At 49.9% G+C, this 48127-nt stretch carries 41 protein-coding genes and 1 pseudogene (1 of these 42 running past the window's edge); 15 read left to right on the forward strand and 27 right to left on the reverse strand.

The annotated features are described in order from the left end of the window. Positions 1 to 1156, forward strand: partial view of a glutamate-1-semialdehyde 2,1-aminomutase gene (locus tag AC3WTP_RS07740; protein WP_492394023.1) — the 3' portion only. The gene continues 170 nt to the left of window position 1, outside the view; the window shows 1156 of its 1326 coding nt (coding positions 171–1326); its start codon lies beyond the left edge, outside the window; its stop codon occupies positions 1154 to 1156. A 644-nt stretch (positions 1157 to 1800) separates the two neighbouring features. Here the strand turns inward: AC3WTP_RS07740 and AC3WTP_RS07745 are convergent. Both AC3WTP_RS07745 and AC3WTP_RS07750 read right to left on the reverse strand, forming a co-directional pair. Then, positions 1801 to 3540, reverse strand: a complete 1740-nt coding sequence (locus AC3WTP_RS07745) for an ABC transporter ATP-binding protein (protein ID WP_492394189.1) — start codon at positions 3538 to 3540, stop codon at positions 1801 to 1803. Between the two features lie 148 nt (positions 3541 to 3688). Beyond that, positions 3689 to 5431, reverse strand: coding sequence for an ABC transporter ATP-binding protein (locus AC3WTP_RS07750; protein WP_492394024.1), 1743 nt, complete (start codon positions 5429 to 5431; stop codon positions 3689 to 3691). A 252-nt stretch (positions 5432 to 5683) separates the two neighbouring features. Between AC3WTP_RS07750 and AC3WTP_RS07755 the strand changes: the two genes are divergently transcribed. Continuing rightward, complete coding sequence (locus AC3WTP_RS07755) at positions 5684 to 6370, forward strand: hypothetical protein (protein WP_492394025.1); 687 nt, start codon at positions 5684 to 5686, stop codon at positions 6368 to 6370. Positions 6371 to 6744: 374 nt separating this feature from the next. Here the strand turns inward: AC3WTP_RS07755 and AC3WTP_RS07760 are convergent, their stop codons facing one another. The 3 genes from AC3WTP_RS07760 to AC3WTP_RS07770 form a co-directional block, all read right to left on the reverse strand. Beyond that, positions 6745 to 7668, reverse strand: a complete 924-nt coding sequence (locus tag AC3WTP_RS07760) for an NAD-dependent epimerase/dehydratase family protein (RefSeq protein ID WP_492394026.1) — start codon at positions 7666 to 7668, stop codon at positions 6745 to 6747. Continuing rightward, a complete protein-coding gene (locus tag AC3WTP_RS07765; protein WP_492394027.1) occupies positions 7665 to 8126 on the reverse strand; it encodes a hypothetical protein in 462 nt (153 codons plus the stop codon). Before AC3WTP_RS07765 ends, AC3WTP_RS07760 begins: the two co-directional genes overlap by 4 nt. A gap of 135 nt (positions 8127 to 8261) precedes the next feature. Beyond that, the gene (locus AC3WTP_RS07770) at positions 8262 to 9485 is read right to left on the reverse strand and encodes a glycosyltransferase family 4 protein (RefSeq protein WP_492394028.1); all 1224 of its coding nucleotides are present in this window, start codon (positions 9483 to 9485) and stop codon (positions 8262 to 8264) included. Positions 9486 to 9716: 231 nt separating this feature from the next. Here AC3WTP_RS07770 and AC3WTP_RS07775 point away from each other — a divergent pair, with 231 nt between their 5' ends. The 3 genes and pseudogenes from AC3WTP_RS07775 to AC3WTP_RS07785 all read left to right on the forward strand — a co-directional run. Further along, positions 9717 to 10340 carry a DUF1796 family putative cysteine peptidase gene (locus tag AC3WTP_RS07775; protein WP_492394029.1) on the forward strand — a complete coding sequence of 208 codons (624 nt, stop codon included), beginning with the start codon at positions 9717 to 9719 and terminating at the stop codon, positions 10338 to 10340. A 17-nt stretch (positions 10341 to 10357) separates the two neighbouring features. Continuing rightward, the gene (locus tag AC3WTP_RS07780) at positions 10358 to 11344 is read left to right on the forward strand and encodes a polysaccharide biosynthesis protein (RefSeq protein WP_492394030.1); all 987 of its coding nucleotides are present in this window, start codon (positions 10358 to 10360) and stop codon (positions 11342 to 11344) included. 110 nt (positions 11345 to 11454) lie between these two features. Further along, positions 11455 to 11577 (forward strand): annotated as a pseudogene (locus AC3WTP_RS07785) (transposase); the annotation flags it as partial. 58 nt (positions 11578 to 11635) lie between these two features. Here the strand turns inward: AC3WTP_RS07785 and AC3WTP_RS07790 are convergent. The 6 genes from AC3WTP_RS07790 to AC3WTP_RS07815 form a co-directional block, all read right to left on the reverse strand. Further along, on the reverse strand, positions 11636 to 13090 hold the full coding sequence (locus tag AC3WTP_RS07790) for a PTS transporter subunit EIIC (protein ID WP_492394031.1): 1455 nt from the start codon (positions 13088 to 13090) through the stop codon (positions 11636 to 11638). Positions 13091 to 13242: 152 nt separating this feature from the next. Beyond that, positions 13243 to 14097, reverse strand: coding sequence for a glucose PTS transporter transcription antiterminator GlcT (gene glcT / locus AC3WTP_RS07795; RefSeq protein WP_492394032.1), 855 nt, complete (start codon positions 14095 to 14097; stop codon positions 13243 to 13245). Positions 14098 to 14195: 98 nt separating this feature from the next. After that, positions 14196 to 15935 (reverse strand): phosphoenolpyruvate--protein phosphotransferase, encoded by a 1740-nt coding sequence (ptsP, locus tag AC3WTP_RS07800; protein WP_492394033.1) that lies wholly within the window; start codon positions 15933 to 15935, stop codon positions 14196 to 14198. A gap of 47 nt (positions 15936 to 15982) precedes the next feature. After that, complete coding sequence (locus tag AC3WTP_RS07805) at positions 15983 to 16243, reverse strand: HPr family phosphocarrier protein (RefSeq protein WP_458570464.1); 261 nt, start codon at positions 16241 to 16243, stop codon at positions 15983 to 15985. A gap of 52 nt (positions 16244 to 16295) precedes the next feature. Beyond that, complete coding sequence (locus tag AC3WTP_RS07810; protein ID WP_492394034.1) at positions 16296 to 16778, reverse strand: PTS sugar transporter subunit IIA; 483 nt, start codon at positions 16776 to 16778, stop codon at positions 16296 to 16298. A gap of 464 nt (positions 16779 to 17242) precedes the next feature. Continuing rightward, entirely contained in the window at positions 17243 to 18043 is an 801-nt protein-coding gene (locus AC3WTP_RS07815; protein WP_492394035.1) for a DeoR/GlpR family DNA-binding transcription regulator, read from the reverse strand. A gap of 227 nt (positions 18044 to 18270) precedes the next feature. Between AC3WTP_RS07815 and AC3WTP_RS07820 the strand changes: the two genes are divergently transcribed. Both AC3WTP_RS07820 and pfkB read left to right on the forward strand, forming a co-directional pair. Further along, positions 18271 to 19140: a class II fructose-bisphosphate aldolase gene (locus tag AC3WTP_RS07820; protein WP_492394036.1), complete on the forward strand. Its 870-nt coding sequence runs from the start codon at positions 18271 to 18273 to the stop codon at positions 19138 to 19140. 40 nt (positions 19141 to 19180) lie between these two features. Continuing rightward, entirely contained in the window at positions 19181 to 20113 is a 933-nt protein-coding gene (pfkB, locus tag AC3WTP_RS07825) for a 1-phosphofructokinase (RefSeq protein ID WP_492394037.1), read from the forward strand. Positions 20114 to 20205: 92 nt separating this feature from the next. Here pfkB and AC3WTP_RS07830 read toward each other — a convergent pair whose 3' ends face one another. The 4 genes from AC3WTP_RS07830 to AC3WTP_RS07845 all read right to left on the reverse strand — a co-directional run bounded on the left by AC3WTP_RS07830 (position 20206) and on the right by AC3WTP_RS07845 (position 25581). Continuing rightward, positions 20206 to 20541 carry an ArsR/SmtB family transcription factor gene (locus AC3WTP_RS07830; RefSeq protein ID WP_492394038.1) on the reverse strand — a complete coding sequence of 112 codons (336 nt, stop codon included), beginning with the start codon at positions 20539 to 20541 and terminating at the stop codon, positions 20206 to 20208. A gap of 36 nt (positions 20542 to 20577) precedes the next feature. Then, on the reverse strand, positions 20578 to 22302 hold the full coding sequence (locus AC3WTP_RS07835) for a SulP family inorganic anion transporter (protein ID WP_492394039.1): 1725 nt from the start codon (positions 22300 to 22302) through the stop codon (positions 20578 to 20580). Between the two features lie 202 nt (positions 22303 to 22504). Continuing rightward, the gene (gene bioB / locus AC3WTP_RS07840; RefSeq protein ID WP_492394040.1) at positions 22505 to 23506 is read right to left on the reverse strand and encodes a biotin synthase BioB; all 1002 of its coding nucleotides are present in this window, start codon (positions 23504 to 23506) and stop codon (positions 22505 to 22507) included. 1187 nt (positions 23507 to 24693) lie between these two features. Then, a complete protein-coding gene (locus AC3WTP_RS07845; RefSeq protein ID WP_492394041.1) occupies positions 24694 to 25581 on the reverse strand; it encodes an ROK family protein in 888 nt (295 codons plus the stop codon). Positions 25582 to 25828: 247 nt separating this feature from the next. Between AC3WTP_RS07845 and trpB the strand changes: the two genes are divergently transcribed. Further along, positions 25829 to 26989 (forward strand): tryptophan synthase subunit beta, encoded by a 1161-nt coding sequence (trpB, locus tag AC3WTP_RS07850; protein ID WP_492394042.1) that lies wholly within the window; start codon positions 25829 to 25831, stop codon positions 26987 to 26989. 179 nt (positions 26990 to 27168) lie between these two features. Continuing rightward, positions 27169 to 28530, forward strand: coding sequence for a C39 family peptidase (locus AC3WTP_RS07855; RefSeq protein WP_492394043.1), 1362 nt, complete (start codon positions 27169 to 27171; stop codon positions 28528 to 28530). Positions 28531 to 28580: 50 nt separating this feature from the next. On the opposite strand, the gene AC3WTP_RS07860 is transcribed toward AC3WTP_RS07855, so the two are convergent. From AC3WTP_RS07860 to uvsE, 5 genes are all read right to left on the reverse strand, one after another. After that, positions 28581 to 28853, reverse strand: a complete 273-nt coding sequence (locus tag AC3WTP_RS07860; protein ID WP_492394044.1) for a hypothetical protein — start codon at positions 28851 to 28853, stop codon at positions 28581 to 28583. Between the two features lie 69 nt (positions 28854 to 28922). Next, the gene (locus AC3WTP_RS07865; RefSeq protein ID WP_492394045.1) at positions 28923 to 29780 is read right to left on the reverse strand and encodes an inositol monophosphatase family protein; all 858 of its coding nucleotides are present in this window, start codon (positions 29778 to 29780) and stop codon (positions 28923 to 28925) included. 106 nt (positions 29781 to 29886) lie between these two features. Then, positions 29887 to 30708 (reverse strand): sulfite exporter TauE/SafE family protein, encoded by an 822-nt coding sequence (locus tag AC3WTP_RS07870; protein ID WP_492394046.1) that lies wholly within the window; start codon positions 30706 to 30708, stop codon positions 29887 to 29889. Positions 30709 to 30851: 143 nt separating this feature from the next. Beyond that, positions 30852 to 31622, reverse strand: a complete 771-nt coding sequence (fabI, locus tag AC3WTP_RS07875; RefSeq protein WP_492394047.1) for an enoyl-ACP reductase FabI — start codon at positions 31620 to 31622, stop codon at positions 30852 to 30854. 128 nt (positions 31623 to 31750) lie between these two features. Then, the gene (gene uvsE, locus AC3WTP_RS07880; RefSeq protein ID WP_492394048.1) at positions 31751 to 32752 is read right to left on the reverse strand and encodes a UV DNA damage repair endonuclease UvsE; all 1002 of its coding nucleotides are present in this window, start codon (positions 32750 to 32752) and stop codon (positions 31751 to 31753) included. A gap of 243 nt (positions 32753 to 32995) precedes the next feature. Here uvsE and AC3WTP_RS07885 point away from each other — a divergent pair, with 243 nt between their 5' ends. Beyond that, entirely contained in the window at positions 32996 to 35266 is a 2271-nt protein-coding gene (locus tag AC3WTP_RS07885; RefSeq protein WP_492394049.1) for a glycoside hydrolase family 3 C-terminal domain-containing protein, read from the forward strand. A gap of 396 nt (positions 35267 to 35662) precedes the next feature. On the opposite strand, the gene AC3WTP_RS07890 is transcribed toward AC3WTP_RS07885, so the two are convergent. After that, positions 35663 to 36946 (reverse strand): Gfo/Idh/MocA family protein, encoded by a 1284-nt coding sequence (locus AC3WTP_RS07890; RefSeq protein WP_492394050.1) that lies wholly within the window; start codon positions 36944 to 36946, stop codon positions 35663 to 35665. Positions 36947 to 37159: 213 nt separating this feature from the next. Here AC3WTP_RS07890 and AC3WTP_RS07895 point away from each other — a divergent pair, with 213 nt between their 5' ends. The 4 genes from AC3WTP_RS07895 to AC3WTP_RS07910 are packed head-to-tail and all read left to right on the forward strand — an operon-like array spanning position 37160 to position 40294. After that, positions 37160 to 37780 (forward strand): TetR/AcrR family transcriptional regulator, encoded by a 621-nt coding sequence (locus tag AC3WTP_RS07895; protein ID WP_492394051.1) that lies wholly within the window; start codon positions 37160 to 37162, stop codon positions 37778 to 37780. Between the two features lie 17 nt (positions 37781 to 37797). After that, positions 37798 to 38682 carry an ABC transporter ATP-binding protein gene (locus tag AC3WTP_RS07900; RefSeq protein WP_492394052.1) on the forward strand — a complete coding sequence of 295 codons (885 nt, stop codon included), beginning with the start codon at positions 37798 to 37800 and terminating at the stop codon, positions 38680 to 38682. Between the two features lie 4 nt (positions 38683 to 38686). After that, positions 38687 to 39484, forward strand: coding sequence for an ABC transporter permease subunit (locus AC3WTP_RS07905; protein ID WP_492394053.1), 798 nt, complete (start codon positions 38687 to 38689; stop codon positions 39482 to 39484). Positions 39485 to 39496: 12 nt separating this feature from the next. After that, a complete protein-coding gene (locus tag AC3WTP_RS07910) occupies positions 39497 to 40294 on the forward strand; it encodes a DUF2705 family protein (RefSeq protein WP_492394054.1) in 798 nt (265 codons plus the stop codon). A gap of 61 nt (positions 40295 to 40355) precedes the next feature. Here the strand turns inward: AC3WTP_RS07910 and AC3WTP_RS07915 are convergent, their stop codons facing one another. From AC3WTP_RS07915 to AC3WTP_RS07940, 6 genes are all read right to left on the reverse strand, one after another. After that, a complete protein-coding gene (locus AC3WTP_RS07915) occupies positions 40356 to 40673 on the reverse strand; it encodes a hypothetical protein (RefSeq protein ID WP_458570781.1) in 318 nt (105 codons plus the stop codon). A gap of 71 nt (positions 40674 to 40744) precedes the next feature. Then, positions 40745 to 41266, reverse strand: coding sequence for a zinc ribbon domain-containing protein (locus AC3WTP_RS07920; protein ID WP_492394055.1), 522 nt, complete (start codon positions 41264 to 41266; stop codon positions 40745 to 40747). Next, complete coding sequence (locus AC3WTP_RS07925; protein ID WP_492394056.1) at positions 41259 to 41612, reverse strand: hypothetical protein; 354 nt, start codon at positions 41610 to 41612, stop codon at positions 41259 to 41261. Before AC3WTP_RS07925 ends, AC3WTP_RS07920 begins: the two co-directional genes overlap by 8 nt. Continuing rightward, the gene (locus tag AC3WTP_RS07930; protein WP_492394057.1) at positions 41599 to 42165 is read right to left on the reverse strand and encodes an RNA polymerase sigma factor; all 567 of its coding nucleotides are present in this window, start codon (positions 42163 to 42165) and stop codon (positions 41599 to 41601) included. The genes AC3WTP_RS07925 and AC3WTP_RS07930 overlap by 14 nt, the downstream gene beginning before the upstream one ends. 155 nt (positions 42166 to 42320) lie before the next feature. After that, entirely contained in the window at positions 42321 to 43430 is a 1110-nt protein-coding gene (locus AC3WTP_RS07935; RefSeq protein WP_492394058.1) for a D-alanine--D-alanine ligase, read from the reverse strand. Between the two features lie 176 nt (positions 43431 to 43606). Further along, the gene (locus AC3WTP_RS07940) at positions 43607 to 44611 is read right to left on the reverse strand and encodes an amidase domain-containing protein (RefSeq protein WP_492394059.1); all 1005 of its coding nucleotides are present in this window, start codon (positions 44609 to 44611) and stop codon (positions 43607 to 43609) included. A 329-nt stretch (positions 44612 to 44940) separates the two neighbouring features. Here AC3WTP_RS07940 and acnA point away from each other — a divergent pair, with 329 nt between their 5' ends. Then, positions 44941 to 47667, forward strand: a complete 2727-nt coding sequence (acnA, locus tag AC3WTP_RS07945; protein ID WP_492394060.1) for an aconitate hydratase AcnA — start codon at positions 44941 to 44943, stop codon at positions 47665 to 47667. Positions 47668 to 48127 lie beyond the last annotated feature (460 nt).

The following is a 48127-nucleotide window of genomic DNA, read 5'->3' on the forward strand; positions in this document are numbered from 1 at the left end:
ATATATTGATTACTTAGCTGCATATGGTCCGATCATTACGGGACATGCGCATCCTCATATTACGAAAGCAATCACACATGCTGCCGAGACAGGCACGTTGTACGGAACGCCGACTGAGCTCGAGATCAAGCTTGCTCGGATGCTCAAGGAAGCGATCCCTTCCTTGGACAAGGTTCGCTTCGTCAATTCCGGCACGGAAGCGGTCATGACGACGATTCGCGTAGCCCGCGCCTACACGAAGCGCAACAAGATCATTAAGTTCGCCGGCTGTTATCACGGCCACTCGGACCTGGTGCTCGTGGCCGCTGGCTCTGGCCCGTCCACGCTCGGCATTCCGGACAGCGCCGGCATTCCGACCAGCATCGCGAACGAGGTCATCACGGTTCCGTTCAATGACCTCGACAGCCTGAAGGAGGCGCTCGTGCGCTGGGGCGACGATGTCGCCGCTGTGATGGTGGAGCCGATCGTCGGCAACTTCGGCATGGTTATGCCGCATGAAGGCTACCTTGAAGGGCTGTGCCGTCTGGCACGCGAACATGGCGCCCTCGTCATCTATGACGAGGTCATCAGCGCCTTCCGCTTCCATTACGGCTCCAGCCAGACGTACCGCGCCTTCAAGGACCATGCCGCTATCGAGCCGGACTTGACCGCGCTCGGCAAGATCATCGGCGGCGGACTGCCGATCGGCGCTTACGGCGGCCGCAAGGAGGTCATGGAGCAGGTTGCGCCGCTCGGCCCTGCCTATCAGGCAGGTACGATGGCTGGCAACCCGGCCTCGATCGCAGCGGGCATCGCCTGCCTCGAGGTGCTGCAGGCTGAAGGCGCCTATGAGCGCATGGAAGAGCTGGCGATCCGCTTGACGGACGGCATCCAAGCGGGCGCTGACAAGTACAGCATCCCGCTGACGATCAACCGCATCCGCGGCTCGTTCTCCACTCATTTCTGCGACCATCCGCTCACCAACTATGAGGAAGCGCAGGATACGAGCAGCGAGCAGTTCGCGGCATTCTTCCGCCACATGCTGGACCAAGGAATCTGCCTAGCGCCATCGAAGTATGAGGCTTGGTTCCTGACGACCGAGCATACACTCGAAGATATCGACCGCACAATTGAAGCGGCGCATGAGAGCTTCCGCCGCATGGCGCAAGAAGCATAATTTTAAACGCCCGCCCTCCTATCCGCTAACATGAAGCGGCCGGAAGGCGGGCGTTTGTTCTTTCTGCGCGCAGTGGTTCCGGACACACGAGCCGCTATTTCCTGCAAACACCGCAATTTCGCCCTCCTTCCGGACCGTGGTTCCGTTATTTGCACCAAATCAGCAGCAATCTGCCCGTTTTGATGCAAATAACGGCTTCTGGGTCCGCCAAGCCCTAATAAAGGCCGCTTTTTTCATAAATAGCGGCCGCTGTGTCCACTTCAACTTCCGCCGCATGGCAAACGCTCGCCCCCCTATCCGCTAACACGAAGCGGCTGGTGGGCGGGCGTTTGTTCTTTCTGCGCGCAGCAGTTGCGGACACACGAGCCGTTATTTCGTGCAAACACTGCAATATCGCGCTCTATCCGGACCGTGGTTCCGTTATTTGCACCTAAACAGCAGCAAACAGCCCATTTTGAAGCAAATAACGGCTTCTGTGTCCGCTAAGCCCTAATAAAGGCCGCTTTTTTCATAAATAGCGGCTCCTGTGTCCACATAAGCGGATGGAATCACCCATCCGATTCAAACGCCAACAAACTTAGGGCATCCCCCTGATCCCATGGATCAAGTGAGATGCCCTTTACTTGTAACTCTACGCTCTACATTTACATTTGCTCCGCGATACGATCTAATCTAGCATGGTTTACCAACTCAGCATAATATCCGCCTTGACCCAGCAGCGTCTCATGTGAGCCTTCCTCGACGACTTTGCCCTCCTGCATCACGATGATTCGATCAGCATGCTGTATCGTTGACAGACGATGCGCAATCACGAGCGTCGTTCGCCCTTCCGATACGACATTCAGCGCCTGCTGGATCAACTGCTCGGTATGCGAGTCCAGATGAGCCGTGGCCTCATCGAGGATCAGAATCCGCGGCTGGAAGACCAGAATGCGCGCGAACGAGATTAACTGCCGCTCACCCGCTGACAACCCGCTGCCCCGCTCGGATAGACGCGTATCATACCCCTGCTTCAATCGCTTAATCATGCTGTGCGCGCCAACCGCTTTGCAGGCCCATATCACCTTTTCCGGTGATACATCTTCTTGGAACAAGCGCACGTTATCGATGATCGTCCCCGAATAGAGGAATGGATCCTGCTGTACAAGTCCGACGATATGGTGCAGCGTCTCCTGCGGCAGGCTGCGGATATCGACGCCGTCGATCTGCACGTTTCCGCGCTTCACATCATAGAATCGCGCCAGCAGGTTAACGAGCGAGCTCTTGCCCGCGCCCGTCGTGCCGACGATGCCGACGAATTCGCCGGGACGAATGTGCAGATCCAGATCAAACAGCACATCTCGATTATCAATGTATGCGAATCGAATGTGGTTAAAGTCTACGCGGCCCTGCACCTCCTCAGCGCTCAAGGCGGCGGCCGCTTCCGGCGCAGGATCCTGCACCTCAGGCTGGATGCGGAATATTCGCCAGAGGCGGTCCATCGATACCGTCGTCGACTGCAGCGTGTTCCACTGCTGGGTGATCTGGTTAATCGGTTGAAAGAATTGGCGAATATAATTGATGAAGGCATAGAGTACGCCGAATTCCAACGATTTGCCCAACACGGCGAAGCCGCCCATCCATACGATAAACGCCACTGAGACGTTGCCTAGAATATCAAATGAACGGTTAAACAGGATGCTCGTGCGCACCTCGCGCAGATTCTCCTTTAAGTAGCGTTTATTTTGCGTGATGAATCGATCGGTCTGATCCTGTTCTTGATGGAAGGCTTGAATCAGGCTCATGCCAGCCAAGTTCTCAGCTATAAACGCGATCAAGCGCGATAGCTCGCCGCGCGAACGCTGGTACGCGGATCGGAGCAGCTTGCGGAAGCCAATGGCGATGCCGAATATGATCGGGAACAGCAGCAGGCAGTATGCCGCCAGCTCGGCGTCCAACGAGAACATAAACGCCACGACGAGTATAAGCATCAACCCATCGCGCACGAGACTTAGCAGCACCTGCGTGAAGAATTGGTTGATCGTTTCCGTGTCGCTCGACACGTTTGTCACCAGACTGCCGCTCGACATGCGGTCGAAGAACGACATCGACTGCCGGGATATGTGGCGGAACAGATCCTTGCGAAGCTGTCCGACAATGCTCTGCCCGACCTTCTGAAGCAGGTTCGCCTGAATATAGGAGAAGATAAAGCTGAGCCCGGCAAGCAGCAGATACGCTCCGCCAATCAGCAGCAGCGTCTTAACGCCATGATCTCCAGTCAGTACATTATCATCAATCGCTATCTTAACTAAATAAGGCTGGAGCAGGTCTGCACTTATCGCGAAGAAGGTGCACACAAATACGAATGAGAAAGAACGGCGATGCGGCTTAGCGTATGAAAGCATGGTCCGAAACGCTTGCTTGCGATCTTCCTTGGATACTTCGTAAGCATTGGCTGATCTGGAATCTTTGGCTCCGCTGCCGCCAGCATGAATACCATCAGTCCTACCCGCACGATTGCCACCGTGATTGCCACCGTGATTGCCACCGTGATTACCCGATGTTGCCGACATTCTGCATCCCCTCCTCCTGTATCGCATAGAGCGATGCATAGTATCCGCTTTGCTGCAGCAGCTGCTCATGTGTGCCGCGCTCGATGATTTCGCCTTCTTCCAGCACGATAATTTCGTCTGCGTGGCGAACCGCGCTGATTCGATGCGCGATCACGATATTTGTCATCCCCTGCCTTGCTCGCTGCAGATTCGTTAAGATGTTCGTCTCCGTAACGACGTCCACTGCGCTCACACTGTCGTCCAGAATGAGCAGCGGGGACTCCTTAATTAGCCCGCGCGCAAGACTAGTGCGCTGGCGCTGGCCACCGGACAGCGTTAAGCCGCGTTCCCCCAGCTTCGTTGCATATTGCTCAGGAAATCCTTCGATGTTCTGATAGATCTCAGCCAGCTTCGCCGCAGACTTCACCGAATCCTCATCTACACTGCGATCGTAGAAGGCGATGTTATCGCGAATCGTGGTGCTGAACAGAAAGCCATCCTGCGGTACATACCCCACCTGAGTCCGCAGGCTCTCCAGCGTCAGATCGCGAATGTCATGCCCGCCGATCCACACCGTCTCTTCCGGCGGATCATATATGCGCAGCAGCAGCTTGACGAGTGTTGTCTTCCCGCTGCCAGTGCGTCCTACGATGCCAAGCGTACTCCCAGGCTCCACCCGAATATCAATATTCCGCAGTGAAGGTACATCCGTATCAGGATAGGTAAATGATAAGTTGCGTATCTCTAATGCGACCGGCGTACTCGGCATCGGCAATGGATGCTCGCTCTCCCGAATATCCGGCTCTTCCGCCAGCAATCGATTCAGACGATCAAGCGAGGCACGCGAGCGAAGAATCATATTGATCACGTTGCCAATCTGCTGCAGCGGGGTAATAATCATGCGCAGGTACAGCGTTAATGTAACGAAGTTGCCAAGTGTAAGCTGACCTTGAATCGCTTGCAAGCCGCCGTATGTTATGGCGATAACGAGCGACATCGCGCCCGCAAACGGAATCAGCGTCTGAAACATCGAGGTCATACGGACTAATCTCAATTGATTGTCGCGAATCTGATCAACTGTGGCTCCGAACCGTTCTTCTGCAGTATGTTCGACAGCGAATGTTTTCGTGACCTTAATACCGCCAAACTGCTCCTCTGCCGATTCCGTCATCGATGCCAGTGAATCCTGTACCGCTCGTGAACGAATTCGAATCCGAGGGCCAAAGTAGATCACGAAGAAAGGGATCAACAGCAGCGGAAGCGCGCATACAACCATCACATGCAGAGGAATGTCGCTTAACGACATCATGACCAGCACGGATACTAGCAGGAAAGAGGCGTTGGTCGTCTGGTTAATGCCATTTGCGATCGATTCACGCACCGAGGACACATCATTCATAAAATAGCTGAGGAGCTTGCCGACACCATTTTTCGAATAAAAATGTTCACTAAGACTCGTGAAGTGGCGAAACAGACGCTCACGAATGTTGAACTCAAACTTCCGTCCTAAACGATGGTTCACGTATTGCCCAATTCCGAACAGCACTCCGTATCCCACTCCGATTGCAAGCAACCACAAGCTGTAACGTACCACGCTCGCGCGAGTCAGCTCCTGCCGTTGCAGTTCATCCGTGAACTGTCCAAGCAGACTGGGATAGATCGCGTAAATCATGTTGGCCAATGCCATCGAACCGATTGCTGTGAGATACAAAGGCCAATGCTTCGTAATATGACGAACTAGCATAAAGTCGCATGCCTCCTCTCGGGACCAATATGATAACAATTAGATATTAGTACAAATGCCAATTAGGTTAAATTGATTTCCTCCTTTTCCTGATCTAACCATTTCAATGGGCACTATGAGTAGTTGTAATATTATAGCAAATCAATCGAGCTCATACAGTAACTTTTTAACATTATTTGCGTTATGTAAAGAGACAGAAGTAATTCAGGCATATTCCCATCGGTAGATAATATGAACTGGAGGATTTAGCAGATGAAGCCATTGCTCATACTCATAATCATCACAGGAATAATTATTACGGGGTGCAGTTCTTCTGATTCATCAGCCAAGACTCATGAAGTCACCGACGTGATAGATACCGCAATTATAAGAGGCGACTCCGAACAGTCGAAAGAAGCTATAGTAGTGCATAAGGAAATGGAAAGAACAACCGTCGACATGGAAACCATCTTAAACGTCGTTCATCTGACCGCTCCGCAGAAGCTGAAGAGCGACCATCTCAACGATCCTTTATCGATGTATGCCTGGTTCTTGGACGTTGAGGAGTGGATGAATTCGCTGCTGCGATATTTGGACGGCACCGTCATCGAGGAACGCGAGAAGCAGTTGTTTCTTGAAGCTGTGCAGGACTACTACAGTGTGAAGCATTCGGAAGAGATCTTTAGCCGCTATTATCGTTCTAATGAGGACGGCACGTATATGTATTTACCTCAAGATGCGTATGGCCATCTCCATTCAACGATGCGCGACTTACAAGTAGACATCCATAAGGGTGATGGAACCATTGAATATGAGATTCACGGCATATCCCCCGAAATGTTCTACAGCAATACGAATGACGGTAAGATTCAAGTGGAACTCTTTGACACTCCGATCTATGAGCGAATAACCCTTCTTACCGATCAGTTAGTCATCAATTCAGCGTCCAATATGAAGTAATGATATTGTCCATCTCACTCACGGACACACTATCCGTTAATTGAAGTAACAACCACAATAATGGCATGCCTGCGAACCGTAGAGCAGCTACTTACTATAAGCCACTTTACACCCAACAATAGATTGTCTGGAAATATACATTGAGCTCAGGAACGTCCAATTTCATTCGGGCAGCAATTTGTTCAAGAGCCCAAATGGCTTCAAGCTTCTAGGTAATGTACCTTTGCTGCATCTGCACCATACACATTGGATTTCTGATAGCGTTTTCAACTCACGGGCAGTACTGGAATGATGACGTCCTAATTCCTGAGCAATGTCGGATGACTCGCTCCGTACTCCCATCAGACTAAGTCAAGGAAATTGCAACTATTATATTACAAACAAGGTTTGCCACGATACTGGCTATAAGTTTTTAATAATCCTTTCATCATATCCACTTTTGCTTGCCAATTTAACAAACGGTACGCCTTATCGCAATCCAGGCAGCTGTGTATTATATCCCCATCTCTCGCTGACAAGTAATGTGCCCTAATCTCAGAAGTGTGTATCTGTTTAAGCATCGTGACCAGTTCATTGATCGAAATGCTGTTGCCTGTGCTAACATGAATGGTTTCTCCATGACCGAGCTTGATCGCGGCGATATTTGCCTGTACGACATCTTTTACAAACACGAAATCACGCGTTTGACTACCGTCACCATAAATATTTATGGGCAGACCATGTTTGATTTTTTCAATAAAGACCGCTATGACTCCACCTTCTCCTTTTGGCGTTTGTCTTGGGCCGTATACATTGCTATAACGAAGAATAGTGAAAGGAAGTCCTCGTTGAATGCAGGCAAATTGAAGATAAATTTCAGCCGTCCTTTTGGACAAACCGTAGTATGAAATAGGGTTCGCAGGGTCTTCTTCAAAGATCCGCTCCTTTTGCAGGTTTCCGTAAACGCCGCTTGTGGAGGAAAATATCAGTTTTTTTACGGAAGCTTGTTGGCAAGCCTCCAGCACATTTACGGTTCCGATAATATTGACATCCGCATCGTATCGGGGGTCGTCCATCGATTGTTGTACATCCGCTTGTGCGGCAAGGTGGAATACGTAATCTGGTTCTTCTCTGACAATGATATCTATTATCCTATCGCTACGAATATCTTCTTCATAAAGCACAGCTTCCGGATGAAGATAGCTTACTCCCCTGCTTTGCAAATTATCAATCACGAACACGCGATATCCGTCTGCCACAAGCTGTTCTACAAGATGGGACCCGATAAATCCTGCTCCGCCCGTTACAAGAGCTTTCATATTTTTGCTCCTTTTTTAAAATTAATTAGGACATCCATCGTTGCAAGATCTGGTATGCAATACCCTTCAGGTACATTGGTTGCGATCGGTTCCCAAACCTTGCTATCCACTATAATCTCGCGTGCGGCTATTTTGGATGAGAACAAATGGCTATAATGCTGTGCAGTCATGGGCTTCATGATCTGAACCGAGTTGGGATCTGGGATCATGTAACCCTCCGGCAGCACAGTCTTGATATGCTCCCATACTGAACCGTCAACGAATACTCCTCGCACTGGCAAAGTATTAGAAAATAAACTACTGTAATAATCGCCTGTCATTAGAAGCAGAACGTCAAGTAATGCCGGATCAGGCAAGGAAAAGTCCGCAGGCAGCCTTGAAACGGTGGTGTTCCAGACTCTACTGTCTACCAAAACATCCATGTAGGGCGACGGCGATAGAAACATGGAGTTATACATTTGCATCAGCCTCATAGGATTTCTTTCTCTTCACAATAGATTCATACCGCTGCTTCACTATAACCCAACATGGCATCGAGATTAATTTCCAATACTGACTTCGTATCCAGCGTTTCATGGAAGCCGACAGTCTTTTCATTCACACCATCCCTGTCTTCTTTTTTCGATTGCTTTTTTATAAACCCTGAGCATGTTATCCGTCATTGCATCCATGGACCAATGCTTCATTCCCCAGTTCTGCGCTTTTTTGCCCAACTTCATGCGGTATCTTTCATTTTCAAGCAATTTGTCCAATTTACGGGTTAATGCATCAATATCTCCTACCGGACAAAGAACACCTGTTACGTCGTGCTCAACCATCTCCGGTAAGCCCGCCACATTGCTCACAACACACGCCTTCCCTGCGATTTGGGCCTCAATTAAAGACACGGACTGATTTTCAGTGAGACTTGGCAGTACAAATATATCGGCCAAACGCAGCAAAGCTGGGACATCATCCCTCTTTCCCAAGAACTGAACCCGTTTCTCCAAACTTAACGTTTTTCTTTGCTTCAACAGCTCCTCCTTTTTCTCCCCTTCGCCCACAATCCAACAAACCCAATCTTTGCGCTTCTCTTTTAATTTGCCAAGGGCGGACAAAAGGTGATGGATGCCTTTAAGTTCTACCAGCCGACCTGTAAAAATAATGACTTTTTTATCGGAAGGGCGCTGGACGTCTGTCTTCACCATTATTTGTTTAGAAAAATTGTCAACATCAAAACCATAAGGAAACACTTGTAGCTGCTCGTGAGGTACATTAAATTCAGAGGTCAAAATTCCCTTCAACCATTGATTGGCCACATGAGTCATTTCGGTTGAGGTAGCACCTATATGTTCGATCGCATCATAGTAGGAATGGGCTACAAAATCGGTCGGGTGCTTTATGCTCCGAATTTCTTGAGCGACACAGCCATGCAAAGTGGCTACAAGCGCAGTGTTCCGCTGGCGAATCCTGGCCATCGCCGTGGTGGAAATGACATCCTGCGTATGAATGATATCATAGCCACTTACATTGAAATACGCAGAAGCAAGCTCAAACATATATCTCTGGAATTCTGCGTAATGGACGAGCGGGTTCGCATGCAGTACAGGATACGAGGCTAAATCCAGCTTGGCTTTCAGCAGCGGAAGCAGCTTGTCTTTGGAAATCCTTCGGTCTGGATTGATCATATGAATAAATGAGTTTGTACTATCGTTCCCATTACCGAGAAGATCAACTTCATGCCCCAACGCTTGCATCCTATTTCTAAGCTGAAGCATAAAAGGCCATACCCCACCTACGTGTGGGACGGGCCAGTAAGTGGCAAGCAAGATTTTCATTGTGTGTTTCTCTTCCTTTCTAAATAAAAATTATTACCTCGTTAATATATTAATCACGCAATGGACATGTTCGGGCGAAGACATTAATTAACAAACACAATCATTTTGTGAAAATCCGAATCAAATAGAAATTAGCAATAATAGAAAGAAGGAGTAGTATGTTACGTTCCGATCAAGTAAGAAACTAGCGGAAAGAATGACCGATTTTTTAACAAAGGAGGTATCGCAGCTATGAGACTTGCGGACTTAAAAGGGGATTACGACGGCATTTTCAGCCTTGGAGATCTTTGTCTGGCTTCGATTCAGCTACAGAAAAATAACTTAAGGCCTTATAGCGGAGTATTAGATTGGATGGGTTCACCGCAGCTTTCGGATGTAAACCGTTTGCTGATGAATCGTTTTGAAGGATTTATGGAGCTTCAGAATTTGAGGGTGGTGGGTGATGCTACTGAGGAAATGCTGCTTGTATCGGATGATGTGTATCATATACTCTCCAACCACGATTTTTCCAAAAAGCAAAATACCTATACCCACTTAGAGACTTATCCCGAAGTCAAACAAAAGTTTGAACGGCGTATCGATCGTTTTTTAGAAAAGGCGAACAGCTGTAAACGTATTCTGTTTGTGAGAACGGAAGGGAACTTCCAAGATGCGTATGATCTACAGATGGTGTTAAGCGGGCTTGTACAACACGATTTTGCCATTCTTTTGGTCAACCACGCCCCCGTTGGAGAAATTTATGAGCTAAATTGGCCGCTTGATAAAGTATGTGCCATACAGCTTCCTAATCAAGAGAAATGGGAAGGCAATAATCATTTGTGGAAGATACTGCTTGACGGAATTCGACATATATAAATGGACGGAGGGGTTCCATGTTTTCGCAATCCAATATTTTGGTAACCGGAGGAACTGGCTCATTAGGGTATGAGCTTGTTCGGCAGTTGTTATCATTTAATCCGAATAAAATCATCGTGTACACAAGGAACGAATCGGCACAGGTTGCTATGAAAAGTGATTTTGATGATGCCAGACTGAGCTTTTGCATCGGAGACATACGGGACGAGAAGGCACTTACTGAAGCGTTAAAAGGTACCGATTACGTCTTTCATTTGGCAGCGCTAAAGCATGTTCCGGTGTGCGAGGAACAACCAATAGAAGCATTAAAAACTAATGTGCTCGGTACACAGAACGTCATTCAAGCAGCTTTGCAAACTGGCGTAAAAAAAGTCATTAATATGTCGACAGATAAGGCGGCGGATCCGAGCAATTTTTACGGTTTGACCAAAGCAATCGGGGAAAAACTTATGATTTTATCCAACCATGGCAATATAAAAACGAAGTTTATTTGTGTTAGAGGTGGCAACATATTGGGAACAACCGGCAGTGTCCTTAAGGTATTTTTGAAGCAGATTGCGGAAAAGAACCAAGTTGGAGTTACGGATAATCGGATGACTCGCTTTTTCATGACTCAAGTCGAGGTTACAGAACTTCTAATAAAAGCCGCCTTGACAGGCCAAGGAGGCGAAATTTTTGTCATGTCTATGCCTGCCTGCAAAATAGTTGATCTCGCTGAAGTGTTGATCGAAGCCTACAGCAAGAACAAGGTTGAGATTGTCGAGAGCGGCATTCGACCCGGTGAAAAAATCCATGAAATTCTTATTTCTGAATACGAAAGCGGAAACGCTGTCCGGTACGACAAGGATTACATGATCATTATTCCCAATAACTACAACGAAGAAGTAAGGCGTTATTATTCCTTGTTCCCTCCTGTGCAGAAGAAAACGTATCATTCATATGAGAATCTTATGAGTAAAGAAGATATTAAGCAAATGCTTCGTCGCGGTGGGTTTGTTGCTTGAGAAGGATGTGTCAAGAAAGGGAACGGTCAGAACTGAGGAGTAACGGGAAGCGAGTTCCCGATTACTCCATGATTCTTTGTATTTATTCTATGAACACAGCAACTATAGAGTTTCGGCGTTTCCTGCTTCGATCTTTACCAAAGGTAAGTCTGGAGTTCAGGGGATTTCTCTTGCATAACCTGCTTAAGAAAGCATCTACAAACCAAAATAAAAGAATGACGGTTCAGGAATAGCCTCCTACACCGCCATTTATTCATGCTTCACTATTTATCATCTTAAAGCACGCCATGCCTATAGCTTCTTAATCTCTTCCTTCAGAAGCTCAGACTGTGTACCGAATACGATCTGTACGTTGCCTTTGCCAAGCCTCATAACACCTGCGGCGCCGAGAGCTTTCAATCCGGCCTCGTTCACCTTCGACTCGTCATTCAACGTGAGACGCAGGCGGGTGATACAAGCCTCATTGTTGATGATGTTATCTTTACCGCCAATCATCTCCAACACTTTGACGGCTTTCTCATGCAGTGAACTGCTCGTAGAATCACTTCCTTCTTCACCAGCAACTGCTTCATCCTCATCGTCCTCGCGACCAGGGGTCTTCAGATCCATCTTCACGATCAGGAAGCGGAACAAGAAGTAATACACGATGAAGTACACGATCCCGATTGGAATGATCAGCAGCGGTTTCGTCGCATCCGGATAACTGAGCGCGTAGTCGATAAAGCCGGCAGAGAATCCGAAACCGATCTTAATACCGAGAAGCGCTGTAATTACACCGGACAAGCCTGATAAAATGGCATGCACAACATACAGCATAGGCGCTGCAAACATAAATGCAAACTCAATAGGTTCCGTAATACCCGTTAAGAACGAGGCAATTGCGGTACCGATAAACAGCGATGCAACGACTTTTCGCTTCGAAGGCTTGGCTGTATGTATAAACGCTAATGCCGCACCCGGCAAAGCGAACATCATAATCGGGAAGAATCCCGTCATGAACAGACCTGCTGTCGGGTCACCGTGGAAGAAGCGTTGAATATCGCCATGCCACACTTGACCAGCAGCATCTGTAAACGATCCAATCTGAAACCATGCAATCGCATTGATAACGTGATGGAGGCCAAATGGAATCAGCAATCGGTTAGCGGTCATAAAGATTCCCGAGCCGATCGCACCCAGACTGGTTATCCAGTTGCCAAAAGTATCGAGGCCTGTTTGAACAGGTCCCCAAACCATCGCGAATGGAATCGCAATGATGATCATCGCTAACGATGTGACAATCGGAACGAAACGCTTGCCACCGAAGAATCCCAGCCAGTCTGGGACCTTGATGTCATGATATTTATTATAGAAATAAGCTCCGACACCACCCGCCAGTATACCGCCGAGAACACCCATATCCAGCTTTATGTCGTCTGGAATAAAGGTGAATGCTTTCGGCGCGTTCGCCAGTACCTCAAGCAGGATACGATGGGCAATAACTGCAGCCAATACTGCAACGGCATCTGTCGCAAAGCCAATTGCAACACCAATTGCAAAGATTAAGGCCAGGTTATTGAATACGGCATTACCGCCTGCCGCTAAGAACGGAGCGACGTACTGGTTTAAGAATCCACCAACTGTGTCACCGAGGTGAAAATCGTTAATATAGTCGATGGCTCCAAAACGGTTTAAAATGGAGGCCGCTGGAAGCGTCGCTACTGGAAGCATTAATGCTCGACCAATTTTTTGTAAGAAGGCTAGCATGACATATTCCTCCTTTGTGTAAGTAAGTTAAGTATGGATAAACTGTGAAAGAATTATTCTATAGCCAGTTATCACCATTACTTTTGGAGGAATGTTTGGTTCATATCATGCAAGCGCTCATGCCTAGTCGAGCTAATAATATCCTTGTCTATTTATACTTCTTTATTAAATAACCGATACAAGTGCATTGAGATATAGGCAATCTCATCCTCAGTGACGTCGGCTTGGAGTGATTGTGACATCAACTCTGCGCATTCGCGGGCGATAGAATATTCTTGGGGCGCCATGTCTTTGAGCTTATCGCGGAATGGATTTCGAGCGTGCTCACCATTTCGAATGCGTTCTATAGCAAACCTTAAGTGAGTAATCAACCTCAAGTAATCTACACTATCCTTCGGAATCACATTGCCCAGATGCCCCTCGATTAAATCAACTAATTCTCGCAGCAAGTGATTATGCTGCACTACATTTCCAACCGATACATGAGAAACAGCAGATTGGATGTGTATGGTCAGGAATCCGATCTCCTCTACTGGCACCTCAATACCGAATGAATCCCCAATCATCTGTGCAGCTTGCGCAGCCAGCTCGTATTCTTTCGGATTAAGCGCTTTCAGTTCCCATAGAAATGGATTCTCGATCGCAATATCGTTTCGCAAACGGTACAGCGCAAATTCGATATGGCTTGGAAGCGCAAGGTGAATATGTTCATTAATATCACCTGTCAGCTGCTCCGTTACGAGCGATATGATACGCTCCGATACGGTGATGACTTCGGGATCGATCTGCTTCAACAAAGCTTGATATTGAGATAGATGCTGTTCGCTTTCCAAAGTGAATTTCTTCTCGATCCGTGGATCTTCATATGCAAGCTTATCTCCTGGCTTAGCTCCGAATCCGATTCCTTTTCCCAAGAGAATCGTCTCTTTACTTGTCAATAAATCGTTCGCCAATACGACATTATTGCTTAATGCTCGTACAACTACCAATCGGCGTTCAGTTGACAATATAAAGCCCCTTTCTACGATATCAGACTTAAATGGAAGGCGTATCCTCCACGCAAGAAACGCCTTCCATCTTGTTTCAGATCTATATTCCTAATGAGCTATATCGACAATTCAGCTACAGCTGGAACACGATCATATACGAGAACCTTAATCTCATCTTCACTCTCGAGCTTCAACGCTTCCTCCATCAACTGCTTCATCTCATCACGGTTCAAACGGCTCATCAGAACACGTGCCGGAAGCACAGAGCTTGCGCTCATGCTGAACTCATCCAACCCCATGCCGAGCAGCAGAGGGATCGCAGTCAAGTTGCCTGCCATCTCGCCGCACATGCCTGCCCACTTGCCTTCCTTATGAGCGGCATCGACTACCATGCGAATCAAGCGGAGAACCGCTGGGTTGAATGGTTGAGTCAAGTAGGACACCTTCTCATTCATGCGGTCAGCAGCCATCGTATACTGCACGAGGTCATTGGTACCGATGGAGAAGAAGTCCGCTTCTTTCGCCAATTGATCAGCTATGATCGCAGCAGCAGGCACTTCGACCATAATACCGACTTCCATGTCTTTATTATAAGCAATGCCTTCTGCGTCCAATTGAGCTTGCGTTTCCTTCAGAATCGCATTAGCTGCACGCAGTTCGCCTAACGTCGAGATCATCGGATACATCAGCTTAATGTTCCCATGAGCACTAGCACGCAGGATGGCGCGAAGCTGCGTCTTAAACAGCTCTTGGCGGTCTAAGCAGAGACGGATGGCGCGATATCCAAGGAACGGATTCATCTCGTTAGGCAGCTCCAGATACGGCAGCTCTTTATCACCGCCGATATCCAATGTGCGGATCACGACCGGCTTGTCTGCGCCCAACGTTTCAACTACCGCTGTGTAGGAGTTGTATTGCTCCTCTTCACTTGGGAAGTTATCGCGACCCATGTACAGGAACTCCGTACGGAACAAGCCTACGCCTTCTGCGCCGTTGTTGCGCGCGCCAAGCGCATCTTCAGGATTGCCGATGTTAGCGACAAGCTCCACCTCGTGACCGTCTGCAGTAACAGTCGGCTTATCCTTATATTGCTTCATCTCTTCACGGCGCTTCTCAAACTTCATTTTCTTCTGTTCATACACCGCGATTGTAGCTTCATCCGGATTGACCAGAATCAAGCCCTTCGAGCCGTCAAGAACGATCATATCGCCTTCTTTGACGCTCTCAGTCCCGACTTTAAGGCCGACAACTGCAGGTATCTCCATGGAACGAGCCATAATAGCCGAGTGAGATGTTCGACCGCCGATGTTCGTTGCGAAGCCTGCTACCTTGCTGCGGTCCAGCTGAGCTGTATCCGAAGGCGTCAGATCGTGCGCGAACAGAACTACAGGCTGCTCGAAATCATTAAGCGACGTCGCCTTCCTGCCGGAAAGTGCGCCCAGTACACGCTTCGTCACGTCACGGAAGTCTGCCGCGCGTTCACGCATATACTCGCTGTCCATACTGCTGAAGATGTCGATCAATTGTTGTGACACTTCTGACAATGCGAACTCCGCATTGATCGATTCCGTACGAATCTTCTCGATGGCTTGCCCGATAAACTCTTCATCCTGGAGCACCAAAATGTGGGTAGCAAAGATCTCGGCATGATGTTCCCCCAACTTAGCGGCGGTATCATCCTTAATCTTCTCTAGCTCCATCATCGCTTGCTCTACAGCATCTTGCAGACGATTTACTTCCGCATCAACTGCATCGGCTTCTATCGTTTGACGCTCCACTTCAGTTGCATGCTCCTGCATAATAAATGCTGGACCAATGGCGTATCCGGACGCTGCTGCTATCCCTTTAAGTTGCATATCGGTTCCTCCACTCTTTCTAATCACCAAGTAATGACAATGTTTTATTAGTCGAGTATGGATTCAAGTACTGCGCCCACTGCTTCAATGGCTTCAGACGCTTGATCGCCTTCAGCGATGACATTTACTGTATCTCCCGATTTCATTCCAAGTGTAAGCACGCCTGTGATGCTCTTCGCGCTTACTTTGCGTCCGTTGAATTCCAAAGAGATTTGAGTCGTTTTAAATTCGTTCGCGCTCTTCATGATCGCCCCGGCTGGACGCGCATGAATACCTTGAGGGTTTTTAATTGTGAATTGTTTTTCCATAATAGCTAGCTCCTTCATATGTTTGTGAATATTTAAATTCGTGAGGACTTCATTATTTCATGATAACTTCCATTAATTCGCCAGAACCCGCTGTGATGGAGCCTTCATGGACTTTCATGCTGGCAACAGCATCGCCATTAGCTACAACAATCGGTGTAATGACAGGCAGGCCTTCAGCCTTGATCATGTCCATATCGAACTCAATCAGCTTGTCGCCTTTCTTGAACTTGTCGCCAGATTTCACATAAGTCTTGAACGGCTTGCCTTGCAACGAAACGGTATTAACCCCGATATGAACAAGCAGCTCTAATCCTGAATCATGACCTAGCACCAAGGAATGACGCGAATCAATGAGATGCACAACATGTCCGTCAAATGGAGCAATAAGCAAGCCTTGATCAGGCTCAACCGCAATACCGTCGCCAATAATCTTCTGTGAAAACGCAGCATCCGGAACCTGCTCAAGCGGCACTACTTTACCCGTCATAGGAGCTGTAATCGAAACTGTTTTCTTTTTCTTACCGAAACCAAACATTAATTATTCCTCCTTATTCATTCTAGTGTCCATAATCTCATTCACGAATGCTAAGCGCCTGTCCGCTAGTTAAGCGGTTTATGTTATTACAGGGAAATGTACAATCAAAAAAGGCATGCGCTAAAGCATGCAGTCCACCCTGTGAACAGCCGCTTAGCTCATGCCTAGTCGCACTAGTAACACGCTATTATGCAATGTAATATTCTTGACTAAATATTATCATGCGATGTTAGCGGATGCAAGCGAGTGCAAAGGTTGTGTATAATTTGCCATTTACCTATAAAACCTTACTCTACATCGATTAAGCATGTACTCATAACATGCTCTGTGCACTCCTAAATCATACAAGCATGGTGAGGAAATCATAATCGACAATCATACAGTAGTCATAAGAAAAACCGTCAGAGATACTTCAATCCCTAACGGTTTCTCTGACGGTTCTTTATGTGCTCACATTAACATATTCAGCTTCTTGAAGCATGTACATCTGCGATCGCAATGTCCACGCCAAGCTCACCCGCCAGCTCCTCCGCTTCCTTCGGAAGTCTTCGATCGGTTATAACGCCTGTTAGGGCACGAATCGGAGCTACGGAGAATAGCGATGCCTTGCCAACCTTCGTGTGATCAAACACCGCATATGTGGATTCCGCTCGTTCCATCAGCATTCGCGCTGTTTCCGCCTCCAGCTCCGAGTATGTCGTAATCCCTTTTGTAGTCGAGAAACCATCTATCCCCATGAACACCTTCTCGATGTTGAGATACTGAATGATCTTCTCCGCTAACGGCCCTGACAGCTCATACGTATTGTTGCGCATAACGCCTCCGATGACGACGACTTGTACACCCTCGCTGTCTGCAAGCTCCATCGCAATGTTGACCGCATTCGTAACGACGGTAATTCCTTGCCTCTGCTTCAGCTCCTTGGCGATCAGATAAGTCGTCGTTCCTCCGGTTAAGCAGACGCTGTCGCCTTCTTCAACCAGGGATGCGGCTCGTTTCGCAATCGCTTCCTTCTCCAACCACAGCAGCTGCTTCTTTTCTTGAAAAGTGATTTCACGCACACCGCTGCTGCCTTCGAAGATAGCGCCCCCGATCGTGCGTATAAGCTCGCCTCGCTTCTCTAATATATCCAGATCGCGCCGTGCTGTTGCTTCGGAACAATCAAAGTTGTCCAGCATCTCAGGGATCGTTATGCGTCCATGCTGCTTCATCCACTGCATGATCTGCTTCCGGCGCACATCGCCCTTAGACAAATTCTCGCTCATCAACTGCTAAGCGCCTCCTCTACGAGAGCAGTCCTTCTGGACCGCCGCATTCCATACTTACCTTTTATATTGTACGGTTTCTACTGCATTCGTCAAACGAAAACCATGCGAAAAGTTCCCGTATTTATGTTTGACATGATTAATCTTCCTATCATATACTCAAGATAATGAAATTATAAATCATAATTTTGATCGTTTCAATCATAACCTAGGAGGGAGCTGCAATTATGGGTCATCTCATTACTTCCACATCTATGCTGCAAGCCGCAAGAGAGGGACGCTTTGCGATTACTGCCTTCAACGTACATACATTGGAAATGCTGCAAGCTGTCGTTGAAGCTGCTGAAGAATGCAAATCGCCGCTCATTCTACAAACGACGGTAGGTACCGTCAAACATCTTGGACCTGAATACATTGTCGCGGCTGCTCAGACTGCTGCACGTCAATCATCGGTACCGATCGCGCTGCACCTGGATCATTGCACTGATTATGAGCTTATCGTCAAGTGTATTCGCGCTGGATACACCTCCGTCATGATCGATGCTTCGATGCATCCATTTGAAGAAAATGTAAGCCGTACACAAGAGGTTGTTAAAGTGGCTAAAGCTGCTGGAGTCAATATCGAGGCAGAGCTTGGCAAGGTCGGCGGCGTTGAGGACGATATCGTCGTAGAAGATGCGGATGCTCGTCTTGCCGTGCCTGAAGAATGCCTGCGCTTCGTAGAACTGACTGGCGTTCCAACACTGGCGCCTGCAATCGGTACTGCACACGGCATCTATAAGGGAGAGCCTAGAATCGCATTCGATCGTTTAGAAGAGATCGCGAAGCTCGTTAAGGCTCCGCTCGTGCTGCACGGCGGTTCCGGCATTCCAGAAGAGCAGGTAAAACGCTGCGTGCAGAATGGCATGGCGAAGTTTAACGTCGCTACTGAGCTGCGGATCGCCTTCTCAGACGCGATTAAGCAGGTGTTCCAGCTGAATCCCGATGAGAACGACCCTCGCAAGTATATGGTGCCTGCGAAGCAAGCCGTTAAGGACCTGGCGATGACGAAGATTTACATGGCTGGCTGCGATGGCAAGGCCGATGTGGTACGATAAGCATTGTTCTTCTGAATGATGCGATCGGAGGTTTATCATAATGATTGTTACGGTTACGATGAATGCGGCAATCGATAAGACTTATATGGCGCCTGGCTTTCAACCGGGCAGTCTGCACCGCATACAAGAGATGTATTCGTACGCTGGCGGCAAAGGGATTAATGTCGCTCGCGTAGTTCGAACGTTGAACGAAGATGTGATTGCCACCGGCGTCGTGGCGGGCAATTACGGCCGTTACATCGAAGCAGAGCTGGATCGCGAAGGGATCCGACACGACTTCGTGCATGTAGATGGCGAATCACGGCTCTGCTTGAACATTATTGATCCGCTTCAGTCGCAGCAGACTGAGCTGCTCGAAGCCGGACCTGTCTTGAACGAAGCGGCTCTCGCTGAGGTGCTGCGGAAGATTGCAGCGCTGGCGGCAGAAGCCAGCCATGTCGTGATGTCCGGCAGCCTGCCGAAGGGCTGTCCCGTCTCGTTCTATGCCGAGCTGACATCAGCTATACGCGCTGCGGGGGCTGTGCCCGTGCTGGATACAAGCGGGGACGCCCTAATTCAGGGCGTGTCTGCTCGCCCGCACCTCATCAAGCCGAACGAGCACGAGGTGCTGAAGCTGACGGGAGGCACTGCCCTCGACGAGGCCGCTGTTAAGGTCGCGATCATCAGCTTGATGAACGACGGCGTGGAGAACGTCGTTGTATCGCTCGGCGGCGATGGCGCCATTGCCGGTATGGGCGGCCGCCTATACCGTGTTGCGATTCCATCGATCGAGGTGCTGAACACGGTCGGCTGCGGCGACTCCATGCTTGCTGGCATCGTCGTGGCCGCGAAACGCGGCATGTGCGTGGCGGATCAACTTCGCTTAGGCGCGGCCTGCGGTACCGCGAACGCGCTCATGCCTGCGGCAGGCAGCGTAAGGCCGGAAGATCTAGAAGCGATTATGCCGCAGGTTGTCGTTACTGAGATCGATTAATCGAATAGGGATGTATCATAACAGACAAAGAGGCGGTTCCATAAGTAGAATGATCTACTCATGGAACCGCCTCTTTCTGTTGTCCAGATGATCTAGCCGGACTGTTCATCCGAGAACTTATCCAGCATCGAGATCGTATCGATCAGATGATTGTTGAACAGCTGGCGTGCAATTTGCAACAGATCCATAATCATCGGATCACGAAGCTCGTAAAGCACACGATTGCCTTCCTTCGTACCGGTGACGATATTTTTGGCGCGAAGTACACTTAGCTGCTGAGAAACTGCTGAACCTTCTGTTCCAACAAGGGTTTGCAGCTCATTCACATTTTTCGGACCTTCTGCTAGCAGCTCTAGTATTCGGATCCGTAAAGGATGAGACAGCGCCTTAAAGAATTCAGCTTTGAATTGTTGTAATTCCAAGTTCATGTCATCCCTCCCGAAGTAGTAGTTGTAATAGTATGTTCAAATGGTTTCCACAGCGTCTAATGGTGAACATTCCTGAAACGCATAATTACGGCATTCAGCGCAGCGATTAGGGTCGACAAGCGTTGTGGCATAACTCACTGCCTCGAAGGTACGAACAAAGAATTGAGCTGCGCCAATATCATCATATACGCCCACACGTTCCAGCACGGCACGCGGTTGAGCTTGAATTCCAGATATGAGCACCTGGGCTCCTTGATGCTTTAAGCGCTTGACCGCTTTTCTAAGCATAGATGCGCCTGTCACGTCCATATATGGAACGGAAGCCATTCTTATAATAACGACCTTTGCTTGGCGCTCCACTGCTTTGTCCATCATACCATTAAATACCCGTGCAGCTCCAAAGAATAACGGGCCATTTACCGTATAGATCGTAATTTGATCACAATCGTGCCGATCTGTCACCATCGTGGAGCTCATCTTAAGATCGGAATCCTTAAGGTCAGGAAGCACTTGCGTGACTTGTACCGTTTCACTTGAACGCTTGACGAACAAGAGAACCGCAATCAGAAGTCCTACTTCTACGGCAATCGTCAGATTCGTAAACACAGTAAGCAAGAATGTAACTACTATTATAATCGAATCGCCCGTACGAGTCGCAAGGATATGGGCAAATTGTTTACGCTCACTCATATTCCACGCTACGAGCATAAGTACAGGGGCCATAGCGGCCAAAGGAATAGCTGATGCATACGGTGCGAACAAGAGCAGCACCAACAGTACGACGACACCGTGAATAATACCCGACAGCTTAGAGACTGCTCCGCTCCTAATGTTAGTTGCTGTTCTGGCGATCGCCCCTGTCGCTGGGATGCCTCCAAATAGCGGCGTTACAATATTCGCAATGCCCTGCGCGCGCAGTTCACGGTTGCTGTCATGTCTGTCCCCCGTCATTCCATCTGCAACTACAGCGGTGAGAAGGGATTCAATACTGCCGAGCATCGCGATAACGAATGCCGGCTGCAGCATGTTCAACCAGTTCTCGAGATCAAACTCTGGCAAATGGAAGCTTGGAAGCGCTCTTGGAATCTCTCCATATGCTGAGCCGATCGTCGGCAATTGTCCCGGAAACAGCACGGCTGCTAAGATACTAGAACCGACCAAACCAACCAATGAGCCTGGCACTTTAGGCAGGTATCGCTGTACAAGCAATATTAACACGAAGCAAATAAGCGCCGTTAGGAGACTGTACCCATTCCATTCAGACAGATGGGTGACAAACTCTTGCATATTGGGGATAAAATACTCATGCTTCTTCAAATCCGTTAATCCGAACAAATTCCCCAGTTGTCCTGTAAATATAGTAACCGCGATCCCCGTGGTAAATCCAATCGTAACGGATTGCGGAATATATTGAACGAGTGAGCCCATCTTGAACACACCCATTAGGAACAGCATAATACCCGCTAATATGCCTGCAATCAACAGATTCTCATAGCCATAGGTCACAACGATACCGAGCAGCACAGGAATAAATGCGCCCGTAGGACCGCCAATCTGAAACCTCGAACCGCCCAGCATTGAAATGATAATACCCGCAATAATCGTTGTGTAAATACCGTATTCCGGCTTCACACCTGAAGCAATAGCAAAGCCCATTCCAAGCGGGATCGCGATTACCCCAACCACTAATCCTGCCAGCATATCTTTGCGTAATGACTGAAGCGAGTATCCCGCTAAGCGGTTCGATATCGTTCTCTTCACGAAAATCCTTCTTCCCTTTTAAGTTATAATAATTATATATTCAAATATTTGAATATTATAACTTATAACTCATTTAAGGGACAATGTCTATAGAAGATTTCTCATCCTATCAAATTTAAAATGTACAACAAAAAGCCATCCCCAGTAGGTTGAGGATGACTTCGTTGCACTGCTAATTCGTTTATTTACTCATACGGTATGGTTATAGCGCGCATTGTTCGATTTCAAAGCCGAGGTCTTCGATCATCTTATAATCGGCAGTCGCCTCTTGACCTTCTGTCGTCAGATAATCCCCCACGAACACCGAATTAGCCGCATACAGCGCCATCACCTGCATGGAACGTAGATTGACCTCTCGACCGCCCGAGGCACGAATCTCCTTAGTAGGATTAACGAAGCGGAATAGCGCCAACGCCTTCAAGCAATACCGTGGATTTAGAGCAGACAGCCCTTCCAGCGCGGTGCCGGGAATCGCATTAAGGAAGTTGACTGGAATCGAATCTGCATCCAGTGCTTTAAGCTCAAAGGCGACGTCAACTAGCTGCTCGTCGGTCTCCCCCATGCCGATAATGACTCCAGAGCATGGAGACATGCCTGCAGACTTAGATGTATTTACGGTATGTACGCGATCTTCAAATGTATGAGTAGAGGTGATGTGGGAGTAATGGTCCGCACTCGTGTTCAGATTATGATTGTAGCGATCAACACCCGCTTCTTTCAATCGCTCGGCTTGCTCTTGCGATAAGATCCCCAGGCAAGCGCAGATCTTGAGCGGCATGGTCCCTTTAATCTCTTCGACCGCCGACACGACCTGCTCCAGCTCGCGAGGAGTCGGACCTCGTCCGCTGGCCACGATGCAATAGGTGCCTGCTTGCATCTCCATTGCTTTGCGCGCTCCACTTACGAGCACATCCTTCTCCAGCAACGAGTATTTCTTCACTGGCGCTGTTGAATTGCGCGATTGCGAACAATAGCCGCAGTCTTCCTTGCATAGGCCGCTCTTCGCGTTGATGATCAGATTAAGCTTTACTTTCTTCCCATAGTAATGGCGTCGAATCATAAACGCGGCATCCATCACGGCCAGCAGGTCATCGTCATCCGCGCGCAGTACCTGAAGTGCCTCGTCGCGCGTCACGCTCTCGCCCGCAATAACGCGTTGAGCTAACGCCTTCCAATCTACAGCCGCTTGTGTATGAACAGTCATTTTGTTGCCTCCATCATCTAATAGGTTCATGAATCTCGGATATACTCGCTCTCGGGTACAAGATAGTACGTTAACGATAGTGGATAATCAGTAAGCGGTATGGGTTGATATAAACCACACTTCTATCGTAAATCTTAACTAATCGCCATATACGTTAACCTATTAGTTATAATTTATAGTTAATATATCAATTTTTGATTTTAACTTATTCACACGTTCATCGCAAGTACCGCTTAAATACGAAACTATTTCTTAACCATTCCAATAGTGTCTATAAGTAGCAGGCGGAACACTATATGGTATACAAGTCATCCTATAAATCATTCACCAGCACGAACACAGCCCGGGAAACGTGATCGCCGAGTGCGGTAACGGGGTTTTTACCTCTTTCAGATGTGCGCGTGGCCTGCTCAGCGGCTTCGCACGAGGGATAACGCGGTTTTTACCTGTTACAGCGTGGAAAACGGGCTCGACGGAGGCGGTAACGGGGTTTTTACCGCTTACAGGTATGCGTAGGGCCTGCTCAGCGGCTTCGCACGGGAGATAACGCGGTTTTTACCTGTTACAGCGTGGGAAACGGGATCGCTGGGGGCGGTAATGGGGTTTTTCCCCCTTACAGATGCGCGCGGGGCCTGCTCAGCGGCTTCGCGCGGGAGATAACGCGGTTTTTACCTGTTACAGTGCGGGAAACGGATCGTCGGGGGCGGTAACGGGGATTTTACCCCTTACAGGTGTGCGGCGGGGCCTGCTCAGGGAGTCGCGCGTGAGATAACACGGTTTTTACCTGTTACAGCGTGGGAAACGGGCTCATCGGGGGCGGTAACGGGGTTTTTACCGCTTACAGATGCGCGGCGGGGCCTGCTCACCGGCTTCGCACGGGGGATAACGCGGTTTTTACCTGTTACAGCGCGGGAAACGGGCTCGTCGGGGGCGGTAACGGGGTTTTTACCCCTTACAGGTGTGCGCGGGGCCTGCTCAGCGGCTTCGCGCGGGAGATAAAGCGGTTTTTACCTGTTACAGAGTGGGAAATGAGCTCGCCGGGGGCGGTAACGGGGTTTTTACCGCTTACAGATGCGCGGCGGGACCTGCCGACGCTTACGCTTATGTCGAAACACAACAAAAAAGCGCAGGGCGGCCCATAACAGGCCAACCCCGCACTTCTATGATTGCAAGAGATATTCAACTTACTACTTGTTATACTTACCTAGCGCCTGCAAACCAAGCGCCATAGCACCTGTGATGCCAGCACGATCATCGAGACCTGGAGTCACGATATATTCGCTATTCGTGTCCAACACCGCTGGATGCTGAACATATCCGTTCAAGAGACGCTTCACTTCCTCGCGGATGCGCGGGAACAAGTGCAACTGCTTCGACACGCCGCCGCCCAAGATAATCTTCTCAGGCGAGATCGTCAATATATAGTTCATGATCGCTTGAGCCAGATAGAACGCTTGGAGATCCCAAGCCTTATGATCTTCACCAAGCTCATAAGCCTTAACGCCCCAACGCGCTTCAATTGCAGGTCCTGCCGCCAAGCCTTCAAGGCAGTCATGGTGGTACGGACATTTGCCCGCATACGTATCTTCTGCGTGACGCTTCACCATGATATGACCCATCTCAGGGTGCGTCAAGCCGTGTACAAGCTTGCCCTCCACCACAGCGCCAGCGCCAATACCAGTACCTACTGTAATGTACAGGCAGCTGTTCAAGCCCTTGGCAGCACCGAACATCGCTTCACCAAGTGCCGCGCCGTTCACATCGGTATCGAAGCCGATCGGCACATCAAAATGGCGCTTCAAATGGCCCACCACATCATATCCGCTCCAATGCGGCTTAGGTGTCATCGCGATATGTCCATACGTAGGACTGTTCAGATTCAAGTCAATCGGTCCAAATGATCCGAAGCCGATCGCGTCAACGCCTTTATCCTTAAAGTATTCAACGACACGTCCCATCGTCTCTTCTGGAGTCGTAGTCGGGAATGATTCAATACCTTCAATCTTACCGTCCGGAGTTCCAACGCCTACGACGAATTTCGTGCCTCCGCCTTCAATTGCACCTATTCTTGTCATATCTATTTCTCCTCGCTCTCCTACCTGCAATCTCTTCATAGCTTCTCATGGTGATGAGGTTGACGTTCAATATGCTCATTATACGACACCTCTTACGCATATTCATTATATCATTTAGGTTAAATTAATAAATAGATGTGGCAGCTCGATTTGTAGTTGTTCATTATTTCCATAAATCCATAGACTTTATCCCTTTGCTGTATTAAAATATCTCTAACCATTTGATCAATCCAGAGGAGGAACTTTTATGACAACACCTACTCAAGCAGGTATGTTTGGACAGTTCGGCGGCAGCTTCATTCCGCCTCAATTGCAGCAAGTGATGGATCAATTAGCAGATGCTTTCAACCGGTATAAGGATGACCCCGATTTCATCGAAGAATACAATTACTGCTTGCGGGAATACGTTGGCAGACCTAGCCCATTGACCTTTGCCAAACACCTGACTGACAAGCTCGGGGGAGCGAAGGTGTACCTGAAGCGCGAGGATCTGAACCATACCGGTTCCCACAAGATTAACAACGTATTAGGTCAGATCCTGCTTGCAAAGCGCATGGGTGCTCATCGCATCATCGCCGAGACTGGCGCAGGGCAGCACGGAGTAGCTACAGCAACTGTCTGCGCGATGTTCGGCATGGAATGCATCATTTATATGGGCGCGGAGGATATTCGGAGACAAGCATTGAACGTATTTCGCATGGAGCTTCTCGGCGCTAAGGTCGTTTCGGTCACGAAAGGACAAGGACGGTTGAAGGATGCTGTTGATGAAGCGCTTAATGATCTTGTTGAAAATTATGACCATACTTTCTACTTGCTCGGTTCAGCAGTAGGACCGCATCCGTATCCGTCGATCGTGCATCATTTTCAAGCGATTATCAGCCAGGAATCCAAGCGCCAGATCCTTGAGCTGGAAGGCAAGCTTCCCACTGCCGTTATCGCCTGCGTTGGCGGCGGCAGCAACGCGATCGGTTCATTCGCGCACTATCTGGAGGAGCCGTCTGTACGCTTGATTGGCGTTGAACCGGATAAGGCCGCGACGATGAAGCTTGGTATTCCTGCCGTGCTGCATGGCTTCAAATGTCTGGTGCTGCTCGATGAAGAAGGCAACCCAGCCCCTACTTACTCCATCGCCGCTGGACTTGATTATCCTGGCGTAGGCCCTGAGCACAGCCATCTGAAGGAGTCCGGACGCGGAGAGTATATCGCGGTATCCGATGAAGAAGTGCTGAACGCGTTCCAGGTTCTGTCCCAAACAGAAGGCATCATTCCAGCGCTGGAAAGCTCCCACGCCGTTGCTTATGCCTTAAAGCTTGCGCCGGAGCTGAGCAAGGACGACATCCTCATCGTGAACATTTCGGGTCGCGGCGATAAAGATGTGGAGCAAGTATTCGAGATGCTCCGCAAATAAAACCAATCTCCTATAAACGGCCTTGGACCGAATTCACCCTTCGGACTGAGGCTGTCTTCATTTCCCCTGTAAAGACTCAGCAGCTCCCTCTGTAAAACTTCTCCACGCCTAATCTCCTAAACTATTATTGCCTGACAGCCGATATAGTATAAATAGTATGTCTACAGGAGGAGCCAGCCGTGCAACGCATTGTTAGAAAGATCAATCAATGGCTGCTGATTCTAATCACGCTCGTCATATGTGCTCTTTCGATCCAGGCCGCGCTGCCCACACCAACGGACGGCCAATCATCCGACCCATTATTCAGCATGACTTCGGAAGATGTCGTACTGATGATGTACAGCAATACCGCGCGGGTCGGACAATATTTAGTGTCGATCGACGAGCAAGTGCCTGAAGCAGCACCCTACGTGAAGGACGGGGAAACACTCGTGCCGGCTCGATTTCTTGCAGCCCGCCTGAACGCACAATTAACAACTCAAGATAAGTCAGGTTACATCAACCTGTCTTCTGGAGATACAACCCTTGAATATCAGGGAAATGTTGCTGTAGTCCGTTCACATTCAGGAAATACGTCTCAACGAATAGAACTGAACACCGCTCCTACCATAAAGGACGGTCTCACTTATGTGCCGCTCCGCGCCGCAAGCGACGCGCTTGATCGCAATCTGTTCGTACAAGACGGCATCGTGTTTATGACTAGAAATGAAACAGCGCCGCCGCCCGAGCAGTGGAACAGCTGGCGTGAGGAGCTGTCCGCATATATCGCGTATGAATCATTCGGTTCATACACCGTAGATTCACAAGGTACGATGCAGGCTCTGTTCCAGAGCTGGAACGAAGCGTACGCTTACGCGACCCAAGCTCCTGGGCGAACCATCAAATATCGCGGTGAACTTTCACTCTGGGATCCGAAGAAGCAGCCGCCTAACGAGCTGCGAATAACTGGAGCGCCGCTCATTCTCCAGCTGCCCAATCTGCCTCGCGGCTGCGAAGTAACCTCGCTCGCGATGCTCCTGCAGCATGCTGGCGTTGAAGTTGATAAGATGGAGCTGGCCAAGCAGATTCGCAAGGATCCGACACCGTACCGCAAGTCTGGAGGGGTCACCTATTTCGGCAACCCGCATGATGGGTTTGTTGGCGATATGTACACCTTTGATAAGCCAGGGCTTGGTGTGTATCATGAACCGATTGCTGACTTGGCTGAGCAGTATGTGCCGGGTCGAGTTGTTGACCTGACGGGAACATCGTTCGAACATCTGCTCTGGACCGTAGGTCAAGGTCATCCAGCATGGGTCATACACACTACCTTATATGATAAAGTGCCAGACTCAGCATGGCTCACATGGCAGACACCGTCCGGTCCGGTAAAAGTGACGTACTTTGAACATTCCATGCTCGTCACCGGCTATGACGAGAAGTATGTGTACGTGAATGATCCGCTTAACCGTAAGGATCGAATTGAGCGGTCGGCATTCCAACGCGGTTGGGAGCAAATGGGCAGCCAAGCGATAATCATACTGCCTGACATGGCGAAATAACCAAAGAGGGGCATTCACCGAACTATTATCGGTGAATGCCCCTCTTCTATTCAATCCGAACCAGCATCCTTAGAAGATCTGCCCGCTCGCTTCATATATTCATCGTAACGGTTATCCAGCTCCTGCGCTAATTGCCGATACTGAATCGTTTCCTCTACAATAGGATCCATCATCGTCTGGATTCGAATCTCTGTCCGCGGCGCCAGCTTCTTGCGAGCGCCTTCTTGCGGATCTTCCGCCTGCATGTCCCCAGCGGTGAGCAGCGATTCAAGCTGTTCTTCCAGATCGGATACGGACTTTGGCTTCTTCTCGTCCACAGCCATACCTCCTTCTCCCATGTAGCATGCGCATGGCAAGGAAATTTCATAAATGAACTAGGCTAATATTGTATTCTAGCCTTGTGCATCCGCCTCTTTTAACACATGAATCACATCATCGTGGATGTGTCCATTGGTCGCGAGCATGTCACGCACGCACAATTGATACGGCTGACCATGCGTATCGGTAATCTTTCCGCCGGATTCGGTTACAAGCAGACTGCCCGCAGCCAGATCCCATGCATTCAGATTAAGCTCCCAGAAGCCGTCCAACCGCCCAGCTGCCACATAAGCGAGATGAAGCGCGGCTGAGCCGCCGTTCCGTATGTTGCGCACCTGCGGCGCAATTGCGGTCATCCCCTTCAGATTAAGCGGAAGCGCCCGCTCGCGCTCTGTAGGGAATCCTGTCGCCATCAAGCATCCGGAAAGCTCTGTTTCAGCAGATACCTGCATGCGCAGACCGTGAACATATGCGCCTTTGCCTTTTTCAGCGACGAACAGTTCGTCTCTCATCGGATCGTATACAACACCTACGACAACCTCTCCTTTATGCGCAAGCGCAATAGAGACCGAGAAATAAGGAAACCCGTGAACGAAGTTCGTTGTTCCATCCACAGGATCGATGATCCATAAATATTCAGAAGACTTCAATTGATTGATCGCATTCTTTGCAGCGTCAGCTCCAGGAGCTACGCTCTCTTCACCTAATATGTCATGGTCAGGAAAATGCGTCATAATCAATTTCTTGATCATGACCTCTGCACCTTTATCCACCTCAGTGACAATATCATGCATTGAAGATTTTATCGTCAAGGACTTGAATTGACCAAGTCGGGATTTGATCCATTCTCCAGCTTTCGCCGCGGCGTTTACCGCCACTGCTGTAAAGCTTTTGCTGCTTACTACATAAGGTTCTTGCTCTTGACTTCCCACCTGATCTCACACCCTTTACATAAAAATGACAGTACCCTCTTTAACTATACGTGCACTATTGTACAAAGTTTCACTACATTCAGCGGATGTCACTATAATATCATCTTTAGCCCCAGAAGCCGCTTATAATCATGCGTATCGCCAAAACGAACAGCGTTAACCGCAGCAGCATCAACAATCCTTTGCCTGACATGCGATTCGCGATTGCAGCGCCTATCTTGCCCCCGATCCAAGCGCTTGGCGCCAGTACGAGCACCAGACTCCAGTCGATTGCTCCGTTCCAGGCATGAACCGTCGTTCCCAGCATGGAGCTAAGGAAGATCACGAACATCGAAGTGGCTGTAGCGATATGCGCGGGATAACGGAACAGCAGCACCATCAGAGGCACAAACAAGGAGCCGCCGCCAATGCCAAATAAGCCCGAAACAAAGCCGACAAAGAAGCCGATCACGAGCATCAATGCAATATTTTGCCCATATTCGTGCTGTACGCCGGCACCATCTACGAACGATCGGTTCACACGCCAATTAATATGTAATGGCTTCATTCGTTCCTTCATGACCATCAGGATAGCCATCGCCAGCATAAAGAAGCCGAATACGATCTGGAAGGAATCATTTTGAAAATATTGAGTCATGGCAGCCCCGAGCATCGAAGCAGGACCGCTTGTTATAAAATACATTGCTCCGCTCCGCCAATCCACGCGTTTCACTTTCTTGTAGGCAAGAGTTGAGGATAATGAAGTGAAGATGAGAACAGCTAAGGAAGTAGCTACTGCCGTTTGAGAGCTTATGTCTTGATTAAGAAAGGCAGGACCAAGAAAGATAAGACCGGGAACGAGAATAATACCCCCGCCCAAGCCGACAAGGCTGCCAAACGAAGCTGCCACCAAGCCGATAAGGACGAGCACCACTATAGTTTCTAGCACACTTTGTTCCTACTTTCACATATTGAATTTGAGCTGTACAAGGACTATGAGCTTGACAGCCGCCCCTGACGCAGACAGTCATCCTTTCTGGCAATGACCTGAGAGGACAACCGTCTGCGAGAGCGACATTATCGTCGATCCGATTATATGCCTACAATATGGTAGCCGCTGTCGACATAGATGACTTCACCTGTAATACCGCGTGACCATGGGCTCATCAGGAACATCGCTGTATCGCCTACTTCAGCTGTATCGGTTGTACGGCGAAGCGGAGCCTTCTCTTCCACCTGTCTTAGAATCGAGTTGAAGTCGGAGATTCCCTTAGCAGCCAGTGTGCGAATCGGTCCCGCCGATATCGCGTTCACACGCACGTTGAATTGACCAAGGTCATTAGCCAAGTAACGTACAGAAGCTTCAAGAGCAGCCTTCGCCACACCCATAACGTTATAGTTCTTCATCGCACGCTCAGCACCCAAGTAGGTCATAGTCATGATGCTGCCGCCCTCCGTCATCAGCGGATACAAGCGTTTCGATACCGCTACGAGCGAATAAGCACTGATATCATGAGCTAATGCGAAGCCAGCACGCGAAGTGTCTGCATACAAACCTTCTAATTCTTCTGTCTTGGCAAATGCAATGCTATGTACTAGCCCATGCAGTACGCCAAACTCTTCTTTTAATTGTGCAGCGAGTGTGTCGATCTCCTCATCAACCGTTACATTGCAAGGAAGAATCACGGAATTCGGAATGGTTTCCGCCAATTTGCGAACACGGCCTTCCACTCGCTCACTCTCATATGTAAATGCCAATCTTGCGCCTTGAGCAGCCAGTGACTGTGCAATCGCCCATGCGATACTGCGATCATTTGCAACGCCCATAACTACAATATTCTTACCTGCCAACACCTGGGACATATTGTTCCTCCTCTTTATAACAACGGATACTTCATAGTCAACGTATCGTATTTTACGAACATTTTCAAGCATAATTTAGTACCTAGTCACAAATGGCGGCTAATTGTACTGCAATCCTAATCTCCCTGTTAACCTTCTATTCTAACTGTCGCATGATCTATGACCTCTACCCCTTCACCTGCATAGGACATCAGCATTCTCATTAGGGCGAACAACGCCTCATCCTTCTGCTTCGCCTCGATCATAACATCAAGACGGTCGGTTATAGGCGCAATGCTTCGCATAAAGGCCAGCAGCGGCACGACATCCACGTAGTCAGCATGACCGCGAGGATCCTTCTCGCTCTTCGGACTGGAAACGTGAATCTTCGGAGGCAGCGGATCATCGGCAGGCGCGTCGGCCTGTCCATATGCTGTGTTCCAAGTCTTCAGGACTCGCGGCCACAGCTCCTCTGGCTTATCGCCGTCATTGTTCACCCATTGGTGATGAATGTCGAGTACCATCGGCACTTGAAGCTGTTCACATATCTCCAGCGTTTCTATCGCTGTAAACGTCTTGTCGTCATTTTCCAAAGTGATCCGACGCTTGATGGATTCCGGCAGCCTTGTAAAATGCTCGATAAAGCGCCCCCCAGCCGCCTCCTTGTCACCATATGCTCCACCAACATGAATATTGTTCTTCGCGCGCGCGTCCAGTCCCATCGCCTCCAGCATCCGAACATGATGCTCCAGATCTCGGATGGACTTCTCCAGCACCTCCTTGCGAGGGGTGCTCAGAACTGTAAAGTGGTCGGGATGAAAGGAGAGCCTCATCCCGTGTTTATTCGCGAAGTCTCCTATTGCGAGAAATGCATCCGCCAGCGCAGGAAACGGATCCCAATCGTGAAGCGCCTCATGTGTCGCCAGCGGGATCAGCTTAGACGAGCAGCGATAGAGACGGATATCATGCGCTATACTATGCTTCAACAACCGCAGCGTATTATGAAGATTCTCTTCCGCTACCCTTTCCAGCTTGCGAATGGCAGCTTCGCGATCATCCAGCTTACTGAAGCTGGTGTAAGTCATCGTTCTGGAAGGAGAGGAATTGGCAACCGTCATGGACATCGCGACATAACCGAATCGCACCAGCATAGCAATCGACTCTCTTTCTATTCAGCATACTGTCTTCATAGGAATGACGCGGGAATGACGCGTTCTTAATACTATCGTTTCCTAATATATTTCAGTTCATAAGGTGTAATCTGGATAATTTGATCGCAACAGCAATATGCCGAGCAATATGCCGATATCGTGACAAAGCTATATATAAGAAACTTTCTCTTCGATCCTACGTCACTATGAAAGAGTAGATCCTAATAAAGGGGTGCAAGCGCGATGGAACAACGCATTGAGCAGTGGTTAAATGAATTAACGATTGAGGAAAAAGCCGCATTAACAGTAGGCGCCAGCTTCTGGTCCACCGAACCGATCGAACGACTTGGCATACCGTCTATCAACATGACGGATGGTCCGCATGGTGTGCGTAAAGCGCAGGCCAATACGGAGATCGGCTTCGATTCGATCCCAGCAACCTGTTTTCCAACCGCGTCTGCATTAGCTTCATCCTGGAATACGGAACTATTGGAACGGATCGGACACGCATTGGGTCAAGAAAGCCAAGCCCTTGACGTGCAGGTGCTGCTCGGCCCAGGCATCAACATGAAGCGTTCGCCGCTGTGCGGGCGCAACTTTGAATATTTCTCAGAAGATCCCCTGTTATCTGGCACGCTCGGAACCGCATGGGTGCGCGGCGTACAGGGTGAGGGCGTGGGTACTTCATTAAAGCATTATGCGTTGAACAATCAGGAACATGAGCGGATGACGATCAGCGCGGAAGTGGATGAGCGCGCGATGCATGAGATTTATTTGAGCGCGTTTGAGCAGGTTGTGAAGGAAGCGCAGCCTGCGACGATCATGGCCGCTTACAACAAGATCAACGGGGTGTACGCGACGGAACATGAATACCTGTTGGAGCATGTGTTGCGCGAGCGCTGGGGCTTCGAAGGCGTCGTCGTGTCCGATTGGGGCGCGGTCAATGACAAGCCCGCTTCGATTCGCGCGGGCATGGACCTGCAGATGCCGGGGCGCGACGACGCCGGCGCGCGGAAGCTGGCTGCGCTCGTGCGGAGCGGCGAGTTCCCCGAGGCGCTGCTCGACCGCGTCGTGCGGCGCATTCTGCGCCTCGCGACGGAGGTGGATTCGCACCGCCGCATGGGGGCGAGCTTCGACGCGGAGGCGCACCACCAGCTCGCGCGCGAAGCTGCGGCCGAGTGCATCGTGCTGCTGAAGAATGAAGCCGGCTTATTGCCGCTTCATCCGGACCGTCAGCAGCACGTTGCGGTTATCGGCCGCTTCGCGCGGGAGCCGCGCTTCCAGGGCGCCGGCAGCTCGCAGATCGTGCCGACGCAGGTGGACAGCGTGCTCGCCGAGCTCGAGAAGCTCGCTGGCGGGCGCATGCGCTTCACCTACTGCGAGGGCTACGGCGACAGCGCCGAGCCTGACGAGGCGCTCATTGCGGCCGCCGTCGAAGCGGCGCGCGGTGCAGATGCCGCCATCATCATGGCGGGGCTGCCGCCCGCGTTCGAGTCGGAAGGCTTCGACCGCAAGCATATGGATATGCCGGCGGCGCACGATCGCCTCATCGAAGCGGTCTGCGCGGCGCAGCCAGCGACAGCGGTCGTCCTCGTGAACGGCGCCGCGGTCGCGATGCCTTGGGTCGATGCGCCTCAGGCGATCGTAGAGAGCTGGCTCACCGGGCAAGCATCCGGCGGCGCTGTCGCCGACGTGCTGCTCGGCGCGGTGAATCCGTCCGGCAAGCTGTCGGAGACGTTCCCGGTTCGACTGCAGGATACTCCTGCCTACTTGAACTTCCCGGGCGAGCACGATCACGTCCATTACGGCGAAGGCATCTTCATCGGCTATCGCTACTACGATAAGAAGGGCATCAAGCCCCTGTTCCCGTTCGGATATGGGCTGTCGTATACAACCTTCGCATTATCTGATCTGCAGCTAAGCTCCAGCGGCATATCGGATCAGGAAGCATTGAACGTATCCCTTCAGGTTACGAATACCGGCTCTATGGCTGGAGCCGAAGTTGTGCAGGTGTATGTTCGCGACATGGCATGCAGCGTGCTGCGCCCAGAGCGCGAGCTCAAAGCCTTCGGCAAAGTATGGCTCGCTCCAGGTGAAACGCAAACGGTGACGCTCACGCTCCACCCTCGCTCCTTCGCCTTCTATGACACGACGCTTCATAATTGGCGCGTGGAGTCAGGCTCGTTCGAGATCGCGGCGGGCACATCAAGCGCTGACCTGCCGCTGCGCCAGACCGTGGAGGTAACCACCGCTGAACCATACGCGCAGCCGTTCCACAGCATGTCGCTCTTGAAGCATGTTCTGACTCGCTACCGTCCTGAACAGGCGCTGGTGATGCTATTTGAAACACTCGGCGCTGAGCCGCCGCAATCCGGCGCGCTCTACCAAGACGAGTTCATGCTCACCTTCGCCATGGATATGCCGATTGGCAAGCTCGCCAAGATGCTGGCGCAGGTCGACTCCGAGCAGGCGATCAACGCTTGGATCGATCGCTTGAATGAGCAGCATAGCTAAGCTTCGCTGCGTACGCCTCAACATAGCAGAAGTCCGAGGATGCATGATCCCTCGGACTTCTTTTTTTGCTGCTATCGGGTTGTTAACTGCATTTCATGCAGTTAATTTGCCCATTTCCTCGCCTTTAGGGGTAGGTTAACTGCAATATGTACAGTTATTTAGGGCGTATCGGATAGAGAACACCTTCAACCGCTAAATTAACTGTACGAAATGCAGCTATCCCCCCAAGCTCCATATTCGGTGCAAATTAACTGTACATTATACCGTTAATTCCAATTCCATTATTCCATTCAGTCAGGACCGCTGCCGCCCAACCTCCACCGCAGCACCGTATCCTCGCGCTGCATCCACGTCCACATTACGCAATCCTCGCGCCACGTACAGCCCTAACGAGCATTACATCTCCTCGATCCTGACCCAGCACCGCTCGCTGATCGAGCGCTCCACCGCCTCCAGCACCTGCTGGCACTTCACGCCGTCACGGAAGTTCGGCACGGGCTGTCTATCCTCCGCGATCGCTTGCAGCAGCTCCACCGTCTCATGGATGAACGTGTGCTCATAGCCGATCGTGTGTCCCGCAGGCCACCACGCTTCCATGTAAGCATGAGCCGGATCCGTCGCTATCACACGGCGGAAGCCCTGCACATCAGCCTCATCGCTAGTAAAATACACTTCCAGCTCGTTCATCCGCTCGAAGTCGAACCTTACGCTGCCCTTGCTGCCGTTGATCTCAAACGCGTTCGTGCAGCGATGCCCCGGCGCAAAGCGCGTCGCTTCAAAGCTACCGAGCGCTCCATTCGCGAAGCGCGCCATAAACAGCGTGGCATCATCCACGCTCACAGCCGCTCGCTCTTCGTCCGCTCCACCCATCGCGTTACCTTTTCCGCTCGCCTCGCGCTCCGTTCCACCCGCTCCATGCTCATCAGCGCCGTCCGCCTCAACTCCCGCTCCGCTCTCTGCCGCACCCGCACGCGCGCGCCCACTACCTCTGATCGCGCTCAAGCCGCTCATCGCCACAGGCAGCGGCCGCTCCTTCACGAACGTCTCGCTCATTCCGATCACCTCATCCAGATCACCGATCAGATAATGAGCGAGATCGATCAGATGAGCGCCCAGGTCGCCGTGCGATCCTGAACCCGCCACTTCCTTCTGCAGCCGCCAGACGAGCGGAAACATCGGATCCACAATCCAATCCTGCAAGAATTGCGCCCTCATATGATAGATCCGACCGAGCCGCCCGTCCTGAACCAGCTTCTTCGCGAGCTGCACGGCGGGAGCGAAGCGGTAATTGAAGCCGACCATATGCTTCACACCCGCGGCTTCCACCGCTTCCAGCATCTCGCGGGAATCCGCCAGCGTCAGCGCGAGCGGCTTCTCACAGAAGATATGCTTACCGCAGGCTGCTGCTGCGAGCGCGATCTCCTTATGTACATTGCTCGGCGCATTGATATCGATCAAGTCGATATCGTCCCGGTTCACCATATCGCGCCAGTCGGTCTCATAGCTTTCCCAGCCGAACTGCCCTGCCGCCTTTCGCACCGCGTCGGCGTCACGTCCACAGATTGCCCTCATCACTGGCTTCGGTACATTCGGGAAGAACATTGGCACATCGTGATACGCATGACTGTGCGCTTTCCCCATGAATTTGTATCCAACCATCCCTACTCGAATCTCTTGCATCCGACTCTCCTCCTTAGCGGTAGTACAATCGTTTATAGAGTATATGAATGTCAGCGTACATTACTTACTACATCTTTTCTACACCGCAGGACGCTTCTCCTGCTAGTGGATAACCCCCTGCAAAGACGCTATTGACTTCTGTGGTCAACAGGATTACAATCATCTTGACCAGATCGGTCAATACCTTATCTCTGCGAAATGGAGGTGCTGAATATGTTCGAGAAATTTCATAGTATCGACGCGGAGAAGCAAGCGCGAATCCTCAATGCGGCAATGGATGAATTTGCGCGTAATGGCTACGCCAACGCCTCAACCAATGAAATCGTGAAAGCCGCCGGAATATCCAAGGGGCTACTGTTTCACTATTTCGACAACAAGAAGCAGTTGTTCCTTTACGTCTATGATTACTGCTTAGATATTTCCATGAATGAACTATACGAACAAATTGACTTTGAGGAGACCGACCTATTCGCCAAGCTCCGTCAGATTACCACCATTAAGCTGGAAATTGCGCTGCGTCACCCGGAGTTTTTCAAATTTATCGAAACAGCTTACTCCGATCAGTCACCCGATATTACAGACGATATTGATCAACGCAATACAGACCTGATTGCATCAAGCATTAACCGTCTCTTCGCCAACATTGACAATTCCAAATTCAAAGACAATCTAGATATACCTAAGACGATCAATATCATTCTTTGGAGCTTGGAAGGCTACGGGCAACAGGTGCTCAAGACAGCAAAATTAACAGGCCAAGAATTGGATTATGCCACAGCGTATCACGAGTTAGACGACTATTTTGAAATTCTTAAGAACAGCTTCTACAAATAACACTTGGAGGTTGCCCTATGAACGTAATCGAGATTAAGAACTTAACGAAAAGCTACGGTAATGCAAGAGGTATTGTAGATGTCAGCTTCAATGTTGAAGAAGGAGAAATCTTCGGCTTCATCGGTCCTAACGGGGCCGGTAAATCGACGACGATTCGTACCCTGCTCTCCCTCATCTACCCAACAAGCGGCAGCGCCACGATATTCGGCAAGGATATCGTAAAGCATTCATCCGACATCAAGCAGCTCATCGGGTATTTGCCGTCAGAAGTATTCTATTATGAGAACATGAAGGTTATTGATCTGCTCAAGTACTCCGCTTCCTTCTACAAGAAGGATTGCACTCAGCGCATTCATGAACTCGCATCGATGCTTAATCTGGACCTCAACAAGAAGATTGAAGACTTGTCCTTCGGCAATAAGAAGAAGGTCGGGATTGTTCAAGGGCTTCTCCATTCACCGAAGCTGATTGTTCTGGACGAACCAACCAGCGGCCTGGACCCGCTGATGCAGCAAACCTTCTTCGAGCTTATTAAGGAAGAAAATAAAAAAGGAGCAACCATCCTATTCTCCTCACACATCTTGAGCGAAGTGCAGCATACTTGCGACCGCGTTGCCATTATTAAAGAGGGCCGGATCATCAAGATTGAGAAGATCAGCACGCTGCGTGAAAATACGTATAAGAAGATTGCTGTCGAAGCCAAGCAGCCGATTCATCGTCAGCATTTTGATATAAAAGGAGTTACGAAGCTCGACGTCCATGACAAGTCTGCAAGCTTCCTGTTCAGCGGTAGCATGAATGCGGTCATGAAGGCGTTAGCTGAGCTTGACCTCCGTAATGTAAGCATCGAGGAGCCTGATTTAGAGGAAATCTTCATGCACTATTATCAGAAGGAGGAGTAGGCGGATGAATGTATTCTGGTTCGAACTCAAGTCCTATCGAAACTCTATTCTGATCTGGACCTTTTCACTTGTGGCGATCTGCGTCCTGTTCATGGCGGTCTTCCCTGCTTACGCCAGCAATGCAGAGGTGCTGAAGGATCTGCTGAAGGAATACCCGGACGCTGTGCTCAAGATGTTTTCATTGGATATGGACACCTTCTTCAGCATTCCAGGCTTCTACGCCTTCGTATTCTTATATATTGCGCTCTGTGCGGCTATCCAGGCAACGAATATGGGCATCTCGATCATATCGAAGGAGATTCGTAACAAAACCGCGGATTTCTTATTATCAAAGCCTGCCAAACGCCATCACATCTTAACCGGGAAGCTGTTTGCCATTCTCGCGGCGATCGTGTTTACCAACATCGTATATTTGATTGTGGCTGTTCTTTCGGCCAATCTTGTGACATCCGAACCCTTCGACATGAAGATATTCGTGCTAATGTCGGTATCTCTGTTCTTCTTGCAGCTTGTGTTTGCAGCGCTGGGGGTACTCATTGCCGTCATATTTCGCAAAATAAAATCGGTTATATCCGTTTCGCTCAGCGTCGTGTTCAGCTTCTTTATCATCGCCATGCTCGACTCGATCCTGAACAAAGAAGTGATCAGCTACTTAACGCCGTTCAAATTCTTCGATCCGAATTATATTATTGCGAATGCTGGTTACGATCTCCCGCTCGCACTATATTCCATCGCTGTATTTGCGGCTGCCATTGCAGCCAGCTATATCATATACATCAAGCAAGATGTTTACACGGTGTAAGGGGGCGAGAATATGAATGTATACTGGAGAGAAATGAAGTCCAATCTCAAATCGATTATCATCTGGAGCGTAGCGATACTGTCCCTCATTCTTATCAGCATGAGCGAATTTAAAGCTTTATCTGCCAGTGAGCAATCCTTGAACGCCATTGTTGCGAAGATGCCGGATGCCCTTCAAGCGCTGATGGGCGGATCGTCCTTTGATTTTTCGAAGGCGAGCGGATTCTACGGCGCCATATTTAGCTATCTGCTCCTTATCACAACGATACATGCCGCTATGCTGGGCGCTAACATCCTCGCGAAGGAAGAACGGGATAAGACAGCGGAATTCCTGCTTTCGAAGCCGATATCACGCGGCGCTGTAGTCGGGTCAAAGCTTACGAGCGCTCTATGCAATATCGTGCTTCTTACTCTCGTTACTTGGGGCATGTCTGTTATCATCATGAATCAGATTGGCGGCGAAGAACAGCTCACAGCTGAACTAACGATACTGATGGCAGGAATGCTGCTGCTGCAGCTCCTATTCTTCTCGCTGGGCTTCGTTCTAAGCGCCGTGTTTGCCCAGGCCAAGCGAGCTTCTGGCATCACTGTAGCCGTCCTGCTTCTTACTTATTTGCTGTCCATCATGATTGATCTTACAGATAAGTTAAACGGGTTGGCCTTCCTGACACCGTTTAAATATTTTGACACGGCAACGATACTCGGCGGAGGCGGACTTGATGGCGTATATGTGATCGTTTCACTCGCATTAACCGCTCTGTTTACCGCTATGACCTTCGTGTTCTATCAGAAACGCGACTTGCACCTATAGATATGCAAACCGGACTGACGGGCCCGCAAGCCTGTTCAGTCCGGTTCTATTATGGCTAATGCTATTTCTGATCTCCAAAGAACATCTCATACGCAAGCGCGGTCTGCACACGCGACTCCTCATCGGTCAGCTTCCGGATCAGCACCATCTCAACCTCTGTGACTTCTTCACCCTGAAAGTTGATTTCTGCGATAGAAGCCACGATCTTGACGATGGCAACCGCCACATTATCAAGGGAATAAGCAATGACCTTCTGACCTGTCGGAAATACACGAAACCCTGACTTTTTCATTTTGCCGCGGCCGTATTCCAGCAACTCATACAGCTCTTGCTCTGACTTAAACTTGCATACCGAATTGAACTCTGTCTGAAATCCCATTCGATCAGCTCCTCTCTGTCCTGCTGTCTTTATTGAACCATGAAATGAGAGACAGAGGCAATTCCTTTATTCTATCTGTTGCGCGACGCGCTGACAGGCATCCGCTTGCCGCAGCTTGGGCAGTACATCCACCCCGCCAGAACGGCTGCATGACAAGACGGGCATTGGTTATGCTGTTTATCGCCGCAGTTAGGGCAATATTCGAAGGAATCCAGCATCAAGTGAGAACAGGTCTGACAAGCATGCATGGTCTGTGGCTGCATCCCCGCATCCAACCCGTTATGGCCATATTGACCTGCCGCATACGCTCCCACCGGATTGCGAACGATAACGTACAGCAGCAAGCCGATAGGGATATACATCGCGATCAAGGTCCACAGCCATACGTTCATTCCGCGTGAACGAGCGTCGAGATACACATATCGACCGACAAAGCACCCTACAAGTACGATGAATATCATGAATCCAAAGAAAATATACAGGAGCAGCGGGTTCCCTTCATTTAATAATCCAAGTGTACCTATAAATCCGATACCCGCCAGCATCATAGATACGAATGTTGTCACGATCATAAATAATGTCTTGCTATTCATAGATACGTCCTCCTCTAATCAATGTTCGAATATACGCTAAGGATTGAAGCTCCTCTCGATTGCGAAGCTCCCAGATGATAAACAGCTGAACTCCGACCATGCCAAGCAGTGCCCACAGAGCCATGGTCCAGATCCATTCGCTCCGAAGACTCGGAAAGAATACGGCCAGCAGTGCTCCTATGAACAATAGAAAGAGCGCTCCCCAGAGTACAGTTACGACGAGCGTAGCTATAAGGTCGTTCCTCTTCATCTTGTGCTTCGTTCGCTCCACTACGGCTTGAGGCAGCTCAATCCGTTCTTCCTTCATTTCTTGAAGCAGCTCTTCCAATCTGTTATCTTCCATCATCCAGCACCTCCATCTGCTTCTTCAACGCTAGTTTAGCCGCGTGCAATCTTGACTTGACGGTCCCTTCCGCGATCCCCAGAATATCCGCCATCTCACGGTAGCTGCATTCTTGCATGTAGAACAGCACAATGGCAATACGATGCTCGTCCTTTAACTGGCCCAATGCCTTCCGCACGAGTTCCTTCTCCTGCAGCTTCAGCATATGCCGCTCTGGCTGCATGCTGTCGTCCACAGCGCGTTCTATCTCCTTCTTCTGACTGTCCTCATCCCAGTATGGCTTGATTCGCAGAAGCCAGCGCTTCGCTTTGCGATATCGGTCACGGTACAGGTTAATCGCGATCGTAAACAGCCAGCTCTCCTCAGAGCGCATACCATCCATCTCGCCTGCGTGCTTCATGACTCGCAGCCACACATCTTGAAACAGGTCATCCGCTTCCGCCTGGGAGCGGCACAGGTGCATGCAGAATCGGTATAACGGCTGCTGGTATCGTCGCATTAACGCCTCTATTGAAGGGTTATTCTCACGCTGCAGGCTTGCACTATTTTCTCTCACCAGCCGCCTCCCCCTTATTGCTTCTATTCAGTATGACGTCCAAGCCTCACGCTTGTTCGCCAATTTAGAAAAAAGTTTTCCACGCAACATGAAACAACCCCCTGTGCGGCATAGCGTGCACAGGGGGCTGTATGGAGAAGCGGCGTATGCTTCTCTTATTTGCTTTCGTATTGAAGCTGCTGCTTTACTTCATAGCGGTCAAGCGCCAGCTGTATAAGACGGTCAAGCAGCTCGCGGTATGGCAGCCCCGTTTCCTTCCACATCAGCGGGTACATGCTGTACGGTGTAAAGCCAGGCATCGTATTGACTTCATTAATGAATACCTGCATGTCGGAACGACGTACAAAGAAGTCAACGCGCGACAGTCCGGAGCCGTCAATCGCGCGGTATGCCTCAACAGCCATCGCTCGCAGCATCTCCGTCAGCTCGCTGTCGATTGGAGCCGGAATCGCCATTTTCGACTTACCGTCAGTATACTTCGCTTTATAATCATAGAATTCATGCTCTGATATAATCTCACCCGGCACAGAAGCCTGCGGATAATCGTTGCCCAATACGCTGACTTCAATCTCACGGGCATCAACAAACTCTTCCACGATCACTTTGCGATCGTAGTTTAACGCCAGATCAACCGAGGCAATCAGTTCCTCGCGGTTGCGCGCTTTCGATATGCCCACTGACGAGCCCAAGTTAGCCGGCTTTACAAAGCATGGATACCCGAGCAGCTCCTCAATGTCGATCAGCACCTGCTCACGCTCATGCTTCCATTCCGCAGCGATAAAGTCAACATAATCGCACTGCGGCAGTCCGATTGCCGCGAATGCCTGCTTCATGAAGGCTTTATCCATGCCAACCGCGGAGGCGAGTACTCCCGCGCCTACGTATGGAATGTTGGCCATTTCGAACAAACCTTGAATCGTGCCGTCCTCGCCATTTGTGCCATGCACGAGCGGGAACATCACATCTATTGCTTCATCAGAGGCCGCATTTGCGCTGCTATCCAGGCCCGCGAACAGAATTCCCATCGCAGCAACTGTGCCGCCGCGCGCTGAGCTGAGCGTCAGCTCAGAAGCTTCTTGGAATGGAGCTTGCATCGTCGAACCTACTCTCCATTCACCTGTCTTCGTAATATAGAACGGAATAAGTTCGTATTTGTCATAATCAAATGCATTCATTACCGCGTATGCCGTCGATAACGATACCTCATGCTCTCCAGATTTACCGCCGTACACAATGCCGACGCGCATTTTTCCCAGTTGTCCCATAATTCCCTCCGTCAGCGCTTCTTGCGCTACATTTCCTGTTTCGACGCATTCTGCAGCACATCATCACATAAGTACAAGCACGCCAAGACGTTACAGCCTGGCGGCTCAGCACTCTAGCGATCCAGCAGCAAATCGTCTATGCAGTACGCAATAACGGCATCACTCGACCGTGCATGCTAGAAAGCGTCTATAATATGAAAGAAACGATACGTTGTCGCTTCTGTCCAAGCATATGAATCCTGGTAATCCCAATATCGATGGCGGCTGTTGTTCGTATGCGCATTGACGAGCGGCATTCCGTTCATATCAAATGCAGTTACGATCGTACTATGCTGGTAATTTCCATTTCCATCCCAATCGTACAGAATGACATCGCCAAGCTGCAGTTCCGTCGGTTCATCAACAAGTTCCGCACGCAGACCTGAAGTGCTATTGTCCAAATAGCGCTTCATGCCGTTCGACACAGCCCAGCTGAAGCTCCACGCTTCACGGTCGTTCACCATGCCTTTGAACCACCAGCCCATTTCTCTTTTACCAGTATAGTTCATAGGTGCACCGCCTGCAAAGAGACATTGCGAAACGTAATTGGTGCAATCGACTTCAAACGACAGAAATCTAGGATTCGATTCATTCCACCACTGCTCCGCATACTCCACTGCCTTATTCCTCCGGTATGGAATCCTTGAAGCAGGCTTCTGCCCTCCTAATATATCTGTATTTAAATAAGGCATAGAACGTGAGATGTGCGCCTTCTCTTCCTTCTCTTCCTTCTCTTCACGATAGATGCCGCGTGCATGACGTTCCGCCTGTGGCTGCTCGATCTGGGTAATCACCCAGCCGTCGCCTTCTTTACCTAATGTAATCCGCTCACGCTCAATTCGTTCCTCCATCATCTGAAGTCCCTGCTGTTCCAGCATCAACTGCACATGGAATTCCAGATCAACTACGGCTTCGCCTTCACTTTCATGTGTACGTATGAGCTTTGCCTTTGTCTCGCTGCGCACAGGGTATGTATCGCGAGCACTGTACCATTCCTTTATGCGCTGGGACCGCTCGCTCATTCGCATCGTATAGCTCATGTCCGTTATTGGCACCTGCAGCGGCTGACGCCGGTCATCCACTTCATTGCGGTTATGCTGGTCCACATACATGTAAAGTGTATTCTTCCATGCCTGACGCATCCCGTGACCCCTCCGAATCATCATCGATTTGACGTTATCGCTACTCTAGCAGTCTTGTCCTTCTTTTACATACATCTATTACAACCATTGTATGCAAGCGGGAAGGCGGGCATGTCGAGAGGGTTGAATTAGGCATTATTTCACAGGAAAAACACTTTACCATTCTTGGAGAAAACGCTATACTGAAAGTGTAAATCACTTTTTTTGAAATCAAGTTCCATCTAGTGAAACAGAGTCGGATTAATCAGTTTGATTTCCATCTTTCACAACAGACCATATGAAATGAAATGCGAATGATGATCGCACACAACACTGAGGGAGGTTCTACTATGGCAAGAACTGATGCATACTCCTCCGCCCGCGACCTGAGCGTTGGAGGCCAATCGTACCGCTACTACAGCCTGGAATCGCTGGAAACGCAAGGTTTTGGCGGCATATCCCGCCTGCCGTTCTCTATCAAAGTGCTTCTGGAAGCAGCAATCCGTCAATTCGACGGCCATGCCATCACGAAAGAGCATGTCGCACAGCTTGCGAACTGGGCTGACGGACGTGATGAGAACAAGGAAATCCCGTTTATTCCCGCACGTATCGTTCTTCAAGACTTCACTGGTGTGCCAGTTGTCGTAGACTTGGCTGCTATGCGCGACACTGTGAAGAAGGCAGGCGGAGATCCTAAGCAGATCAACCCGCTCGTACCTGTTGATCTTGTCATTGACCACTCCGTTATGGTTGATGCTTTCGGATCGAAGGATGCGCTTGAATACAACATGAACGTCGAATTTGAACGCAACGAGGAGCGCTACCGTTTCCTCCGTTGGGCACAAACGGCATTTGATAACTTCCGCGCGGTTCCTCCTGCGACGGGTATCGTTCACCAGGTTAACCTGGAGTACCTCGCATCCGTTGCGGCTACAAAGAGTGTTGACGGCGCTATAGAAGTATTCCCAGACTCTCTGGTCGGAACAGACTCCCATACGACGATGATCAACGGTCTTGGCGTTGTAGGTTGGGGCGTAGGCGGTATTGAGGCAGAAGCAGGAATGCTTGGTCAACCGCTCTACTTTGTTACACCGGAAGTTATCGGCTTCAGGCTGACCGGCAGCCTTGCAGAAGGCGCAACAGCAACTGACTTGGCGTTGACGGTTACGCAGATACTTCGCAAGAAGGGCGTGGTAGGCAAGTTCGTTGAGTTCTACGGCCCAGGACTCGCAAGCATCGGTCTTGCAGACCGTGCGACTGTAGCGAACATGGCACCAGAATACGGCGCAACGATCGGTTTCTTCCCGGTTGACAGCGAAACATTGAACTACATGCGCGGCACTGGTCGCTCCGAAGCACAGATCGAACTCGTTGAAGCTTACTATAAAGCTCAAGGCATGTTCCGCGAGGCGAATACGCCGGATCCTGTATTTTCGGATACAATCGAGCTTGATCTCGGTTCCGTCGTACCAAGTTTGGCTGGACCTAAGCGTCCGCAAGACCGCGTAGAACTGACTGACATGAAGAAATCTTTCAACGAGATCATCCGTACGCCGATCGAAAAGGGCGGATACGGATTATCCGATGAGAAGATTGATGAGATGGTAACGGTTCAGCATCCAAACGGTGCAGAAAGCAAGTTTGGCACTGGCGCAGTCGTTATCGCAGCTATCACTAGCTGTACGAATACGTCTAACCCTAGCGTTATGATCGGTGCGGGCCTTGTGGCGAAGAAAGCGGTTGAGCGCGGCTTGACTAAGCCAGCTTACGTGAAGAGCAGCTTGACGCCAGGTTCCCTCGTTGTTACGGAGTACTTGCAGAAGGCAGGACTGCTTGACTCGCTCGAAGCACTCGGCTTCCACGTTGCAGGCTATGGCTGCGCAACTTGCATCGGCAACTCCGGTCCGTTGCCAGACGAAGTTGGCAAGGCAATTGCAGACAACGATATGACGGTTGCGGCTGTATTGTCCGGTAACCGCAACTTCGAAGGCCGCGTGCATGCTCAAGTGAAGGCGAACTATCTGGCTTCTCCTCCACTCGTAGTTGCATATGCGCTCGCTGGCACAGTAAATATCGATCTTGCCAACGATCCAATCGGCTACGATCAGAACAACCAGGCTGTATATCTGAAGGATATCTGGCCTACTTCCGCAGAGATCAAGCAAGCGGTAGCTGACGCTATCACACCTGCTATGTTCCGTGAGAAGTACGAGAACGTGTTCACACAGAACGAGCGTTGGAACTCCATTCCAGTTCCGACTGGAGAGCTGTATGAGTGGGATGAGAAGTCCACCTACATTCAGAACCCTCCGTTCTTCGCGAACCTTGGCGAGGGCTTGGTTGACATTCAAGATATCAAAGACGCTAACATATTGGCGCTGCTCGGCGATTCCGTTACCACTGACCATATCTCGCCAGCTGGCAACATCAAGGTAGACAGCCCTGCAGGCTCCTACTTGATCGACAATGGCGTGAAGAAGCAGGACTTCAACTCCTACGGTTCCCGTCGCGGCAACCATGAAGTGATGATGCGCGGTACATTCGCTAACATCCGTATTCGCAACCAAGTAGCTCCTGGTACAGAAGGCGGCGTAACGACATACCTTCCTACTGAAGAAGTGATGTCCATCTACGATGCATCCATGAAGTATCAAGCTAGCGGCAACAACCTTGTCGTCATTGCTGGTAAAGAGTACGGCACAGGCAGCTCCCGTGACTGGGCAGCTAAGGGTACTTACCTGCTTGGCGTGAAGGCTGTCATCGCTGAGAGCTTTGAGCGTATTCACCGCTCGAACCTCGTTGGCATGGGCGTACTGCCGCTTCAATTCGAAGCAGGTCAAGGCTGGAAGCAGCTTGGACTAACGGGTCGCGAGAAGATCGATATCACAGGTCTTTCAAACGACGTGCAACCAGGCCAATCCATGCGCGTAACAGCGACACGTGAAGACGGTACATCCTTCGAATTCAACGCAATAGCTCGTCTCGACAGCTCCGTTGACGTTGATTACTACCATAATGGTGGTATCCTGCAAACAGTGCTCCGACAAATGATCGCTAACGAACGCACTCATGCATAATTCATAGTCTGGTATCAAACACCTGCTGGAGCCTTGGCTTCAGCAGGTGTTTTACTGTTGCTAGGATTCTGCATGAGCGAGCTATGTAATGCTAGCTGCATGTTCTCCCCATACCTCAAGTAAATGGCGGCGGGGAGTTCTCTTCCTGCAAGTATTCGACCACTATCCCATCTAATCAGTAAGTCTGCTCCTAAGTTAGCGGGATATTAGGCAAATGGCAGCGGGGAGTTCCCTTCCTGCATGTATTCGACCACTATCCCTTCGAATCAGTAATCGCGCTCCTGAGCGTGTGGGATATTAGCCAAATGGTGACTGGGAGTTCCCTTCCTGCATGTGTTCGACCACTATCCCTTCGAATCAGTAATCCCGCTCCTGAGTTAGCGGGATATTAGCCGAATGGCGGCGGGGAGTTCCCTTTCTGCATGTATTCGACCACTATCCCATCTGGTCAGTAAACTCG

This window comes from Paenibacillus sp. EB106-04-04-XG159 (assembly GCF_058791835.1).

Excerpts from the sequence above, each read along its gene's own strand:
- AC3WTP_RS07915 (WP_458570781.1), bottom strand. The coding sequence starts at position 40,673 with ATGGGATTTCAGACAGAGTTCAATTCGGTATGCAAGTTTAAGTCAGAG.
- AC3WTP_RS07775 (WP_492394029.1), top strand. The coding sequence starts at position 9,717 with ATGAGACTTGCGGACTTAAAAGGGGATTACGACGGCATTTTCAGCCTT.
- AC3WTP_RS07765 (WP_492394027.1), bottom strand. The coding sequence starts at position 8,126 with ATGTATAACTCCATGTTTCTATCGCCGTCGCCCTACATGGATGTTTTG.
- AC3WTP_RS07805 (WP_458570464.1), bottom strand. The coding sequence starts at position 16,243 with ATGGAAAAACAATTCACAATTAAAAACCCTCAAGGTATTCATGCGCGT.
- AC3WTP_RS07745 (WP_492394189.1), bottom strand. The coding sequence starts at position 3,540 with ATGCTTTCATACGCTAAGCCGCATCGCCGTTCTTTCTCATTCGTATTT.
- pfkB (WP_492394037.1), top strand. The coding sequence starts at position 19,181 with ATGATTGTTACGGTTACGATGAATGCGGCAATCGATAAGACTTATATG.
- AC3WTP_RS07830 (WP_492394038.1), bottom strand. The coding sequence starts at position 20,541 with ATGAACTTGGAATTACAACAATTCAAAGCTGAATTCTTTAAGGCGCTG.
- AC3WTP_RS07925 (WP_492394056.1), bottom strand. The coding sequence starts at position 41,612 with ATGATGGAAGATAACAGATTGGAAGAGCTGCTTCAAGAAATGAAGGAA.
- AC3WTP_RS07900 (WP_492394052.1), top strand. The coding sequence starts at position 37,798 with ATGAACGTAATCGAGATTAAGAACTTAACGAAAAGCTACGGTAATGCA.
- AC3WTP_RS07940 (WP_492394059.1), bottom strand. The coding sequence starts at position 44,611 with ATGCGTCAGGCATGGAAGAATACACTTTACATGTATGTGGACCAGCAT.
- AC3WTP_RS07760 (WP_492394026.1), bottom strand. The coding sequence starts at position 7,668 with ATGAAAGCTCTTGTAACGGGCGGAGCAGGATTTATCGGGTCCCATCTT.
- AC3WTP_RS07860 (WP_492394044.1), bottom strand. The coding sequence starts at position 28,853 with ATGGCTGTGGACGAGAAGAAGCCAAAGTCCGTATCCGATCTGGAAGAA.
- AC3WTP_RS07895 (WP_492394051.1), top strand. The coding sequence starts at position 37,160 with ATGTTCGAGAAATTTCATAGTATCGACGCGGAGAAGCAAGCGCGAATC.
- fabI (WP_492394047.1), bottom strand. The coding sequence starts at position 31,622 with ATGTCCCAGGTGTTGGCAGGTAAGAATATTGTAGTTATGGGCGTTGCA.
- AC3WTP_RS07780 (WP_492394030.1), top strand. The coding sequence starts at position 10,358 with ATGTTTTCGCAATCCAATATTTTGGTAACCGGAGGAACTGGCTCATTA.
- AC3WTP_RS07815 (WP_492394035.1), bottom strand. The coding sequence starts at position 18,043 with ATGAGCGAGAATTTGTCTAAGGGCGATGTGCGCCGGAAGCAGATCATG.
- AC3WTP_RS07920 (WP_492394055.1), bottom strand. The coding sequence starts at position 41,266 with ATGAATAGCAAGACATTATTTATGATCGTGACAACATTCGTATCTATG.
- trpB (WP_492394042.1), top strand. The coding sequence starts at position 25,829 with ATGACAACACCTACTCAAGCAGGTATGTTTGGACAGTTCGGCGGCAGC.
- uvsE (WP_492394048.1), bottom strand. The coding sequence starts at position 32,752 with ATGCTGGTGCGATTCGGTTATGTCGCGATGTCCATGACGGTTGCCAAT.
- AC3WTP_RS07770 (WP_492394028.1), bottom strand. The coding sequence starts at position 9,485 with ATGAAAATCTTGCTTGCCACTTACTGGCCCGTCCCACACGTAGGTGGG.
- AC3WTP_RS07905 (WP_492394053.1), top strand. The coding sequence starts at position 38,687 with ATGAATGTATTCTGGTTCGAACTCAAGTCCTATCGAAACTCTATTCTG.
- AC3WTP_RS07810 (WP_492394034.1), bottom strand. The coding sequence starts at position 16,778 with ATGTTTGGTTTCGGTAAGAAAAAGAAAACAGTTTCGATTACAGCTCCT.
- AC3WTP_RS07935 (WP_492394058.1), bottom strand. The coding sequence starts at position 43,430 with ATGGGACAACTGGGAAAAATGCGCGTCGGCATTGTGTACGGCGGTAAA.
- AC3WTP_RS07845 (WP_492394041.1), bottom strand. The coding sequence starts at position 25,581 with ATGACAAGAATAGGTGCAATTGAAGGCGGAGGCACGAAATTCGTCGTA.
- AC3WTP_RS07885 (WP_492394049.1), top strand. The coding sequence starts at position 32,996 with ATGGAACAACGCATTGAGCAGTGGTTAAATGAATTAACGATTGAGGAA.
- bioB (WP_492394040.1), bottom strand. The coding sequence starts at position 23,506 with ATGACTGTTCATACACAAGCGGCTGTAGATTGGAAGGCGTTAGCTCAA.
- AC3WTP_RS07755 (WP_492394025.1), top strand. The coding sequence starts at position 5,684 with ATGAAGCCATTGCTCATACTCATAATCATCACAGGAATAATTATTACG.
- ptsP (WP_492394033.1), bottom strand. The coding sequence starts at position 15,935 with ATGCAACTTAAAGGGATAGCAGCAGCGTCCGGATACGCCATTGGTCCA.
- AC3WTP_RS07910 (WP_492394054.1), top strand. The coding sequence starts at position 39,497 with ATGAATGTATACTGGAGAGAAATGAAGTCCAATCTCAAATCGATTATC.
- AC3WTP_RS07750 (WP_492394024.1), bottom strand. The coding sequence starts at position 5,431 with ATGCTAGTTCGTCATATTACGAAGCATTGGCCTTTGTATCTCACAGCA.
- AC3WTP_RS07790 (WP_492394031.1), bottom strand. The coding sequence starts at position 13,090 with ATGCTAGCCTTCTTACAAAAAATTGGTCGAGCATTAATGCTTCCAGTA.
- AC3WTP_RS07820 (WP_492394036.1), top strand. The coding sequence starts at position 18,271 with ATGGGTCATCTCATTACTTCCACATCTATGCTGCAAGCCGCAAGAGAG.
- acnA (WP_492394060.1), top strand. The coding sequence starts at position 44,941 with ATGGCAAGAACTGATGCATACTCCTCCGCCCGCGACCTGAGCGTTGGA.
- AC3WTP_RS07890 (WP_492394050.1), bottom strand. The coding sequence starts at position 36,946 with ATGCAAGAGATTCGAGTAGGGATGGTTGGATACAAATTCATGGGGAAA.